Origin of the sequence: Stenotrophomonas rhizophila, from assembly GCF_003751305.1 — a bacterium.
GTDB classification, from domain to species: domain Bacteria; phylum Pseudomonadota; class Gammaproteobacteria; order Xanthomonadales; family Xanthomonadaceae; genus Stenotrophomonas; species Stenotrophomonas rhizophila_B.
This window is the reverse complement of sequence record NZ_RJKV01000004.1, coordinates 1-57671: the sequence shown is the minus strand read 5'-3', so window position 1 is coordinate 57671 and position 57671 is coordinate 1. Positions and strand designations below refer to the sequence as shown.

Annotated in this window: 49 protein-coding genes and 1 pseudogene (1 of these 50 running past the window's edge); 21 read left to right on the top strand and 29 right to left on the bottom strand. The window is 64.3% G+C overall.

The genetic code is table 11. The annotated features are described in order from the left end of the window. The 8 genes from EDF74_RS17205 to EDF74_RS17170 form a co-directional block, all read left to right on the top strand. Positions 1-786 carry the 3' portion of a cystathionine gamma-synthase gene (locus EDF74_RS17205; RefSeq protein WP_123731254.1) on the top strand. 408 nt of this gene lie to the left of the window's left edge, so 786 of the gene's 1194 nt are visible here — the last part of the coding sequence; its start codon lies off the left edge, out of view; the stop codon is at positions 784-786. A 3-nt stretch (positions 787-789) separates the two neighbouring features. Further along, positions 790-1572, top strand: coding sequence for an ABC transporter permease (locus EDF74_RS17200; RefSeq protein ID WP_123731253.1), 783 nt, complete (start codon positions 790-792; stop codon positions 1570-1572). Further along, positions 1569-2801 carry an ABC transporter ATP-binding protein gene (locus EDF74_RS17195; RefSeq protein WP_428999178.1) on the top strand — a complete coding sequence of 411 codons (1233 nt, stop codon included), beginning with the start codon at positions 1569-1571 and terminating at the stop codon, positions 2799-2801. The genes EDF74_RS17200 and EDF74_RS17195 overlap by 4 nt, the downstream gene beginning before the upstream one ends. Then, positions 2782-4089, top strand: a complete 1308-nt coding sequence (locus tag EDF74_RS17190; protein WP_123731252.1) for a class I SAM-dependent methyltransferase — start codon at positions 2782-2784, stop codon at positions 4087-4089. The genes EDF74_RS17195 and EDF74_RS17190 overlap by 20 nt, the downstream gene beginning before the upstream one ends. A gap of 265 nt (positions 4090-4354) precedes the next feature. Beyond that, positions 4355-5980: a glycosyltransferase family 2 protein gene (locus EDF74_RS17185; RefSeq protein WP_311316922.1), complete on the top strand. Its 1626-nt coding sequence runs from the start codon at positions 4355-4357 to the stop codon at positions 5978-5980. A 140-nt stretch (positions 5981-6120) separates the two neighbouring features. Continuing rightward, positions 6121-7221, top strand: a complete 1101-nt coding sequence (locus EDF74_RS17180; protein WP_311316921.1) for a hypothetical protein — start codon at positions 6121-6123, stop codon at positions 7219-7221. Between the two features lie 68 nt (positions 7222-7289). Further along, positions 7290-9530: a hypothetical protein gene (locus EDF74_RS17175; protein WP_123731249.1), complete on the top strand. Its 2241-nt coding sequence runs from the start codon at positions 7290-7292 to the stop codon at positions 9528-9530. A 23-nt stretch (positions 9531-9553) separates the two neighbouring features. Continuing rightward, on the top strand, positions 9554-10546 hold the full coding sequence (locus EDF74_RS17170) for a glycosyltransferase family 2 protein (RefSeq protein ID WP_123731248.1): 993 nt from the start codon (positions 9554-9556) through the stop codon (positions 10544-10546). 103 nt (positions 10547-10649) lie between these two features. Here the strand turns inward: EDF74_RS17170 and EDF74_RS17165 are convergent, their stop codons facing one another. The 14 genes from EDF74_RS17165 to EDF74_RS17100 all read right to left on the bottom strand — a co-directional run bounded on the left by EDF74_RS17165 (position 10650) and on the right by EDF74_RS17100 (position 28777). Then, positions 10650-12365, bottom strand: coding sequence for a hypothetical protein (locus tag EDF74_RS17165; RefSeq protein ID WP_148045972.1), 1716 nt, complete (start codon positions 12363-12365; stop codon positions 10650-10652). Beyond that, on the bottom strand, positions 12362-12772 hold the full coding sequence (locus EDF74_RS17160) for a GtrA family protein (protein ID WP_123731246.1): 411 nt from the start codon (positions 12770-12772) through the stop codon (positions 12362-12364). Before EDF74_RS17160 ends, EDF74_RS17165 begins: the two co-directional genes overlap by 4 nt. A 50-nt stretch (positions 12773-12822) precedes the next feature. After that, entirely contained in the window at positions 12823-14691 is a 1869-nt protein-coding gene (locus EDF74_RS17155) for a hypothetical protein (protein ID WP_123731245.1), read from the bottom strand. 76 nt (positions 14692-14767) lie between these two features. Then, positions 14768-15712 carry an NAD-dependent epimerase/dehydratase family protein gene (locus tag EDF74_RS17150; RefSeq protein ID WP_123731244.1) on the bottom strand — a complete coding sequence of 315 codons (945 nt, stop codon included), beginning with the start codon at positions 15710-15712 and terminating at the stop codon, positions 14768-14770. Positions 15713-15744: 32 nt separating this feature from the next. Then, the gene (locus EDF74_RS17145; RefSeq protein WP_123731243.1) at positions 15745-16413 is read right to left on the bottom strand and encodes a class I SAM-dependent methyltransferase; all 669 of its coding nucleotides are present in this window, start codon (positions 16411-16413) and stop codon (positions 15745-15747) included. A 233-nt stretch (positions 16414-16646) separates the two neighbouring features. Beyond that, entirely contained in the window at positions 16647-17939 is a 1293-nt protein-coding gene (locus EDF74_RS17140) for an NAD(P)/FAD-dependent oxidoreductase (RefSeq protein ID WP_123731242.1), read from the bottom strand. A gap of 69 nt (positions 17940-18008) precedes the next feature. Further along, positions 18009-20309: a hypothetical protein gene (locus tag EDF74_RS17135; protein WP_148045971.1), complete on the bottom strand. Its 2301-nt coding sequence runs from the start codon at positions 20307-20309 to the stop codon at positions 18009-18011. 1 nt (position 20310) lies between these two features. Continuing rightward, on the bottom strand, positions 20311-21042 hold the full coding sequence (locus tag EDF74_RS17130) for an SDR family oxidoreductase (protein WP_123731240.1): 732 nt from the start codon (positions 21040-21042) through the stop codon (positions 20311-20313). A gap of 2 nt (positions 21043-21044) precedes the next feature. Beyond that, the gene (locus EDF74_RS17125) at positions 21045-22352 is read right to left on the bottom strand and encodes an FAD-binding oxidoreductase (protein ID WP_123731239.1); all 1308 of its coding nucleotides are present in this window, start codon (positions 22350-22352) and stop codon (positions 21045-21047) included. After that, positions 22349-23740: a UbiA family prenyltransferase gene (locus tag EDF74_RS17120; RefSeq protein WP_123731238.1), complete on the bottom strand. Its 1392-nt coding sequence runs from the start codon at positions 23738-23740 to the stop codon at positions 22349-22351. Before EDF74_RS17120 ends, EDF74_RS17125 begins: the two co-directional genes overlap by 4 nt. A 118-nt stretch (positions 23741-23858) precedes the next feature. Continuing rightward, the gene (locus tag EDF74_RS17115; RefSeq protein ID WP_184997357.1) at positions 23859-24845 is read right to left on the bottom strand and encodes a lysylphosphatidylglycerol synthase transmembrane domain-containing protein; all 987 of its coding nucleotides are present in this window, start codon (positions 24843-24845) and stop codon (positions 23859-23861) included. Between the two features lie 165 nt (positions 24846-25010). Beyond that, positions 25011-26783 carry an LTA synthase family protein gene (locus tag EDF74_RS17110; protein WP_260232309.1) on the bottom strand — a complete coding sequence of 591 codons (1773 nt, stop codon included), beginning with the start codon at positions 26781-26783 and terminating at the stop codon, positions 25011-25013. 309 nt (positions 26784-27092) lie between these two features. Next, a complete protein-coding gene (locus tag EDF74_RS17105) occupies positions 27093-28031 on the bottom strand; it encodes an electron transfer flavoprotein subunit alpha/FixB family protein (protein ID WP_123731236.1) in 939 nt (312 codons plus the stop codon). Then, the gene (locus EDF74_RS17100) at positions 28031-28777 is read right to left on the bottom strand and encodes an electron transfer flavoprotein subunit beta/FixA family protein (RefSeq protein WP_070426566.1); all 747 of its coding nucleotides are present in this window, start codon (positions 28775-28777) and stop codon (positions 28031-28033) included. The genes EDF74_RS17105 and EDF74_RS17100 overlap by 1 nt, the downstream gene beginning before the upstream one ends. Before the next feature lie 259 nt (positions 28778-29036). Between EDF74_RS17100 and rfbB the strand changes: the two genes are divergently transcribed. Genes rfbB through rfbD form a run of 4 tightly spaced genes read left to right on the top strand, consistent with a single transcriptional unit; the run spans position 29037 to position 32452 of the window. Next, positions 29037-30092, top strand: coding sequence for a dTDP-glucose 4,6-dehydratase (gene rfbB, locus EDF74_RS17095; RefSeq protein WP_123731235.1), 1056 nt, complete (start codon positions 29037-29039; stop codon positions 30090-30092). A 31-nt stretch (positions 30093-30123) separates the two neighbouring features. Beyond that, positions 30124-31011 carry a glucose-1-phosphate thymidylyltransferase RfbA gene (gene rfbA / locus EDF74_RS17090; RefSeq protein WP_123731234.1) on the top strand — a complete coding sequence of 296 codons (888 nt, stop codon included), beginning with the start codon at positions 30124-30126 and terminating at the stop codon, positions 31009-31011. Further along, the gene (rfbC, locus tag EDF74_RS17085; RefSeq protein ID WP_123731233.1) at positions 31008-31565 is read left to right on the top strand and encodes a dTDP-4-dehydrorhamnose 3,5-epimerase; all 558 of its coding nucleotides are present in this window, start codon (positions 31008-31010) and stop codon (positions 31563-31565) included. The genes rfbA and rfbC overlap by 4 nt, the downstream gene beginning before the upstream one ends. Continuing rightward, positions 31562-32452 (top strand): dTDP-4-dehydrorhamnose reductase, encoded by an 891-nt coding sequence (gene rfbD, locus EDF74_RS17080; RefSeq protein WP_123731232.1) that lies wholly within the window; start codon positions 31562-31564, stop codon positions 32450-32452. Before rfbC ends, rfbD begins: the two co-directional genes overlap by 4 nt. Positions 32453-32525: 73 nt before the next feature. On the opposite strand, the gene EDF74_RS17075 is transcribed toward rfbD, so the two are convergent. Together EDF74_RS17075 and EDF74_RS17070 are read right to left on the bottom strand one after the other, a co-directional pair. Then, positions 32526-33929 (bottom strand): mannose-1-phosphate guanylyltransferase/mannose-6-phosphate isomerase, encoded by a 1404-nt coding sequence (locus tag EDF74_RS17075; RefSeq protein ID WP_123731231.1) that lies wholly within the window; start codon positions 33927-33929, stop codon positions 32526-32528. A 15-nt stretch (positions 33930-33944) separates the two neighbouring features. Then, positions 33945-35294, bottom strand: coding sequence for a phosphomannomutase (locus EDF74_RS17070; RefSeq protein WP_123731230.1), 1350 nt, complete (start codon positions 35292-35294; stop codon positions 33945-33947). Positions 35295-35453: 159 nt separating this feature from the next. On the opposite strand from EDF74_RS17070, the gene EDF74_RS17065 reads away from it, so the two are divergent. Together EDF74_RS17065 and EDF74_RS17060 are read left to right on the top strand one after the other, a co-directional pair. Beyond that, a complete protein-coding gene (locus EDF74_RS17065; RefSeq protein ID WP_123731229.1) occupies positions 35454-36188 on the top strand; it encodes a CoA transferase subunit A in 735 nt (244 codons plus the stop codon). A 1-nt stretch (position 36189) separates the two neighbouring features. Then, complete coding sequence (locus tag EDF74_RS17060; RefSeq protein ID WP_123731228.1) at positions 36190-36822, top strand: CoA transferase subunit B; 633 nt, start codon at positions 36190-36192, stop codon at positions 36820-36822. Between the two features lie 36 nt (positions 36823-36858). Here the strand turns inward: EDF74_RS17060 and EDF74_RS17055 are convergent, their stop codons facing one another. Then, positions 36859-38913: a glycoside hydrolase family 99-like domain-containing protein gene (locus EDF74_RS17055; protein ID WP_311316920.1), complete on the bottom strand. Its 2055-nt coding sequence runs from the start codon at positions 38911-38913 to the stop codon at positions 36859-36861. Positions 38914-39039: 126 nt separating this feature from the next. Here EDF74_RS17055 and EDF74_RS17050 point away from each other — a divergent pair, with 126 nt between their 5' ends. Beyond that, entirely contained in the window at positions 39040-39630 is a 591-nt protein-coding gene (locus EDF74_RS17050; protein ID WP_123731226.1) for an alpha-ketoglutarate-dependent dioxygenase AlkB family protein, read from the top strand. Here the strand turns inward: EDF74_RS17050 and EDF74_RS17045 are convergent. Genes EDF74_RS17045 through EDF74_RS17030 form a run of 4 tightly spaced genes read right to left on the bottom strand, consistent with a single transcriptional unit; the run spans position 39608 to position 43179 of the window. Next, on the bottom strand, positions 39608-40267 hold the full coding sequence (locus EDF74_RS17045) for an ABC-type transport auxiliary lipoprotein family protein (protein ID WP_123731225.1): 660 nt from the start codon (positions 40265-40267) through the stop codon (positions 39608-39610). The genes EDF74_RS17050 and EDF74_RS17045 overlap by 23 nt on opposite strands. After that, positions 40264-41190 (bottom strand): MlaD family protein, encoded by a 927-nt coding sequence (locus tag EDF74_RS17040; protein ID WP_019182569.1) that lies wholly within the window; start codon positions 41188-41190, stop codon positions 40264-40266. Before EDF74_RS17040 ends, EDF74_RS17045 begins: the two co-directional genes overlap by 4 nt. A gap of 3 nt (positions 41191-41193) precedes the next feature. Beyond that, the gene (locus tag EDF74_RS17035) at positions 41194-42024 is read right to left on the bottom strand and encodes an ABC transporter ATP-binding protein (RefSeq protein ID WP_123731224.1); all 831 of its coding nucleotides are present in this window, start codon (positions 42022-42024) and stop codon (positions 41194-41196) included. Positions 42025-42027: 3 nt separating this feature from the next. Continuing rightward, positions 42028-43179, bottom strand: a complete 1152-nt coding sequence (locus tag EDF74_RS17030) for an MlaE family lipid ABC transporter permease subunit (RefSeq protein ID WP_428999177.1) — start codon at positions 43177-43179, stop codon at positions 42028-42030. 121 nt (positions 43180-43300) lie between these two features. Here EDF74_RS17030 and EDF74_RS17025 point away from each other — a divergent pair, with 121 nt between their 5' ends. Further along, positions 43301-44560, top strand: coding sequence for a threonine/serine ThrE exporter family protein (locus tag EDF74_RS17025; RefSeq protein WP_088432072.1), 1260 nt, complete (start codon positions 43301-43303; stop codon positions 44558-44560). A 90-nt stretch (positions 44561-44650) separates the two neighbouring features. Here EDF74_RS17025 and EDF74_RS17020 read toward each other — a convergent pair. The 3 genes and pseudogenes from EDF74_RS17020 to EDF74_RS17010 all read right to left on the bottom strand — a co-directional run. After that, positions 44651-45025, bottom strand: a pseudogene (locus EDF74_RS17020) (H-NS family nucleoid-associated regulatory protein); the annotation flags it as partial. Between the two features lie 152 nt (positions 45026-45177). Beyond that, a complete protein-coding gene (locus EDF74_RS17015) occupies positions 45178-46869 on the bottom strand; it encodes a proline--tRNA ligase (protein ID WP_123731222.1) in 1692 nt (563 codons plus the stop codon). Positions 46870-46967: 98 nt separating this feature from the next. Next, on the bottom strand, positions 46968-47342 hold the full coding sequence (locus EDF74_RS17010) for a DUF4124 domain-containing protein (protein WP_123731221.1): 375 nt from the start codon (positions 47340-47342) through the stop codon (positions 46968-46970). 73 nt (positions 47343-47415) lie between these two features. Between EDF74_RS17010 and pssA the strand changes: the two genes are divergently transcribed. The 3 genes from pssA to rimI are packed head-to-tail and all read left to right on the top strand — an operon-like array spanning position 47416 to position 49168. Further along, a complete protein-coding gene (pssA, locus tag EDF74_RS17005) occupies positions 47416-48195 on the top strand; it encodes a CDP-diacylglycerol--serine O-phosphatidyltransferase (RefSeq protein WP_123731220.1) in 780 nt (259 codons plus the stop codon). Continuing rightward, positions 48192-48674 carry a hypothetical protein gene (locus EDF74_RS17000; protein WP_260232308.1) on the top strand — a complete coding sequence of 161 codons (483 nt, stop codon included), beginning with the start codon at positions 48192-48194 and terminating at the stop codon, positions 48672-48674. Before pssA ends, EDF74_RS17000 begins: the two co-directional genes overlap by 4 nt. After that, complete coding sequence (gene rimI, locus EDF74_RS16995) at positions 48671-49168, top strand: ribosomal protein S18-alanine N-acetyltransferase (protein WP_121042847.1); 498 nt, start codon at positions 48671-48673, stop codon at positions 49166-49168. The genes EDF74_RS17000 and rimI overlap by 4 nt, the downstream gene beginning before the upstream one ends. Positions 49169-49200: 32 nt before the next feature. Here rimI and EDF74_RS16990 read toward each other — a convergent pair whose 3' ends face one another. The 5 genes from EDF74_RS16990 to EDF74_RS16970 all read right to left on the bottom strand — a co-directional run bounded on the left by EDF74_RS16990 (position 49201) and on the right by EDF74_RS16970 (position 55157). After that, positions 49201-50025 (bottom strand): DMT family transporter, encoded by an 825-nt coding sequence (locus tag EDF74_RS16990; protein WP_123731384.1) that lies wholly within the window; start codon positions 50023-50025, stop codon positions 49201-49203. A gap of 96 nt (positions 50026-50121) precedes the next feature. Continuing rightward, on the bottom strand, positions 50122-52890 hold the full coding sequence (locus EDF74_RS16985; RefSeq protein ID WP_123731219.1) for a valine--tRNA ligase: 2769 nt from the start codon (positions 52888-52890) through the stop codon (positions 50122-50124). A 43-nt stretch (positions 52891-52933) separates the two neighbouring features. Further along, the gene (locus tag EDF74_RS16980) at positions 52934-53122 is read right to left on the bottom strand and encodes a YqaE/Pmp3 family membrane protein (RefSeq protein ID WP_088432079.1); all 189 of its coding nucleotides are present in this window, start codon (positions 53120-53122) and stop codon (positions 52934-52936) included. Between the two features lie 45 nt (positions 53123-53167). After that, a complete protein-coding gene (locus EDF74_RS16975; protein ID WP_019182556.1) occupies positions 53168-53593 on the bottom strand; it encodes a DNA polymerase III subunit chi in 426 nt (141 codons plus the stop codon). A gap of 85 nt (positions 53594-53678) precedes the next feature. Then, on the bottom strand, positions 53679-55157 hold the full coding sequence (locus tag EDF74_RS16970; RefSeq protein ID WP_123731218.1) for a leucyl aminopeptidase: 1479 nt from the start codon (positions 55155-55157) through the stop codon (positions 53679-53681). Between the two features lie 104 nt (positions 55158-55261). On the opposite strand from EDF74_RS16970, the gene lptF reads away from it, so the two are divergent. Both lptF and lptG read left to right on the top strand, forming a co-directional pair. After that, a complete protein-coding gene (gene lptF / locus EDF74_RS16965) occupies positions 55262-56341 on the top strand; it encodes an LPS export ABC transporter permease LptF (RefSeq protein WP_123731217.1) in 1080 nt (359 codons plus the stop codon). After that, positions 56338-57447, top strand: a complete 1110-nt coding sequence (gene lptG / locus EDF74_RS16960) for an LPS export ABC transporter permease LptG (protein ID WP_260232307.1) — start codon at positions 56338-56340, stop codon at positions 57445-57447. The genes lptF and lptG overlap by 4 nt, the downstream gene beginning before the upstream one ends. Positions 57448-57671: the final 224 nt, after the last annotated feature.

The window sequence follows — 57671 nt, the reverse complement described above, 5'->3', positions numbered from 1 at the left end:
GACCTGGCCGCGTTCGAGGCCTCGATCACCCCGCAGACCAAGATGGTCTGGATCGAGACGCCGACCAACCCGATGCTGAAGATCGTCGACATCGCGGCCGTCGCTGCGATCGCCAAGCGCCACCAGCTGCTGGTGGTGGTCGACAACACCTTCGCCTCGCCGATGCTGCAGCGCCCGCTGGAGCAGGGCGCGGACCTGGTCCTGCACTCGGCCACCAAGTACCTCAACGGGCACTCGGACATGGTCGGCGGTATGGTCGTGGTCGGCGACAACGCCGAGCTGGCCGAGCAGATGGCCTTCCTGCAGAACTCCATCGGTGCCGTGCAGGGGCCGTTCGACAGCTTCCTGGCCCTGCGTGGCCTGAAGACCCTGCCGCTGCGCATGAAGGCGCACTGCGCCAACGCGCTGGCCCTGGCCCAGTGGCTGGAAAAGCACCCGGCCGTGGAGAAGGTCATCTATCCCGGCCTGACCTCGCACCCGCAGCACGAGCTGGCGACGCGCCAGATGAACGGCTACGGCGGCATCGTCTCGATCGTGCTCAAGGGCGGTTTCGCGGCGGCCAAGCGCTTCTGCGAGAAGACCGAACTGTTCACGCTGGCCGAGTCGCTGGGTGGCGTGGAAAGCCTGGTCAATCATCCTGCGGTGATGACGCATGCCTCGATTCCGGTGGAACGCCGGGAAAAGCTGGGCATCAGCGATGCGCTGGTGCGGCTGAGTGTGGGGATTGAGGAGTTGGGGGATCTGCAGGTGGATCTGGAGCGGGCGTTGTTGGTAGGGAATCCCTGATCCATGCAGAAGCATGCCAATCTGCTGTTCTTGTTCCGCCAGTTGCTGGGGCGTGAACTGGCGGCTCGCTACCGGACCACTACATTAGGGGTGCTCTGGCTTGTGCTTCAGCCGGTATTGATGCTTTGCGTCTACACCCTTGTGTTCAGCGGTGTATTCAAGGCCCGTTGGGCCGGTGCCGAATCCACGGGTGACTTCGCACTCATGCTGTTTGCTGGGCTGGTGCCATTCACCCTGTTGTCCGAAGTACTGGTGACTGCGCCTGGGATCATTGCGGGGCAGCCAAACTTCGTAAAGAAGGTGGTGTTCCCGCTGCCGGTGCTGTCCATGGTGAAGGTCGCCGCGGCTCTGACCACGGCCGGCATCGGCCTGCTGATTCTGCTGGTCGCGCAGATATGGCAATCCGGCCTGCCCTCGGCCTGGGCGCTGACTGCGCCGCTTATCCTGCTCGAAATGACCCCGATGCTGCTGGCAATTGCCTGGTCGCTGTCGGCTCTGGGCGTGTACCTGCGCGACATCGGTCAGTTCGTGGGCATCTTGAGCAGCGTGCTGCTGTTTCTTAGTCCCATCTTCTTCCCTGCCAAGGCCATGCCCGAGGCTGTGGCCGGGCTGATCCACTTCAATCCACTGGTGACGCCGATCGAACAGTTGCGTGCGGTTACGGTGCAGAATTCGGCGCCTGACCTGGCCGCACTGCTGCCACACTTCACGCTGTCGGTCATCTTCGCGCTGTTGTCCTACGCACTCTTCCGTCGCCTGTCGCGCGGATTCTCGGACGTCCTATGAACAGTATGCTTCCCGCTGACACGGCAACCCTTGCCGACGCGGCGATTGAAGTCCTCAACGTCACCAAGGACTACCCGGTCTACGCCAGCCCTCGCGATCGTCTGATGTCCCTGCTGCGGCCGTCCGGTGATCGCGCCAGCCGTACCTTCCGTGCTCTGGATGGGGTCAACCTGGTCGTGCCACGCGGTGAGACCGTCGGCATCATTGGCCGCAACGGCGCAGGCAAGTCCACGTTGCTGCAGATCCTCTGCGGGACGGTACGGCCGACCTCCGGGTCGGTGAACATCCGTGGTCGTTTCGCGGCGCTGCTCGAACTCGGTGCAGGCTTCAATCCGGATTTTTCCGGGCGCGACAACGTCTACCTGAGTGCTTCGCTGCTGGGTCTGAGCCGCAAGGAAGTGGACGAAAAGCTGGAGTCGATCATCGCCTTCGCCGACATAGGCGATTTCTTCGATCGGCCGGTCAAGACATATTCCAGCGGCATGTATGTGCGCCTGGCCTTCTCGGTGGCCATCCATACCGAGCCGGACGTGCTGATCATCGATGAAGCCTTGTCGGTAGGTGACATCCGCTTCCAGATGAAATGCCTGGCCAGGATCGAGCAGATCCGCGCACGCGGGGCCACCATCCTGTTCGTGTCGCATTCGCTGGAGCAGGTCAAGCGCTTCTGTCAGACCGCGCTTTGGCTGGAAGGCGGTAAGGTCAAGCTGCATGGCGAGGCCAGTTTCGTCGCCGATCGCTTCCGCGATTACGAGCTGGGTCGCGAGCAGGCGAGCGAGGCTGCCACGGAAATCTGCCGTGCGCCGCGTCCGGACAGCATTCCCGCGCATCTGGAGACGGTCGCCCTGAGCACCGATATGCTTGCGCCGTTCGAACCGCTCAGCGTGGATATCAGCTACACCGTGGTCGACGATGCGGTGCAGGGCCTGTTACTCGGCGTGGCGATCAAGGGCATGGATGGTTTGCACATCTTTGGTCCGAACACCTACCTGGAGCGCGTGCAGATCCCGACCTCGCGTGGATCGCATCGCGTCACCTACCATATTCCGTCGATGACCCTGCTCACTGGCACTTATCGTGTCGACGTTGGCCTGTTCACAGACAAGGGCCTGGTCTGCCTGGACTACTTGTCCGAAGCGAGTGTTTTTACCGTGGCTGCGCCGTATTTCAGCGAAGGCGTCGTCTATATCCCCCATGAGTGGAAGGTCCATGACGTCGACGCTTCTTGATATCCCGTTCGACCACTACCAGCGTTACGCTGCGGCCGCACACCTCCTCCAAGCCCTGGAGCTTGAGGCGCCCAGCGTGCTGGAGGTAGGTGCCAATCGACAGCGCCTGTTGGGGCAGTTCTTGCCACAGGCGACCTTCCTCTACACCGATCTTCACGCGGAAGGCGATGAGAAGGATTTCGTGGTGGCTGACGCCACCCAGTTGCCGTTCGGCGACCGAAGTTTCGATGCAGTGGTATCGCTGGACGTACTGGAACACATTCCCGCGCCGTTGCGCGCACGTGCAGTAGCAGAGATGGCGCGCGTCGCGAACCAGATGGTCGTAATCGGCTGTCCGCCTGATGAACCGTGGGTCCGTGAGGCTGAGTTGGATGCCAATGGCCGCTGGCACGAGCTGTATGGCGAAGATTATGTGTGGCTGCAGGAACACAAAGAGTTCGGCTTGGTCGATTCTTCCGAGGTGGAGTCCATTCTGGCCGCGGCGGGCTTGCAGGTGCTGCGCTTCGGCCAGGGCGATGCACGGCTCTGGGCCAGCTTGATGGGGTCTCACTTCATCAAGGTGAAGTTCCCGGAACTGGAGCCGTTGGTAACGGCAGCCGACCGTCTCTACAACAGTCGCGTATTTGCTGGCGATCACAGTGACCAGCCCTACCGTCATTATTACGTGGGTGTTCGCAACGTCGATGATGCGGCGCGCTTGCAAGCGCAACCGCCATTCCGGAGCGCGCGCGACGAGGAAGCAACGGCGATGCTGTCGCATCTGGCAGAGGGCCTGCGCCGACTGGCACTTCGCGCCGACAATGCCGAGCAGGAATGGTCTTCAACGGCGCGTCTGTTGCAGGCCTATATTACGGATCTGGACGTCGCCAAGCAGGAGTGGGGCGCCACCGCTGCATTCGCGCATCAGCTGCAGGCTGCCAAGGACGTGAGCGATGCTCAGTGGCTACAGGAACAGCAGGCCTCGCAGGCGCTTCGCGAGGTCATCGAACAGGACCGTGTAGCCGCAGAGGCACGCGAGCTCACGATCAAGGAGCTCCGCTCCGAGTCCCAGGTCCGTTCGCACGAACTGCAAGAGGCGCAGCAGCAGATCATCGCGCTCCGAGAAAGAGTCGAACAGGAACTGTCTGCGCAACAGACACTCTCTCAAGATGTCCAGCAGCTCCAAAGACTGCAGGATGAAAAAGCCATGGCGTACCTGCGCTCGCGCCGCCGCTGGCAGAGCGCGGTTGCCGTTTGTGCAGTGGGCGGGAGCGTCCTCGGTCTACTGGCGGGTTGGGCATGGTTGTGAAATACGCCATGACGAATCAATGCGCTGCAGTAACGTCTTCAGGAGATGAATGATGCTGGGAAAAGTTAAAGGACTACTCCGTGCGATTTACTGGAGCCTGCGCCGTGCAAGCCTTCAGGGCGTATCGGCCACCAGCGTCGTCGGAGCCTTCGTGCGCGCTGCGCGGAAGGGTCCGCGTCACCTTGCGAGGACCATTGCGGCCTATGCCAACGGAAGCAGCGTGTCTGCTGCCCCGGTGGTGGCGCCGGATGAGTATGCCCGATGGATGCAGGCGCAGCCGCCGCAGCCGGTACCGGCCGACGCCGGCTTGATCAGCGTGATAATGCCCGTCTGCAATACGCCAGAGAACTTCCTGCGCGAGGCGATCACAAGTGTGCAGCAGCAGACGTACCGGAACTGGGAGATTTGCATCCATGATGATGCGTCTGACCAGCCCCACGTCGCGAAGATCCTTGCGGAACTGCAGCGCGAAATTCCTACCTTGCGGGTCACACGATCAGTGCAGCGTAGTGGCATCGCAGCAACCACCAACGCGGCTTTGGCCCAGGCTGGTGGTCGCTGGGTCACTTTCCTGGACCATGATGACCTCCTCGAACCCGATGCGCTGGCAGCAGTTGTCGCATGTCATGTCCGTACCGGCGCAGACATCGTCTATTCCGATCACGATGTGTTGGGGGACGATGGTCGTCTGCGTCATCCGTACTTCAAGCCCGACTGGAACCATGATCTGTTCATGGCCCAGATGTACCTGGGCCACCTGGTCAGCTTCGAACGTGGCGTCATCCAGCGCCATGGCGGACTGGACAGCAGTTGCGATGGCTCGCAGGATTACGACCTTGTGCTGCGCTGCGTGGCGGACGGTGCGCGCGTGTCCCACGTGCCGCGCGTGCTGTATCACTGGCGTGCTCACGCAGGTTCGACGGCGGCGAATGCCGGTTCCAAGCCCTACGCGCACGATGCTGGCAAGCGCGCCATCCAACGCCATGTCGATGTGCTGTACCCCGGAGCGCAGGTGGACGACGGCAAGCAGCTCTTCTGCTACGACGTGCGCTATCCGCTCGCTGCACCAGCGCCCATGGCAAGCATCATCATTCCGACGAGGGATGGCCTGGATCTGCTGCGTACCTGCGTGGACTCACTGCTATCGATGACCGATTATCCCGCCTACGAGATCATCGTAGTCGACAACGGTTCCACCCAGCCGGAGACCCACGCGTGGTTGCAGGAGATGTCGCAACGCGACGATTTCCGGGTCATCGACGCCAACGTGCCCTTCAACTGGTCTGCGTTGAACAACCTGGCCGCCGCCCAAGCGCGTGGCGATGTGCTTGTGTTCCTCAACAATGATACGGAGGTCATCGAAGGCGATTGGCTGCAGCGTTTGGTAGAGAACGCGATGCGCCGCGATGTTGGTGTCTGCGGTCCGCTGCTTTTGTACGGAGATCGCACCATTCAGCATGCTGGCGTGGTACTCGGCATGGGTGGATGGGCCGATCATGTCTTCAAGGGCGAAGTGCCGCAGCACAATCAAAACCTGTTCGTGTCGCCGGTGCTGCAGCGCCAGGTGTTGGCGGTCACTGGCGCATGCATGGTCATCGCGCGCAACAAATTCGAGCAGGTAGGCGGCTTCGACGAGTCGTTCATCGTGTGTGGCAGTGACGTCGAGCTGTGTCTGCGCGCGTACGCCGCCGGCTTCCACACGGTGTACGTGGCTGGGGCCGCGATGATCCACCACGAATCGAAGACCCGCGATCCGCGTGCCATCCCCGAAAGCGATTTCGTGCGCTCGGCGCAGGCTTACTCTCCGTACCGCGAGGAAGGCGATCCGTTCTACAGCCCCAACCTGGATTACATGGCATCTTCGCCGCGCCTGAAGCGGAGCGAGGCATGAGTCGTCTGGCTTCACTGCTGAGACGTGTCGCCGGTCGTCTTGAAGCGGGCGGCCCGACGAGTGTGGCCCCGGCCACCAGCGTCGGGGAAATCACGCCCTGTGAGGCGCGTCACGACCCGTGGCAGGGCAAGCGACTGAACTTGGTGCTGCCCTCGATCAACCGCCGACACTATTTCGGCGGTATCCACACTGCGGTGCTGATCTATCGGGAGCTATGCCGTTTCTTTCCCGCGTCGCGCATCATCCTGGTCGACAGCGAGCCAGACGAGGAAGCGCTGTCGCGCTTCGCCGACCATACGTTGGTGCCCGCAGGTGCCACGTCCGATGCACAGCGTCAGATTGTTCCGTTCAGTGATCGCTACGGCAAGACCTTGCCCATTGCCGGCGAGGACATATGGGTGGCGACCGCCTGGTGGACGGCATATGCCGCACAGCGGCTGTCGGCCTGGCAAGGTGCCCACGGCGGGATCGACCGTCCGATGGTTTACCTGATCCAGGATTTCGAGCCGGGTTTCTATGCATGGTCCAGCCAGTATGCGCTGTCGCTCAGCACCTACCGGTGCGACCGCGACATCGCAATTTTCAATACCGGCCTGCTCGCCGAGTTCTTCGCCCACCACGGAATGCGGTATGCAACTGCCAGCGTATTCGAGCCGGTGCTGCATGACGGCCTGCGTACTGCCCTGGCCCAGGCGCGCATTGCCACCACCGCGCGAGAGCGGCGAATCGTCGTCTATGCGCGCCCAGGGACCCCACGCAACGCGTTCGAACTGATCTGCGAAGGTCTGCGCCTGTGGGGCTGGAAGGATCCGCGCTCGGCCCAATGGCAAGTAGCCGCCCCGGGTGAGATCGAAAGCGACCTGGACTTGGGGCCGTTCAAACTCAAGGCGCTGGGCAAGCTGGACATCGATGCGTACGCCGCGCTGCTGTCAACGTCTTCGATCGGGCTGTCGTTGATGGTGTCCCCGCATCCCAGCTACCCGCCTCTGGAGATGGCTGCCTTCGGTATGTCGGTGTTGACCAACCGGTATGACAACAAGCGGCTGGATGAGACCGTGCCCAATATCCACTCGCTGGCGTCGATGACGCCCGAGGCTATCTGCGAGGGGCTGAGCGCGCTGGTCGACGCGTGCGAAGCGCGTGGCTTGATGCCCGCGCCGGTGGCCTCCGGGGGCCATCCGTTGATGGCGCAGGGCAGTTTCGACCGGATCGCCGCCGGCGTGGCACAGGCACTGGCGTAGCCACGTCGATGGGGGCGAGTGCAAAGGGATTGGACAGGGGACGTACATTGGATGTGTTGAAAACATGCATGCACGGCAAGCGCTGGATGTTCTTGCTGTATCTGGTGGTGGTGGCGCTGTTTGCCAGAACCCGCTGGCAGTTCGAATTCATGCTGTTGCTCACGGTGTCGCTGTTGACGATGTCGCTGATCGGACACCGGCTGCTCGTCTGGTTGGGGATAGCGCCGCAGCCGGGTGCACCGCTGGTGTTCTTCAATGCGTTGCTGGGCCAGTTCGTCCTGATCGTGGTCTGGCTGCTGTGCAGCCCGCTGACCTACGTGTGGACCCGGGGATTGGGTCTACCATGGGCGATGCCGTTGCTGGTGATTGGCGTGGCCGGTCTTGCAGCGTGGAGTCTGCTCAAGAGCAGGGCGCAGTCGATGGCGGTGGGGTGCGTGGTGCCGACTCCTCTGCTCGCGTGGGTGCCGGCATTGCTCGGCGGCTTGGTCTGCCTGAAGTTTGCCGCCTACTACTCCATGCGCGCAGGCAGCCTGGGGTTGGATACGCACCAGCACATCGCTTTCAGCCTTGACCTGTTCCGCGCTGGCTATCCCAAGCTCAGCGCGGGCAATACAGACTGGCTGGAAAAGTACCCGAAGATGCTGCACCTGCTCACCTCGTTATGGGCGTGGCCGGGTCTGGGCCACCACATGGGCCCGTTCCTGAAGGTGCAGCCTGTGTTGCAGGCGACGCTGGCACTGTTCGCGCTCTTCGAACTGACCGCTTGCTGGCTGCGCCGGAGCCTGGTCGATCAGCGCCTACAGCTCGCCTTCGTTGCGCTGGTGTCCTTGCTGTGGTGCTACGTGATGGTGCGTGGCACGTCGTACTTGTACCCGATGTCAGACTTAAACAGCACGGGGCGGTTGGCAGCGTTCGGCGTATTGCTCGCGCCAACGCTGTGCGCTGTCCTGTGCTGGCTGGTGCCAACGCGGGCGAGTCAATTGCTGGCGTGGACGTTGTTTGCATTCGCTGGTGCAATGGCGGCCAAGCTCAACCCGTCGCTGGTCATTGGCTATGCAAGTTATGCCGCGCCGCTGTTCGCTGTAGTGATGCTGGTGCCGTGGTGGAAGAGCGGCGGGGTCGTTGCACGGTTGGGGTGGCCGGTGCTTGGGATGTGTGTCGGTGGAGTTCTGGGCTGTCTGCTGCTTGCATCTGACCCGTACTATCTGCAGCTTCTGGCGGAAGTCAGCCCCGGTATCCATCACTTCGTCGAGCAGACTCTTGGTTTGCAAGTACTCGAAACGTCACACGATATCGAGTCGGCCAGTGGCGGGCTTTCACGTCTGTGGGAGGTTCTGCGCTGGGAGCTGTGGTACGGCCCGCAACCAGCGCTGTGGGACCAAGGCCTGCCCGCCGCCGCACAGATATTCAGTGCCAAACTGCTCTGGGCTACGCGCGGGGCCGCAGTGATGTCATTGCTGCTCAGCTTGGCCTTCATCGTGTTGATGCCGGGCAAGTTGCCGCAGCGTAATGGTTTCGTGCTGCTGCTCCTGCTGCAGTGCGGTGCATTACTAGCAGTGATGATTGCACTTCGCTCTTCGAACATCATCTCGCTTTTGCTCGGGCACGACACGCTTCAGGCCAGTCTGCTCAGTACTTACACGCAGCGCTATGTAGATCTGCTGGCGATGTACAGTGTTCCGATTCACTGGCTGCTGCTATGCGCCGCCACTGTGCTTGGCTGGGACACCCTGCGTTCGCTGCGCGCCACGCTGGATCCAAATACCGTGGCACCCCGCTGGGCGGGCTGGACGTTGTTGATGGTGCTGCTTGCTTGTGCGGTGGCCTTTCGCAAGATTGATATCCAAGGGCCTCCGCCCAAGAGCATGGGCTGGACGCTCCCGATCACCGAGAAGAAGGTGCGCCAGTTCCGAGCGGCTGAGGCCCGACTGCCCAAGGACGCCGTGGTCCTTGCGCCGGCCTACAGCAAAGTGCTCAACGGGCGCGAAGACTGGGTGCTGCCGGCGGGTGAAATCGCCTCCTACCTGCCGTTTGGCGCTCGCGATTATCTATTTAACGTGCGGCTGGGTAGTGGCTACGCTCTGCAAGCAGGCGACCTGGATTCCGCGTTCTGTCATGCCTCGCGTGCAGATGCACGTGCGCTGCTTCGCCGTTACGGGATTACCCATATCATCGCCACCCGCGGCACTGCCCGCGCACCGCTATTTGACCGGGAGTACTGCTCGCTGAGCTATCGCGACCTGGGCATTTGGGGCAGTGAGGTGTCTGAAGGGCCGGACGGCATTGTCTTCTACCGTATTCTGCCCTGACCATGATCTGCCGAGAGATTCCGATGAGTTCCCTGCCGCTCGCTTCCGCCCATCCGCCCCGCGTTGCCGTGGTCATTCCCTGCTACAAAGTCACACGGCACATCCTTGGGGTGATCGAGGCGATTGGGCCAGAGGTGAGCGCCATCTACTGTGTCGATGATGCTTGCCCGGAGTCCTCTGCAGACCTGATCGAGCGCCAGAACACCGATGCTCGGGTCAAGGTGGTGCGCCGTGCGGAGAACGGCGGCGTAGGTGCGGCCGTGCTGAGTGGCTATGCCCAGGCAGTGGCCGATGGCATGGACGTGATGGTGAAGATCGACGGCGATGGCCAGATGGATCCGCTGTTGCTGCCGCACTTTGTTAATCCCATCCTGCGAGGTGAGGCCGACTACACGAAAGGTAATCGCTTCTGGGATCTAACCCAGATCCGGCAGATGCCCTGGATTCGCCGAGTAGGTAACCTCGGCTTGTCTTTTTTGGCAAAGGCCTCGACCGGCTATTGGGACACCTTCGATCCCACCAACGGCTACACTGCCATCCACGCTCGCGTGGCCGAGCGGCTGCCGGTGGACGCGATAAGCAAGCGCTACTTCTTCGAAACCGATGTATTGTTCCGGCTCAACACAATGCGTGCGGTAGTCGCCGATGTGCCGATGGACGCCCGTTATGGAGACGAAGATAGTAACTTGAGCGTCGGCAAGGTGCTCGGTGAGTTCGCGGTCAAGCACCTGCGAAATCTGCTCAAACGCATCGCCTACAACTATTACCTGCGCGACCTGTCCATCGCGTCCTTCGAGCTGATCGCTGCCGCCACACTGCTGTTCGGTGGTGCCACTTATGGCGGCTGGCACTGGTGGCAGGCCGCCTCGCAGGACGTGCCTTCGCCGGTCGGCACGGTGGTATTGCCGGCGATTGCTTTGGTCAGCGGCCTTCAATTCCTGCTTGCCTTCATCGGTTACGACATCGCCGCCGTGCCGCGTCGTGCGTTGCACGGCTCGCTCGTACCGCTACGATAATTCATGCCCGCGACGAGGGGACGTGGTCCGCTTGCTATTCCGTCAGATGATGATCGGTGTCCGGTCATCGGGCCTAAGGCCCGATGACCCGTAGCGCCTTGATCTATTGGTAATTGAAGGCACCGCTGCAGATTCCGGGAAGCACAACCTTCATCGGACCAGGCGTCAGCGCGGCGCGGGGCGCATACAACTTGAAGGGAGCGCCGAAATCCTTGCTGTCGGCCCCTCGTTCGGGGACTGCCAGGACACCACGGCCGATGATTTTGTCCTGCGCATCCAGCAGATACAGCGTGCTCAGACTGTTACCCAGCCGTTCGTCCACCAGGCCCCCCTGCAGGCGCGTCCAACCTTGGGACTTTGGCAGGTCAGTCGTGACCGGGGGTACCACGCCGCAGCCTTCTACAGGTGCGCCCACGTAGACCGTTCCGATGCTGTCGGAGGCATCGCGGATCCATGGGTTCGCGAAGATTGACAGATCCTGCGCAGCAGCTTCGTGTGCGATCTTCAGCACGCGCGGTGAATCGGGATAAGTCCACATGAGCTGCTCGTCATCGCGGACGCCCATCTCCAACGCCATCGCGGCGACCACCCGCTCGAAATCAGCGAGTGGATTGTGCTTGAGCGCATTCCGCTGTAAGGGCACAAAGGCCAACGGGATGATCAACAGCAGGCTTGCCCAGTGGCCGCGCGCCCACGCGAAGCGGGTCGACAGACGGGCCACGCCCAGCACCATCACGCAGCCGATGATCAGCAGGGCAGGCGTGGTGTAGCGGCTGGCAACCGCGCTCTCAAGGCCAAATACGATCCGGCTTGTGGAGATCGCGAACGCAGAGGCGCCCAAGTAGGCGAGGAACAGGCCGATTACCAGTTCCATGTCGACCGACTGCCGCCGCCGCAACAGCGCCGCTCCGCCGAGGAGGACGGCCAGCACCGTGATCACGCCACCGCATGCGGCAGCCAGCCGCACATTGGGCGCGGCCTCGGGCACGAGGTGCGCGAACGGGCTGCCCAAGTAGGCGAACAGGAACCACAGTACGCCGCGCGGCTGACGACCCAGTGTGGTGGTCAAGGAGTCCCCGCCCGGCGACGCATAGCCATGGAAGTAGAGCGCGCAGACCGCGATGGCGACCAGCACGGCCAGTACGCTTCGCCTCCATCCTTGGCGACCGATCACGCACCCAGCGACGATCAGCCAGGATGCCATTACGCCGTTGGCCATGCTGCCGGCGGCGACCACCCCCACCCCCAGGCTTGCCGCGAACCACCAAGTCTGGCGTTGGCCGGGAAGACTGGACTTCCACAGCAGCGCCAGTCCTACCAAAGGCAGCAACTGGGCAAGGAAGAACTGGCTCTGGAAGCCCCAGGTGAGGTTGTTTTCCTGAGTCCACAGATATGACAGACTCAGGATCACCGCCATGGTGATCTTCATGCTGGTTGTGACCGGCCTATCCAGACGCGAGGCGCACCATGCCAGCAGCCCGAACATCGCGGCCGCCAGTATGTAGTTGACGATCAGCAGGAATACCGCCTGCCCGCCGAAGTACTTGAGGTCGAGGAAGAACAAGGCACGGGCGAGCACAATGCGATGCTCGTTGTGCTGTGCCCACCAAGCCGATGCATCCACCTGCTGATGCATGTAGAAGCCAAGCGAGCCATCCCACATGTCCCAGAACGGCACCGGACTATGCGCGCGTGCACCGGCGATGACGCCAAGCACCGCGAAGGCTAGCGCGAGTACGAGGCCTGCACAGAACGCGGGATTGTCCGCGAGGTAGCCGAGCACGCCGCGTCGGGAAGCGGCAGACGGTGACGTCGTCATGGACGTGGCTCCTTGGTTTGCTTAAAAGTGAGGTGCTTGTGGCCGAAGTAGCTCACAACCGCTGGCGCCGCGATGCCCAGCGCATGCGCGATGGTTTCAGGATGGAAAGTCATGCCCAGCCAGGGAAAAACGTAGTGGGTAAACAGCAGGCTGATCAGCAACGTCTGCACCAGGGCGAGCATGTTCACTGCCACGAACCAGAACACCTGGTGGCTCAATGACCTGTCAGCGTCCTTGAAGACGAACGCACGATTGAGCAGAAAGGCTGTCGCCATGCCGACCAGGTAGGCCAGGACGATCGCCCAGGCATAGCCCATCACCTGGCTGAAGGCGATGCGCGAACCGAAGTTCGCCATGGCAGCCAGGCCGCTTGCGGCGATAAAAAGCATAAACCGACGATCGATCATGGTATGGCAGAGCCGGTGCGGTTGAAGGTCATGAGGTGGGTCTACCTGGCTTACGGTGAAGGGTGAGGGTTCAAGGGAAGATCATCGCTGGTGAGCGTGTTGTCGAAGAGACTCTCTCTCACCAGCGCTCTGCAGGCATCAGCAGACAGGGGGGAGCGCCATACGAAACTGAGATAGCCCGCGACATGGATGGGAATTCCTTCGACGGCGGTTCCATTCGTGCAGCGGCTGACTTCATCCCGCCAGTCCAAGTGTTCATGTGTCCGCTGTCCGTGCTGGAGGACATGCGGAAGTGGCGCGACAAGCAGCGCAATCAGCAGAAAACGCGCAACGCCACGTGCCTCGGCCATCAGCTGGATCAGTAGCCAGCTGATGAAGATGTACGGATAGAAAAAGTACCGCGGCCCAGCGTTGAACGGATCTAGCGGGTCGACCATCACCCGGCCTGTGCTCGCGACAATGGCCAGGAGCAAGCAGGCTGCAACCAGCGAGATGACGACGCCGTTTCGCCGCCGCTGCGCCATTGCATACACTGCGCAAACGAGCAGTGCCGCACACCCAATTCCGGCCGCCAGGGCTGGGGATGCTGAGTCGGGAGACCACCAGAAATAATTTCCAACAAACTTGCCAATCACGATCGGAATGCCAGGAAGCTGATATGGCTTACCGCTGGGCACTGTGTTCAGCACTACCAAGGCGGCCTGAACCACCGCCAACATGCCTGCGACGACCGCCAGGATCCATTCGGATCGCCGGCGAAGCCAGATCGCGCGAGCCAGATAGAGCGGGGCCAGAAAAATAATGAAGGGAGAGGACAGCGCACCAACGACGACCAGCGGCAGCCGGCATCGCAAGGAAGGAGCACGCTGTTCATCCCAGAATATTGGCATTACCGCCAAAAGCGACCCCCACCACAACGCGTACGCGGATGTAGTGAAAACTTCCGGGTCGGTAGGTACCGCGAGAACCGCAAACGCGCACAGCACGGGCGCGCGTAGCCGGGTCGGCGACATCGCGATGACCAGGATCACGATCAAGGTGAACAGTACGCATAGCAGCAGGCTGATCTCCGGCAGCCATCTGAAGGAAAGGCTGACGGCCGCCGCATTGATGAGCTTGTTCGGTATGAGGATGTAGCCAGCAACTGGTTCGAACAGCGTCTGCCAGCCGTACTTGACGAAGTGCGGTAGCAAGTCTCTACCATCCTCGACCCACACATATGGATTGCTGAACTGCGAAGGTCGCCGGAGGATGAGCGCAATGAGTGTCACTATGGACATGGCTGACGCTACGATCAGCGGACGACGCGCTCGCAAACCAGGCTGAGGCGCTCCTGGAGTTGAGAGTGAGCCGGTTCGCCGTATCAGTGGATACAGCATGGCCAGCAACAGCAAGGCAATGCTCACGGGTACCCATCCATCGTAACCAGCTGTGATGCCCACCCCGATCCAGCCGAACCCCTCCTTGGAACGATCGCTGAGAACAAGTTTGCTCTGCTGGGAGCGGAGCTGCTCCGGCAAGGTTATGGTCCAGGGCACCCACTCATCGCCGGCTCGGGGCAAGGCAACGGGATAGGTACTGCCGTCTGCGCCAACAAGCGACGCACTGATTCCCGGGGTGTCGCCATAGCCGGCAATCTGGACGGCGATTGATTGCGTTCCTGCTTTGATCGGCTCGACGATCAGGTCGGCGACATCGGCATTCTGTTCGTTGCAGAAGCTGATCGCCCGTGGTGAGGCGGAGGTGGCCTGTTTCAGAAAGTGGGAGTATGCCTGCGAACACCCGCCTGTAATGCCTCCACGGTAGCTGCGGTCAGTCATTCCAGCGAAGGCGATGGCCATGGCAGCCATTAAAAGCAGGACTTGAACCACTGCAACACGGTGATTTTTCAACGCGCCGATCAGGCTCTCGCTTCGCATTATGTTCATCGATATCGAATAGTGGCGTGGTGAGGTGCGGAGGTGGAGGGATGATCGGGCTGCGCCGCGACAAGGCTCAGCGTTTGAGGACAATGGTGCTGTAGCGCGGATCGCAGTAGCTCTCACGGATCGCTTCTTCAAACGGCGTCTGGGCTACGCCGAAGATGGCCTCGGTATCGACCCCCTTGAAGTCGTCGCCGGCGGACAGCGCTTTGAGCTGGTCGGCCGTAAACGGAGGCTTGCTGCTGAACACGCTGTACACCCGCAGCAGCAAGGCAAAGAAGCCGATGGGGATGTGCACGATCAACGTGCGCAGGTTCTTGACCTTCTTGATGGTGCGGATGATGTCCACGTAATCCACCCGGGTAGCGCCTACGATGTCGTAGGTTTCGCCACTGGGCTCGCGCGCGATGCATTGGGCGATACACCGGCAGAAGTCGCGCTCGTACAGTGGCTGGCGCATGAATCGGCCGTCGCCCGGGATCGGGAAGACGGGCGTGCGGGCCATGAAACGCGACAACCAACCCAGGTGCTTGGGATCGAACCAGCCGAACATCAGGGTGGGGCGCAGCACGCAGTGCGCAATGCTGCTGGCGCGCACCTGGGCTTCCTGCTGCTTCTTGGTTTCGGTGTAGTCATCGGTGGCCACCGAGTTGACCACCGAAGAACTGATATGAACCATGAAGGGCACCTGGTGCTGCGCGCACGCGGCAAGCACGCGTTCGGTCGCCTGCAAGTTGTTGCGATCAAACAGGGCGCGGAACTTACCGGTGATCTGAGCATGCAACTGCACCACCACGCGTGCACCGACAAAAGCGGCAGTCCACTCACCCGGTTCGGCGAGATCGGCCAGGATGGTCTTCACGTCCGGATGCAGGCGGCGCAGGATCGCGAGGTTGTGCTCATGTTTGTCGATCGCCACCAGCTGGGAGTACCCCTGCTGCTTCAATTCGACGATGAGGTTCTGCCCGACCAGGCCTGCGGCGCCGGTCAAGACGATCTTGTCACTCTTGTTTGCCATGGACGAACTCTGGAAATTTCGGGGGAAAGGGATCAGCGCTTGTACGCCACGACTAGGGCCTGTTTGCCGAGGAAGCGCCACGCCAATGGGATACGCAGGTACAGCGACACCAGCCACGGCGCCTGCGGCAGCCGGCTCTTGGTGGTGTAGGGAAGGAACCTGGGCACGACGACCTTGGGATCCAGTCCGGCCATCAGGACACCTTCGACCAGGCTACGATCGCTGAGCGCGGTGTGGTGGTCGAAGTAGTCCCAGTACTCGTCGTACAGGAAGCGGATGTTGGGCTGCAGAATGATCACGCGTCCGCCCGGGCGAAGCATGCGTGCACTTTCGCGCAGCGTCTGCAGGACGAGGTCCTTGCTCGGGAGGTGTTCAAGGAAGTTGCTCATGAAAACCGCATCGACGCTGCCGCTGGGGATGGAGCTCACCGCCGTGCAGGATTCGTTGATGATGCGGATACCGTCGGCAGCGAATTTGCGCACGTCCGGATTCAGGTCCACGGCAATCTTATGCGCGGCCGGAATGTTGTTGATGAACTCGCAATAGCCGGCACCGATGTCGACCACGGTCTCATTGGGACTGACGAAGCGGCTGAAATACTGACCGCACAGCACCTGCCAGATGCGGTTCTTGCTCGCAAGTTCCTGCGGCGAGAACCGGTGGCGGTAGAGGACGTCGAGATCCTGGTCGATATCGGGCATCGGACATGCTCCTGGGAAGTGGGAATGCAGAAAAAGAAGCGGATCAAGTCCACATGAAGCTGAGCGCAGCGCTGTGGGTGCAGCCTTGGCGCATCCTGCCGGCTACGGAGCGGGCGCACCGGCTGTGGCCCGGTGCATCCTCTGCATGCGCTTTGTCAGCCCCTTGGAGAGCATGGTAGGTCAATAGGGAGGGCCGGCGCAGCGCTTATCCCAACATAAATGGGGGGGGGCGGTCAGGCGCTGGCCACCTCCGCCAAGCGGGTACCGACCGCGATGCTCTCGTTGATGGAACGGTCCTCGGGGTAGTAGTAAGCCGTGTCGGCCATGAAGAAGCCTTCCAGCGGCGTCTTCATGGGCGGCAGCATGTCCTGGAACCCTGGCGGGCAGATGGTCTGGGCGTACTCATAACGGTGGCAATGGGTGGCCCGGATCCATTCCGGCTTGAACGCAGGATTGATCATCGGCAGGTAGCTGATGACCTCGTCGATGAGCTGCTGGTTGCTCCACTGCCACTTGGGGTGCGTCTTGGGCATGTAGTACGGGGCATAGACGATGTGTTCGCCCGGCCCGTTGCCTGGGTTGAGGTTGCTGTACTCGATCAGCCCAGGAATGGTGATCCGCTCATCGCTGATGTTCATCCAGAAGTTCTCGCTCACCGGTTTGGAGAGCTTGAGGATGACGCAGGCCACCGGGATGTTCTCGATTGCGCCGACCTGTGCGGCGAACGAGTCCGGCAAGCCCGGAACGAGTTTGGGCACGTACTGGATCGGTGCGGTGGAGACTACGCGGTCGTACGCGATGTGTCCGTCCCGGGTGACGATGCCGGTGACCTTGCCGTCGGTCGAGGCGACTTCCTCGATGGGCTGGGACAGCAGAATCCGGCCACCGAGTTTCTGCACGTGCGCCGCCATCTTCTGCAGCAGCACGGCCGAACCACCGTCCAGGTAGCCCATGCTTTCATTGAAAAGATTGCGCCGCGACAGGGCCACGCGCTTGATGCGGGTCCCAATCCAGGAGGCCGACAGGTCGTTCTGGTACTCGAAGAACTTCAGCGCAAAGGCCTTCTCCCACATCACCTTGTAGGCCTTTGGCCCGATCCAGCGGGTGATCCAGTCGCGCGCGTTCTCCTTGTCCAGCGCGCTCCAGTCCTGAATGCCCTTTGTATGCATCACGTGCAGGGCATAGCGGACCTTGTCGATCACACCAAGGTGCGGGAAGCCGAGCAACGCGAACGGGGTACCCCACTTGTGCAGCTTGCCTTCGTAGTAGTAGCCCATCTTGGTGTCGGTCCAGTGCAGGCGGTCGGACAGCTGCATTTCATCCAGCAGCTTGAACAACGGATAGTCGGTCTTACAAATGAAGTGGTAATAACGCTCGATGCGCAGGCCGTCGAAATCGAAATCGGCGGACATGCCGCCGATGCGATCGTCACGCTCGAAGATGTCGACCTGGTGGCCGCGCTTGAGCAGCTCCATGGCTGCCATGAGGCCCATGGGGCCGCTACCGATGATGGCGAATTTGCTCATTGAGGTTATGTCCCTTCGTTGCTGTTTTTTCGGCGTTGCAGCACATCTCGGCTCCAGCGCGGCGGTCGATCAGGTCCCAGCGTGTTCAAGCTGTGTGCCTGCTTGGGCGTGCAACCTGCGCTGTGGACGCTCGGCCTCGGCCTCGGCGGCGGTGTGTGGTGCCTGCAAGGGCGGCCTGTGTGGACTGGCCGTGCGATTGAGGACCGCCAGCAGCCCGCCGCACAACGCCACCGTCCCTGCGAGATAGCCGATCTGCATACTTGGCAGGAACGCCCGATCCAGGGCGTAGGCCTTCAGTGCCACGGCAATACTGGCTAGCCCAACGATGTAGAACAACACCTTACTAGTGCGTGCAAGGGTGACCAGGATCGCTGCCTGCATCAGCAGTCCGCCTGCATAGGCGCCCTGGTGGATGGAGGTGGCTCCCGCGTCAAACATCGCCACTATCCAGAACACCAGGACCAGCAGCACCGTGGCGAGGATTTTCAGCAGTTCAGTGAGGGCAGGATCGCACACCCCGCGTGCGCGGCTGCGCCAGTACAGCACCGCCAGACAGGGCGGCAGCAGCAAGGGCGAGGCGAACCACATCGAATAGAACAGGTGGAAGAAACTGACTTCGATGAAGGATGCAGTGGCGGACGCGCTGTGGTTCACCATGACTGAAAGCGCATCCACGGGTGCACTGAGGGCACCACGAGTGATGATCGTGATGTCGTGCAGGCGTGCATGCATCCACTGCGAAGGCGTCAGGTGCGAGTAGGCATCTACCAGGGCATGCAGTGCGCTTTCGGTGCTGGGTGGAACCTTGCCGGCGAAATGCCATTTTATGAGGCGATCACCGGGCGGATCGACGAAACGCTGGTAGGCGATCCAGGGCAGATAGCCTGCAAGGGCGATAGCGCCGGTGCGTGCCAGCATCACAAGGCCCGCGCGTCGGTACCATGCCAGTTGCATCAGCGAGGCGCCGACGAGGAAGAACAGGGCGCCACCGTGGGACAGCATCGCCATTGCAGCGGCGATACCGGCCTGGCCCCAACGTCGGGGCATCCCGCTTGCAGGGAAAAGGGCGCCGTAGTAGACGAGGCAGAACGCAGCTGCAAGCAGTTTGGGCCAGACAAACAAGGCGTTGACTAGCACCAGCGCGGACAGGCACAGCGCAAACAGGGTGAGCGTTCGAACCGATCTGCCGGCGAAACGATCCAGCAAGGCCGCTAGCGGGAGCAGGAACAGCGTCTGCGCCCAGGTCGAAATGCCTTGGTAGACCAGGCCATGTGCCTGAGGCCAAGCGTCGCGCACCATCAGGTACAGGCCGGCCTGCAGCGGGGGGCGGTCGCTGCTCAGCCAGTCGCCGATCATCGGAACGTCTAGGCGGCCCTGCGCGAGCATATCTCCGAACAGCATGGGCAGCCACGCGTCGATCGGGAGCGGGCGCCATCGGTCCGCACCTTCTGCATTTGGCATGCCAGTGCCATGGAACGGGAAGAGGCCGATCCATAGCACCAGTAGTGCCAGCAGCAACACCGGCAGCAGTTCCTTCTGGATACCTACAAGCTCGCCGAAGGTGCGGCCAGGGCGTCGTCCGGTCCGTAGGGCCCATGCAAACGGAAGCAACACTGCCGCGGCGGACACCACACTGCCGAGCACGGCGGAACCGACGAAGGCGATGAACACCAATAGCCAAATGCACCCTGCGGCAAGCAGCCCCGTGAGCGCCTGTTCGCGAGGTGTGCCGACGCGTGGCAGGCAGAATGACAAGACGGTCAGCCACGTATTGCCTAATAGCACCGCGAGCAGCAACGGAAGCAGGCCCTGTTTGAACGTGACTGCGAACGGGACAGTGGATGCCCCTAATCCGGCCCATCCGTACATACCGGTTGCGTCATCCTGAAGCACCACGCTGAACTCTTCCCGTGAAACTTCCTCCGGGATGGTGAGATTCACGCGCTGCCAGCTTTCCCGAGGAGTGGGCAGCGACAAGATGGGGGCGGTTCTGCCGGATTGACCGACCGCGTTCAAGTTGATGCCATGGACAGACGGGTAGCCGGTGAGCATCACCTCGATGTGGCGGGTACCGGCAGGATAAGGCTGGGTCTGTATTCTACCGGTCCAGTCATCCCCGCCGTCGCAGCGTGTTATGCGTCCTTGGACGGATGCATCACTTGGCAGAAGGGGAAAGGTCGATGGAGAGCAGCCACCTTGCGTCGCCCGCGCAGGATCCGGCGTTGGGCTGCAGCCGGCCAGCATAAACACGCAGACCAGCAGTGCTAGACAGGGCGCGCCGAGCATCTTTTTGATCCTGGCCCGCGACACGCCACGTCCATCGGCAGCGGCGGATGCGCCGGTGCCACCGCTGTTGTGCAGTGCTGTCATGTCAGAGCGAGATTCTGCGAAAAACAAACTCAGGAATGTTCTTGATCACCATCATGATCGCCCACCAGAAACCCGGCAGGTAGGCCACCGCGCGGCGTCGGTCGGAGGCGCGCACGATACCCTGCGCCACCTTGTCTGCCGAAGCCCACAGTGCGCCTTTCTTGAAGGCCTGCGTCATCGGGGTATCGACGAAGCCGGGCTTGATGGTCAGCACGTTGATGCCCAGCTTGCCCAGGCGCTGGCCTTGTCCGCTGAGGAACGCGGTAACCGCCGCCTTGGCGCTGCCATACAGGTAGTTGCTGGCGCGGCCGCGGTCGCCGGCGACGGAGGAGATCACCGCCAGGTTGCTGCCCGCCGCCAGGCGCTGGGCGAGTGCGGTGCACAGCGCGATGGTGGAGGTGCCATTGGTGATGAATTCGCGCATGGCCAGGTCCACCGACTGGTCGCAGGCGGCCTGGTCGGGCAGGGTGCCGTGGGCGATCAGTACCGTGTCGATGCCACCACTGGCGGCCCAGGCGGCGTCGAGCATAGCTGCGTGACCGGCCAGGTCGTTGACGTCCAGCGCATAGGCGTCCACCTGGTGGGCGCCGCGCACGCGGAGGTCGGCGGCGATTGCGTCCAGGCGGTTCGCATTGCGGCCGACCAGGAAAATCGTGCTGGCGCGGGCGGCGTACAGCCGTGCCACCGCTTCAGCGATGGCGGAGGTGGCGCCGATGATCAGAACCTTTTGCATGCTTACTCCATGACCCGGCGCCAGAAGCCGGACGAAAAACGGGGATCAATATGGTGGGAGAAGGCCTCCCAGGCCGGGAAAGCTTGTCGGAACAGGGCACCGGACATGCGCGCATCCTTGGCCGGGTATACCGCCCCTCCCGCCTCGGCGACGATGTGGTCGAGCCGCTCCAGCATCCTGAACAGGTCAGGCCCGGTGTTCGGGAAGTCCAGTGCCAGCGTCGTGCCCGGGCGCGGGAAGGAAAGCATACCCGGTGCCGGGGCATCCCCGAATTCCTTCAGGACCGCCAGGAACGAGCCGCGCCCGCTGCGCGAGATTTCCGACAGCAGGGCGGCGGTGGCGTCGCGCGCGGTTTCCGGCGGCAGCACGCATTGGTGCTGCAGGAAGCCGGCCGGGCCATACATCCGGTTCCAGTCGTTGATGCCATCCAGCGGGTAGAAGTAGCTCTGGTAGTGCGACAGGTGGCGCTTGCGACGGCCGGGCTGGCGCCAGTAGTACAGGGTATTGAACGGGCGCAGGGTCAGGCCGTTGACCATCGAGACCGGCGGCACGAACGGGATGCTGCGGCGGGGCATCGCGCTGGGCGTGGCCGCCCGCGGGTCGCCCCGGGCATGGTCGCCGCGCAGGAAGTGGCCGCGCCCGAGCTGCTTGCCGGTGGCCAGGCAATCGATCCACGCCACGGTGTATTCGAAGCCCGCGGCTGAGTCGCGCGAGAGCGTGAAGAACTCGTCCAGCGAGTCGAAACGGATGGACTCGGTTTCGATCCACGGGCCGGGCACGCGCCGCAACTGCAGTTCGGCCCAGGTGATCAAGCCGGTCAGGCCCAAGCCGCCGATGGTGGCGACAAACAGCCCGGTGGCGTCTTCGGCATCCAGTGTGATCCGTTGGCCGTCGCTGCGCAGCAGCTCCAAACCCCGCAGGTGGTGGCCGAAACTGCCGGCCCGGTGATGGTTTTTGCCGTGCACATCGTTGGCGATCGCCCCGCCTACCGTGGCGTAGCGGGTGCCGGGCGTGACCGGCAGGAACCAGCCCTGCGGCAGTGCCACCTCGATGATTTCGGCCAGCGTCACGCCAGCCTCGCAACGCACGATGCCGGTTGCGGGGTCGAACGCGATGAACCTGTCCAGCGACCGCGCCATCAACAGCGTGCCGCCCGGGTTGAGACAACTGTCGCCATAACTGCGCCCATTGCCATGGGGCAGCATCAGGCCATCGACGGCCGGCAGCAGGGCAGCACGGTCGGTGACCGGCGCCAGCTGCTGTGCCGCCCGGGGGTAACGCCCCCAGGACTGGCCGCCGGCAGACCTCATATCGCGGCCAGCACGATCACCACGCCCAGCGCGATGACCATCTGGCTGCCACGGTCGGTGGCGGCGAATACGATCGGGTCATCGTGCATGTCGCCGCGATGGGACACGATCCACATGCGGCTGATCCAGTACAGCAGGATCGGGCACAACAGCCACAACACCTTGGGATGCCGGTACAGTTCCAGACTCTCGGGGCTGTTGATGTACAGCGCGAACACAAGCACACCGATGTAACCGGCGGCCGCGCCCAGCGACTGCACCAGCGGCAGGTCGGCGACCGAGTAGCCGCGTCCGATCGCCATCTCCTTGCCATTGGCCAAGGCGGCGGCCAGCTCGGTGTAGCGCTTGAGCATGGCCAGGCTGAGGAAGACGAACATCGAGAACGCCAGCAGCCAGAACGACAGTTCCGAGCCGATCGCCACGGTGCCGCCGATGATGCGCACTGTGTACAGCGCCGCCAGCAGCACCACGTCGATCATGACGATGCGCTTAAGCTGCAGCGAATAGCCGAGCGTCATCACGTAGTAGCACAGCAGGACCAACGCAAATGACGGGCTGCACAGCAGGGCCAGCGCAAACCCGGCCAGCGTGAGCAGTGGCGCCACCAACAGGCCGTGCAGCAGCGGCAGTGTGCCGGCCGCGAATGGACGTTTGCGCTTGCGCGGGTGCATCCGGTCGGGGGTGAGGTCGAGCAGGTCGTTGAGCAGATACACGCCCGAAGCACACAGACCAAAGGCCAGAAACGCCGTGCCGGCATCCACCAATGCGGTAGGGTCCAGGAAACGGTGCGCGGTCAGCAGCGGCACCAGCACCAGCAGGTTCTTCAACCACTGATAGATGCGCAGCGCCTTGATCCAGGTCAGCAGGCCCCCATTCTGCGCGGGCAGGTGCGCCAGCACCTCGGTGCGCTTGGCCGCGTCACGGGCCAGGCCCGTGCCGTTGTTGACCACGATGGCGCCGCCGGCGTGGGCCCAGACCTGCAGGTCGACCCGGCCATTGCCCATGTAGTCGAAGCCGCGCTCACCAAAGCGTTCGGCCAGGGCCTTGCCCTTGTTGTGGCCCGACAGATTGGTGTGGCCGTCGCTGGCCATCACCTCCTCGAACAGGCCCAGATGGTCGGCGATGGGCTGCACCAGCATCTGGTCCGACGCCGTGCACAGCACGCGCGGCCGCTGCGTGGTGGTCCGCAGAATCTCCAGCACGCGCTCGTCGTAGGGCAGGGTCTCGGCAGGCAGCTGCACACGGGATGCGAGCTGGCGCTTGACCGCCGCCTTGCCACCGAGCAGCCAGAACGGGATCAGGAACAGATACAGCGGGTTGCGGGCGAGCAGGGCGAGGAGCGATTCATAGAGGATGTCGCTGCGCAGCAGCGTGCCGTCCAGGTCCACGCAGAGGGCACGATGTTCAATGGCCAAGATTTAGGACTCCGGCGGTTGTGGGCACGTTGTGCATGGAAAAAGCAGTTTTTTCGTCCAAGGAAATCAACCTTCTGGGGCGGTGATCCAGTCACCGCATCCCGTGGCGGCTGGACGACAGTTCAAGACTGAGCATGGCCAGCATGCCCACTGCGACGGCCATCCAGAGGCTGACCAGGCGGATACCGACGGCAGCGGCCAGTGCCACATCGAGCGAGGTTCCCAATGCCCCCAACATCACCACGATGGCCGCTTCGGTGGTGCCCACGCCGCCCGGCACGAAAGATACCGCACCTGCCAGCATCGCGACCGGATAGATGCCCAGCGCATGCTGCCAAGCAAGGGGTATGCCCATCGCGTAGCACAGGTAGGCGAACGCGGCTGCGGTAAGGGACCAGGCGAGCACACCCTGGGCGATTCCTGGGGCGAGGGTGCGCAGGCGCAGTAGCGGACCGGCATCCCTGGCGCCACTGAGGAGAAAGTTGGCAAGGTGACGGACCCGTTTGCCCGGCAGTCGGGCCGCGACGCTGTTCAGGGTGGCCTGCAGCCACGGCCAGGCAACGGCCAGGCACAGCGCCAGAAGGAACCCCAGCACGACGCCGACCAGCAGGCCAAACGCCGGGATCAGTGTGGCCGCACCCAGCCCGAGGAAGACAATGACCAGCAGATCGAGCCCGCGCTCGTAGATGAAGGTGCCCAGTACCGTCCTGGGCGGCACCTGGAACATCCCGAAATAGCGGATCCGCAGCAGCTCCCCGGCCTTGCCAGGGGATGCGGTAAAGGCGAAGCCGGCCAAGTACGCGCGCAGGCCGGCCCACCATGGAAACTCACGATGCCCTTGGGTCGACAGAGCGGCATGCCAGCGCTGGTAGCGGACCGCGAAACTGAGCAGCACCAGTACCGCGCATACGGCCAGAGGGCCGGACAGGTCCACCAGTCTCGACAGGATCCCGGTGCCGCGGTCCAGATAAACCAACAGCGCCAGATAGCCGGCGCCGATGACGAGCAGAAAAGCGACCGAGTGCTTCCGCTTGGTGTCCGGATCGAGTGCGAGGGGGCTATCGTGAAGCGGGCGCATGGGTCGGAGCTCCGCTTTCTGGCAGCTGCTGTTCGAACCGACAATTGTACCGAAAACGGGTGTCGTTTTTGAAACAAATTGGCTGGACGGGGCGCATCATTGCCCCAGATCCCTGGCATTCGTCTTATCCAGTGGAAGCCGGCCGGATCGGGCGATGCGGGCAGCTCAGCCGGCGTCGATGACCAGATCCATCGACTTGTAGCGTTCGATGGCGCGCTTGCTCTCTTCGTAGTAGGTCTTCTGCGACGGCGGGACGTAGTACTCCGAATAGGAGCCGTCGCCATCGGTCAGGATGTACTCGGCGCCGAGGTTGGAGACCCTGTCCAGTGCGCACTCTTCGAAGAATGTGCAGCCGAGGAACAGGTTGTGGGCCTTCTTCACCCCGAGCAGGCTGATCAGCGACGGCGCCAAGTCCAGCGAATTCTTGCCGGCCACGTCGATCATCTGGTGCTCGGCACCCTTCCAATACATCAGCAGCGGGATGGTGTCGACGAAGTACCCTGGTACGCGGTCATCCGCCCGGACCGCGTTGGGTCCGGGGAAGGTGGAGTGGTCGGCGGTGAATACCAACAGCGTGTTCTCATGCAGGCGGCTTGCCATGAAACGGTCAATGAACCTGCCGAGATCGCGGTCGTAAGTATGGAAGCGGTTAAGCAGCGGGTTTTCGCCGCCCGCATAGGCGTACTCACCATCCAGAAACGCGTGCGTCTGAAAGTTATAGGCAGCGGCGAAGAAGGGCTGGTCGTGGGGCTGCGACTCAAGTTCGGTCAACACGGTGTCGAACAACTCGCTGTCGGAGAGATACTTGGGACGCTCGCCTTCGCCGCCACCGCGCAGGTAGCGGTCATATAGATAATCACGGCCCAGCACGCGGTCGAAGCCCAGCGTTTCGACCATCTTGTTCAGGTACTCCTGCTGGGACAGGAAGAACATGCTGTGGTACCCCTGCGCGCGCAGGACCTCGGGAATGCTGATCCGCGAGATCGCGGTGACATCGTCGGAGACATCTCGCTGCCCGATTCCGGTGCCTTCCTGGTTGTAGCCATCCACCTCTTGGTGGCCCGAGGTCAACTGCCCGCGCAACCCGCGGAAGGTGGCAGCGGTATGGTTGTAGTAGTTGCGAAACACCAGCGAGCCACCGGCAAGGCGGTCCAGATTGGGAGTCACCCCCGGGTGCCGGCTGTCGTAGGTGTCCATCCACCGGGCCGACATGCCCTCGGTGAAGATCACAATCACGTTCGGCCGCTCGGGCAGCGCGTGGGTAAACGCCTCCGGGAAACCCTGCTGATAGACGGTGCGCCGCGAGAACTCGGCGCGGGTCTCGATCAATTCGGCTGCACTGAGCTGGAGCTGGCCACTCATGCCGGCCGACGTGGCGGCCGAGCGCAGGAAGGAAGAGATCGGTGCCTCCCCGCGCGCGACCACGATGCCACGGGCCAGTGGCTGAGTGGTCAGCAGCGTGGCATAGCATGTACCCACCACCAAAATGACAACTGCGGTGATGCGACGCGATAGTGGCTTGTATGTGGTGCGGACCACGCAGGCATGGCCGATGAACGCTGCCAGGAATACCGCCAGCAGCGCGTAGATGCCATCGAACGCGATCAGCCCGACCACTTCGTGGTTGGCGAATGCGATCGGAGGAATGAGGCCGCCGGAAATCCAGATCGAATAGAGCTGGGCCATGTAGATGCAACCAGCAAGCGCGGGCAGCACCAGCATCAGGATGCGCAACGGCACCAAGCGCAAGCGCAGCGTCAGCCGCGTTGCCAAGTCAAGCAGCACAAGCTCAAGCGCGCAGCTTGCGGCAAACACAGCGAGGTCCGAAGCTGCTTGGAAGCGCAGCATTCGGAAGAGCAGGACAAGGGTCGAGAGTCCTGCGACGTACGTTCCCCACGCGGGAAGCCGCCGGAGGAGGGTCGAATCTGAGATATTCATCATCTGAACGGGCGATCCCGTGGGATCTTTCCTGCAACGCTCCTTGTAAGTTCCTGTCCCTGCTTTCACTGCGGCCCAAGTTAAGGCCGCGTTATGGGGGGCATCATACGACGTGTGTCATACGACTGAAATACTGATCGATCTTTCCGCCACATTCTGTGTGGTCGATAGCAAATCAAGCGCACCCCAACGTATCCCCGGCAGGCACCTCGTCCGATGCAGATACGCGACGGCCGGCGTAGCCAAATGAAAAAGGCCGGAATCCACGGGGGACTCCGGCCTTCAAATGTCGCGCTGGCGCCTTTGGCCTTACAGCGCCTTTTCCAACTCCGGCAACAACGTGAACAGATCACCCACCAACCCGATATCGGCGATCTCGAAGATCGGCGAATCCGGGTCCTTGTTGATCGCCACGATCGTCCCGGCGTCCTTGATCCCGGTCAGATGCTGGATGGCACCACTGATACCCACCGCCACGTACAGCTCCGGCGAGATGATCTTGCCGGTCTGGCCGACCTGCAGATCACTCGGCACGTAGCCGGCATCCACGGCGGCGCGCGAGGCACCGACGGCGGCACCGAGCTTGTCGGCCAGCTGGAAGATCACCTTGAAGTTCTCTTCCGAGCCCACGCCACGGCCACCGGAGACCACGCGCTTGGCGCTCTGGAGGTCCGGGCGGTCGGTCGCACCGGCCGCCAGACCGACAAAGCGGGTGTGGGTCGGCAGGGCCGCATCGACGCTGGCCGCTTCCACAGCAGCGCTGCCACCCTTGGCGGCTTCCGGCCAGGAGGCCGCACGCACGGTGGCGACCACGATCTGGTCGGCCGGCACCTCCACGGTGATGATCGCGTTGCCCGCGTAGATAGGGCGCTTAAAGCTGTGGCTGCCTTCGACGGTCATCAGGTCCGAGACCTGGTTGACGCCCAGCAGGGCGGCCACGCACGGCATCAGGTCCTTGCCGAAAGTGGTCGAGGGGCCAAATACGTGGGTGTAGCCGGTGGCCAGCTGCGCGATCTGCGGGGCCAGCACCTGGGCCAGCGCCTGGGCGTTGGCGGCGTTGGTCACGGTCAGCACCTTGGCGACGCCGGCCAGCTGCGCTGCTTCAGCGGCCACGGCAGCCGGATCGGCGGCCAGCACCAGCACGTCGATGCTGGCGCCGCTGATCGCAGCGGCCGCGCTCACGGTCTTGGCGGTGGCGGCATTGAGCTTGCCGTCGTGGTGTTCAGCGACAACGAGGATCTTGGTCATTACAGCAACCCCTTCTGCTTGAGTGCGGCGACCAGTTCGGCCGCGTCCTTGACCATCACGCCCTTGCTGCGCTTGACCGGCGCGGCGTACTGGGTGGTCTTGAAGGTATCAGCGGCTTCAACGCCGAGGTCGGCCAGCTGCAGAGTTTCCAGCGGCTTGGCCTTGGCCTTCATGATGTCCGGCAGCTTGATGAAGCGCGGCTCGTTCAGGCGCAAATCGGTGGTGACCACGGCCGGCAGGTCGACTTCCAGCGTTTCCAGGCCGGCATCGACTTCACGGGTGACCGTGGCCTTGCCGTCGGCGATCTCCAGCTTGCTGGCAAAGGTCGCCTGCGGGCGGCCCCACAGCGTGGCCAGCATCTGGCCGGTCTGGTTGGCGTCGTCGTCGATGGCCTGCTTGCCGAGGATCACCAGGTCCGGCTGTTCCTTCTCGACCAGCTTGAGCAGGGTGCGCGCGGCGGTGAGCGGCTGGATGGCCTGGTCGGTCACGACATGGATGGCGCGGTTGGCGCCCATGGCCAGGCCGTTGCGCAGGTGGGCCTGGGCATCTGCCGGTGCGATCGTGGCAACCACGACCTCGGTGGCGATGCCCTTGTCACGCAGGCGCAGCGCTTCTTCCAGCGCGATTTCATCGAAGGGGTTGGGGGACAGCTTGACGCCGTCGGTGACCACGCCGGAACCGTCCGGCTTGACCTGAATGCGGACGTTGTAGTCCACCACGCGCTTGTACGCGACGAGGATTTTCATCTGGAGCTGGATCCTTCAATAACGGGAGAACGTCCGGTTCTTCGACTAGCAACCGGTTCGGGGGTGGGACCCGGATTCTAACTGGCTGGAGGCGACCATGCGAATGCGTATGGTGATGCTGCAGTGCCGCACGGAACGTAACGCAATCAGTCTTGTTCACGTGTTGCAGGCAGTCGTGAAGGCGGCCGCAATGTATCCTGTGGCGCTGAATTGGACGCCAGCTGGCGCCTCCCATGCACATATAACAGGAGAACAGGTAGTGCCCACATGGCTTGTCACCGGCGGAGCCGGATTCATTGGCGGTAACTTTGTCCTCGAAGCAGTCGCCAAGGGCGTGCGGGTCATCAACCTGGATGCGCTGACCTACGCGGGCAATCTGAAGACCCTGGCCTCGCTGGATGGCAATCCCAACCACGTGTTCGTCGAGGGCGACATCGGCGACCAGGCCCTCGTCTCCCGCCTGCTGGCCGAACACCAGCCGGATGCCGTGCTGAACTTTGCTGCGGAAAGCCACGTGGATCGCTCCATCGACGGCCCCGGCGCGTTCATCCAGACCAACGTGGTCGGCACCTTGGCGCTTCTGGAAGCCGTGCGCGACTATTGGAAAGTGCTGCCGGCCGACAAGGGTCAGGCGTTCCGCTTCCTGCACGTGTCCACCGATGAGGTGTACGGCACCCTCGGTGAGACCGGCAAGTTCAGCGAGACCACGCCGTACGCGCCCAACTCGCCGTACTCGGCGTCCAAGGCGGCCTCCGACCATCTGGTGCGCGCGTTCCACCACACCTACGGGCTGCCGGTGCTGACCACCAACTGCTCCAACAACTACGGCCCGTACCACTTCCCCGAGAAGCTGATCCCGCTGGTGATCGCCAAGGCGTTGGCCGGCGAGCCGCTGCCGGTCTATGGCGATGGCAAGCAGGTGCGCGACTGGTTGTTCGTGAGCGACCACTGCGAAGCGATCCGCACCGTGCTGGCCAAGGGTCAGGTCGGCGAGACCTACAACGTCGGCGGCAATTCCGAAAAAGAAAACATTGAAGTGGTGCACGCCATCTGCGCGCTGCTCGATGCCCGTCGCCCGCGTGAGGATGGCCAGCCGCGCAGCAGTCAGATCACTTATGTGACCGACCGCCCTGGCCATGACCGTCGCTACGCGATCGACGCCTCCAAGTTGAAGGATCAGCTGGGCTGGGAACCGAAGTACACCTTCGAGCAGGGCATCGGCTTCACGGTGGACTGGTACCTGGACAACCAGGAGTGGGTCAACGGCGTGCTTGATGGCAGCTACCGCCTGCAGCGTATCGGCACCACCGCCTGAGGGCGGTGATCACCAGACAGAGGACAACCGCATGACTCAACGCAAGGGCATCATCCTCGCGGGTGGTTCGGGTACGCGCCTGTATCCGATCACCAAGGGCGTCAGCAAGCAGCTGCTGCCCGTGTACGACAAGCCGATGATCTATTACCCGCTCAGCGTGCTGATGCTGGCAGGGATCCGGGAAGTACTCATCATCAACACGCCGCACGAGCAGGCCTTGTTCCAGCAGCTGCTGGGTGACGGTTCGCAGTGGGGCATGGATATCCAGTACGCCGCGCAGCCCAGCCCCGACGGGCTGGCGCAGGCCTATCTGATTGGCCGCGAGTTCCTGGACGGAAAGCCGAGTTGCCTGGTCCTGGGCGACAACGTGTTTCATGGCCATGGCCTTACCGACGTGCTCAAGCGTGCCGATGCCCGTGAGAGCGGCGCCACGGTGTTCGGGTACTGGGTCAACGACCCGGAGCGCTATGGCGTGGCCGAGTTCGACAAGGACGGCAAAGTCATCGGCTTGGTCGAGAAGCCTGCCGAACCCCGTTCCAACTATGCAGTGACCGGTCTGTATTTCTATGACGGCAAGGCCAGCGACTACGCGGCCGAACTCAAGCCGTCGCCGCGTGGTGAGCTGGAAATCACCGACCTCAACCAGCGTTACCTGGACGAGGGCGCGCTGCATCTGGAACCGCTCGGCCGTGGTTATGCATGGCTGGACACCGGTACGCACCAATCGCTGTTGGAAGCCTCCAACTTCATCGAGACGATCCAGACTCGCCAAGGTTTGCAGGTCTGCTGCCCGGAGGAAATCGCGTTCGGCCAGGGGTGGATCAATGCCGAACAGCTGGAGGCGCTTGCTGCCCCGTTGATCAAGAACGGCTACGGCCAATATCTGCATAAGCTGGCTGTGCGAGGAGTTGTACCGTGAAAATCATTGAGACCAAGCTTCCTGGTTGCGTCGTGATCGAGCCGGCGGTGTTCGGCGATGAGCGTGGCTTCTTCTTCGAGACCTGGAACGCGGCCCGCTTTGCTGAACATGGACTGCCGACGAAGTTCGTGCAGAGCAATGTTTCGAGTTCCGCAAAGGGCGTGCTGCGTGGCCTGCATTACCAGTGGCCGCGGCCGCAGGGCAAGCTGGTCAGCGTGCTTGAAGGCGAGGTGTACGACGTGGCGGTGGATATCCGTCGCGGCTCGCCCACCTTCGGGCAGTGGGCGGCCGTGGTGCTGAGCGCGGAGAACAAAAAGCAGTTCTGGATTCCGGAAGGCTTCGCGCATGGTTTTGCGGTGCTGTCCGAGCGTGCGATTTTCAGTTACCTCTGCACCGAGGTATACCTGAAGGACTTCGACGCCGGCGTGCGCTGGAACGACGCCGACATCGCGGTCGACTGGCCGATCAGTGCACCGACGCTCTCGAGTAAGGACGAAAGCGCGCCGTTCCTGAAGGACATCGCCGAGGACCGCCTGCCGGTTTTCCAGCCGTGACGATCCTGCTTCTCGGTGCCAATGGCCAGCTCGGCCAGGAACTGCAGCGCGCATTGGCCCCGCTGGGCACGATCGTGGCGACCACCCGCAGCGGCGTGCTGCCGGATGGCAGTGCGTGCGAGGTGGCCGACTTTGATCAGCCCGCCTCGCTGGTCACTCTACTTGACCGCGTACAGCCTGCGGTGGTGGTTAATGCAGCCGCGTATACGGCTGTGGATCGCGCTGAAGAAGACCGTGACGCTGCTTGGCGTGCCAACGATGAGTCCCCCGGCGTGTTGGCACGCTGGTGTGCCAAGCATGGGGTACCGATGGTGCATTACTCCACCGATTATGTCTTTGATGGACAGGGTTCGCGTCCGTATCGGGAAAGTGACGCCACTGCTCCGCTAGGCGTATACGGCGCGAGCAAACTTGCCGGCGAAGAGGCCATCCGAGCCGCGGGTGGTCGGCACCTGATCTTCCGAACAGCCTGGGTGTATGCATCGCACAGCGCCAATTTCCTGCGCACCATGCTTCGGGTGGGCGCGAACCGCGATGTGCTCCGCGTAGTTGCCGACCAGGTCGGCACGCCCACACCAGCGTCATTGATTGCCGATGTGACTGCACGGGCGCTGCAGCACGACGGCGGGCTGTCAGGTACCTGGCACTTGACCGCCAATGGTGAAACCAGCTGGCATGGCTTCGCCGAGGCAATCTTTGCCGAGGCGGTTCCGGCAGGCGTGCTTGCACGCGCTCCGACAGTGGAAGCGATCACGACCGCCGAGTACCCGACGCCAGCCAAGCGTCCCGCCTACTCTCACCTGGACGTTGCCAAGTTGGAGAAGGACTTCGGCATCGTTCTGCCAGCGTGGCAGGATGGGTTGAAGCGGGTCATCGCAGAGATGTAAGTAAGACCGATTCGTCCGCGATAAAAGAAACCCGGCCTTGGCCGGGTTTCTTCTTTGCTGATGACCTGATTGATCAGCTCCGACCGTACGTATCCTCAAACCGCACGATATCGTCCTCGCCCAGATAACTGCCCGACTGTACTTCGATCAGCTCCAGCGGCAGCTTGCCCGGGTTCTTCAGGCGATGGGTCACGCCCAGCGGGATGTAGGTGCTCTGGTTCTCGGTGAGCAGCAGTACCTCGTCACCGCGCGTGACCTCAGCCGTACCACTGACCACGATCCAGTGCTCGGCGCGGTGGTGGTGCATCTGCAGGCTCAGCGTCGCGCCCGGCTTGACCGTAATGCGCTTGACCTGGAAGCGGGCCCCGTTGTCGATTGAATCATACGCACCCCAAGGGCGGTATACCTTGCGGTGCCAGGTCGCTTCGGGACGGCCATCGGCCTTGATCCGTGCGACGACCTGCTTGATTTCCTGCATACGGTCGCTCTTGCCGACCATGACGGCATCGTCGGTTTCCACCACGATCACGTCATCCAGCCCGACCAGTGCGATCAGCCGCTCGCCGTAGGCAAAGGTGTTGCGGCAGTCGATCGCGATGACGTCGCCGTGGTGCGCGTTGCCATCCCCGTCCTGCTCGGACACGTCGCGCAGTGCCGTCCACGAACCTACGTCGTTCCACCCTGCGTCCAGTGGCACGACCACGGCGTCCGCAGTCTTTTCCATCACCGCGTAGTCGATCGAGTCCGATGGCACCGCAGCGAAGGCTTCTTTGTCCAGACGGGTGAAGTCGCTGTCGCGACGTGCCTGCTGCCATGCCGTTCGGCTGCCAGCGAGCATGGCGGGATGGAATTTCTCCAACTCGGCCAGGAAGCGGGAGGCCTTGAACAGGAACATGCCGCTGTTCCAGAAGTACTCACCCGACTGCACGTAAGCGCTCGCGGTCTCCGCATCGGGTTTCTCGACAAACCGGTCCACGGCGCGGACATCGCCGCCGGAGGCCGCCTTGATGTAGCCGTAGCCGGTTTCCGGGCCGGTCGGCACGATACCGAAGGTCACCAGCTTGCCGGACTCCGCGGCCGGTACCGCGCGCAGCACAGCGGCGCGGAACGCATCCTCATCTGCGATCACGTGATCCGAGGGCAGCACCAGCAGCAGTGCATCATCGCCATCCCGGGTGGCTTCCAGTGCCGCCACCGCGATCGCCGGTGCGGTGTTGCGACCGACCGGCTCCAGCAGGATCGCCTGCGGTTCCACGCCAAGCTGCTGCAGCTGCTCGGCGGCGACGAAGCGATGTTCCTCGTTGGCGACAATCAGCGGCGCACGGCCGGCGATCGGCGCAACGCGCTCCCACGTGGCCTGCAGCATGGTCTGTTCGCCGGCCAGGGCCAGGAACTGCTTGGGGTAGGACTCGCGCGACAGCGGCCACAGGCGGGTGCCGGAGCCACCAGAAAGGATGACGGGAAGAAGGGTCTGCATGGTGAAGGGCTCGCCTCAAGCGTCCTTGATCAACTGGGAGAGTTCATCAGTGCGTGCCCGCAGCAGTGCTGCGTCGCCCCGGGTCTCAACATTCAAACGGAGCAGCGGCTCGGTGTTGGAGCTGCGCAGGTTGAAACGCCAGTCGCCAAAATCGGCACTGATGCCATCGGTGTGATCCAGCGAGGGCGACTGCGCGGCAAAGTGCTCCATCACGCGGGCGACGGAACGCTTGGCGTCGGTGACCTTGAAGTTGATCTCGCCGCTGCACGGGAATTTCTGCATGCGCGCCTCGACCAGATCGGCCAGCGAACGGCCGGACTCGGATACCAGCGCCGCAATGAGCAGCCACGGAATCATGCCGGAATCGGCGTAGGCGAATTCGCGGAAATAATGGTGCGCACTCATCTCGCCACCGTAGACGGCGTTTTCCGAGCGCATCTTCTCCTTGATGAAGGCGTGGCCGCTCTTGCACAGCACCGGCTGGCCACCGGCTTCCTCGACCATCTCCACCGTGTTCCAGGTCAGGCGCGGGTCGTGCACGATCTTGCCGCCGGGCTGGCGTGCCAGGATCGCCTGGGCGAGCAGGCCGACCAGGTAATAGCCTTCGATGAAGCGGCCGTTATGGTCAAAGAAGAAGCAGCGGTCGAAATCGCCATCCCAGGCGATACCGAAGTCCGCGCCGTGCTCGCGCACGGCCTGCGCGGTGAGCTCGCGGTTTTCCGGCAGCAGCGGGTTGGGAATGCCGTTCGGGAAGCTGCCATCGGGCTCATGGCAGATGCGGATGAACTCCAGCGGCAGGTGCGGGGCGAGCAGATCCACGATCGTACCGGCGCCGCCATTGCCGGCGTTGACCACCAGCTTCAGCGGCTTGAGGGCCTTGGGCTCGATGTAGCTCAGCAGATGCGCGATGTAGGCGCTCTTGTCCGGATGCGACTGCAAGCCGGCACGCGGCGGGGCGGCGGGCGCCTGGTCGGCTTCGACCGCGTCGGAGATGGCGAACAGGCCGGTATCGGAGCTGATCGGGCGAGCCTGCTCCTTGACCAGCTTCATCCCGTTGTAATCCATCGGATTGTGGCTGGCGGTGACCATCACGCCCCCGGCGGCCTTCAGGTGATCCACCTGGAAGTAGACCTCCTCCGTCCCGCACAGCCCGATATCGAGCACCTCACGGCCGGCGCCGCGAAGGCCAGCAGCCAGGGCGTCCTGCAGGGCCTGGCTGGTCAGGCGGATGTCATGGCCGACCACCACGGTGCCTGGGGAGAGCTGGGCATCCAGCGCCACGCCGATACGGCGGGCCAGGTCTTCGTTCAGTTCATCCGGCACGCGGCCGCGGATGTCGTATGCCTTGAATGCGGGGAGCGTCATCTATTCCAGTCCTTCTGACAGTCAGATTATTAGTGTAGCCGTACCCATGTATGGGAATCGTTTTCAGTGAGGTGATCGTGGACCTCTGGTCATCAGTGCCCGGGAACGCCCTGAGCAATGGCTACAATGCCTGCTTACATCAACGAGGTGAGGGCGTAGATGAGCAAGTCCCCAGACAACGCCAAGCGGCGCGGAAAGCAATACGCCAGTGCGGCCGAGGCGCTGCAGGGCGCTGTCGCCGATGGTCAGACCCTGGCGGTCGGCGGGTTCGGCCTGTGCGGTATCCCCGAGGCACTGATCGCCGCGCTGCGCGATACCGGTGCCAAGGATCTGACCGTGATCTCCAACAATGCGGGCGTCGATGGCTTTGGCCTCGGCCAGCTGCTGACCACCCGCCAGATCCGGAAAATGATCTCGTCCTACGTGGGCGAGAACAAGGAATTCGAACGCCAGTACCTGGCCGGTGAGCTCGAACTGGAGTTCAACCCGCAGGGCACCCTGGCCGAGCGGCTGCGTGCCGGCGGCGCCGGCATCCCGGCATTTTTCACTGCGACCGGCTACGGCACGGTGGTCGCCGAGGGCAAGGAAACCCGCGAGTTCGACGGCAAGCACTATGTGATGGAGACCGCGCTGCGCGCGGACATTGCACTGGTCAAGGCCTGGAAGGCCGACGAGGCCGGCAATCTGGTATTCCGCAAGACCGCGCGCAACTTCAACCCGGCGTGTGCGATGGCCGGCAAGCTGTGCATCGTGGAAGTGGAAGAGGTGGTGCCGGTGGGCAGCATCGATCCAGATCAGGTGCATCTGCCGGGCATCTATGTGCACCGCATCGTGCACAACCCGCATCCCGAGAAGCGTATCGAACAGCGAACCGTGCGCCAGGAGGCGAACTGAGATGGGCTGGACCCGCGATGAAATGGCACAACGCGCCGCGCGCGAACTGACCGACGGCGCTTACGTGAACCTGGGTATCGGCCTGCCGACCTTGGTCGCCAACCACATTCCCGACGGTGTGGATGTCTGGCTGCAGTCCGAAAATGGCCTGCTCGGCATCGGCCCGTTCCCGACCGAGGCAGAGGTCGACGCAGACCTGATCAATGCTGGCAAGCAGACGGTGACCGCGCGTGCGGGTGCCAGCTACTTCGGCAGCCACGACAGCTTCGCGATGATCCGCGGCGGCCACATCAACCTGGCCATCCTCGGCGCGATGCAGGTGACCGACAAAGGCGACCTGGCCAACTGGATGGTGCCCGGCAAGATGGTCAAGGGCATGGGTGGGGCGATGGATCTGGTCGCCGGCGTGCAGCGCGTGGTGGTACTGATGGAGCACACCGCCAAGAGCGGCGAGCACAAGATTCTGCCCGAGTGCACGCTGCCGCTGACCGGTGTGGGCGTGGTCGATCGCATCATCACCGAGCTGGCCGTGTTCGATGTCACCGACAAGGGATTGGTCCTGGTCGAGGCGGCCCCGGGCGTGGGCATCGAGGAGTTGAAGGAAAAAACCGGCGTGACGTTCGTCGCAGGTTGATGGTCGGACCGCCCCGGAATTCCCGGGGCGGTCTGGTCAGTTGCGCTTGGCGTAGGCGTAGCTGCTCGCGTCCGATGAGCCGGTGCCAAGGTTGTCCAAACGGAATCCATTCTGCGCGCAGACCGCGCCCAGCACCCGCTCAATTGCGTGCGCCATGGTCCCGTCGATCTGCCCTTGCTCTACCTCGAACGCGCTGCGATACAAGTGCGCGTCCAAGAGTGGACGCAGTGCCGCCAGCCGCACCCAGAACATGCTGCCTGCGCTGAACTGCGCATCGTTCGGATCCACCGATAGGCCCAGGCGGGCTCGCAGGTGCGCCAGCGCGGGGGCGTTGGCGCCCACGTACTCGCTTACCGATAGAAGGTGGCCCTGAGGCGCCAGCAGGCCGAGCTGCGGATCGTGCTTGAAGGCGGCGACGGCTTCTCTGGCATGGTCATCCATCAACAGCTGCTTCAGCATCTCATCGCGCCACTGCGCACCATTGGTCATGTGGGTGGAGCGCTTGGTGTGCAGCTTCAGCACCACGTCTTCTCCCTGCCCAAGCAACAGGTCAGCAACCTGCAGGAACGGCAGAATGTCGCGACCATGGTTGGGGTACACCATTACCTCGCCGGGAAGAGCCGCTTCCCGCAATGACGCCTCCACCGATGCCCGATGCTCGGGCGAGGTGGTGATGACGATGCGGCAGTCCAACTCGCTTACTTTGAGCTGCTCCAGCAATGCCGCGAACTCTGGCATGTGCCACGCATGAATCACCACGCACGGGCGCGCGGTGACGTTTTCCACCGTCGGCACATTCAGCGCATCCCGCGTCGCTTGCAGATACGCATGCCCCAACCGCGCATCCGGCTCCAGCACCGCACCCTCGGCCCATTCGTTCCAGGCATTGATGAAGACCAGCCGCTGGTTGGCCGGCACCGGTGCCAAGCGCCGGTGGATCGTCGCAGACAACCAGTCGCCATAACCGCGCGGTGAGGCATGCAGATAGACGCGCCCTTTGCCGGAGCGGCGCGCTTCGTTATCCCAGCCCGGATTGACCCCGGGGTAAAGCGTGTAGGGCGGCAGCGGACGCGCGGCGATCTCTGCGGCCAGCTCGCGCCAGTCGCGCACATCACCTTCAAAATCCGGGTTGATCAGATACTGGTCGGCGGTGAGCGAGCGCGGGTTGCTCATGTTCGGCGGGAACTCGACAGCCGCGTCGAATCCGATGTCGCGCGGATCGGGGCGTTCAAAGCCCTGTACATACGCCAGGTGGATCTCACCGATGCCGTTGTCCAGGCACCACTGGCGCCAGCGCTGGGCGGTGGCGCGTGCATCGGGTAGCAGGTGCGGACGATAGACCAGCAGCATGGGCTTACCGTCGACCTTCAATGCACGGCGGTCACGGAGGTAGTCGGCGACGTGGGCGATGAAGGCCAGGTCATCTTCGGCGCTGTGCTGCTGCCCGATCAGGATGTCTTCGTCGCGGCCGTCCCAGCGCCGGGCCCAGTTCTCGTTGGCCCAGCACAGGCAGAACGGCAGGTCGATGCTGTCATCGGCCAGCCACTGGCGCAGCGGGTCTTCCATCAACGTGGTGCCGCTGAACCAGTAGTAGTAGAAGCAGAACGCGCCGATGCCGTATTCGCTGGCCAGCTGCGCCTGGTCGCGCATGATCTGCGGGTTGCGCAGATCATAGAACCCCAGGTCAGCAGGCAGGCGCGGCTGGAGGTGGCCCTCGAACTGGGGCAGGGCGCGGGTGACATTGCGCCATTCGGTGAAGCCCTTGCCCCACCACGCATCGTTTTCGGCGAACGGATGGAACTGCGGCAGGTAGAACGCCACGAGTGTGGCGGGCAGCTGCGCGGGCAAGGCCTCCACCCGATGCGGGACGTGGCCGATCGCAGCCTCATCGGCGCGCTGCAGCGGACGATGGGCGGTAGCGGCCGCAGCGGCGATGCGGCCGCGGGGCGGTGGCGGGACCCAGTCGCCGTGGTCGTGCAGGAAGCGTGCGCGAAGCCGATCACGCTGACCATCGGACAGCGGCAGTACCCGGAATCCGGCGCGCAGCGCGACGAAGACCGCTTGGCGCAGCCTGGCCTTGATCGTGCTCACGCGCGACGGACCTCGATCGAGGGGAAAACAACAGCAGGCATGCAGGCTCCAGCGGTACAACGGGTTGGTCGCCATTCTCGGGGTTTGCCTGCGCACGGGCAAATCCCCGCGTGCTAGCGTCACCCCATGGATCTCCACCTCCCCGACGCCCAGGTGCACTGGCACCGCCACTGGCTCTCCCGTGACGCCGCCGACACCCTCCAGCGCACGCTCCGCGACGACGTCCCATGGGAAGTCCACAAGATCCGCATGTTCGGCCGCCAGGTCGATTCTCCGCGTCTGAGCTGCTGGATGGGCGACCCGGCCGCGCGCTATCGCTATTCCGGTACCGAGTTCGTGCCGCAGCCCTGGCATCCGGCGCTGCTGCCGCTGTGCGATCAGCTGGCGACCTTCTGTGGCCACGCATTCAACAGCGTGCTGCTCAACCGCTACCGCGATGGCGATGATGGGATGGGCTGGCACAGCGACAACGAGCCCGAACTGGGGCCGGCCCCGGTGATCGCGTCACTGAGTCTGGGCGCGGCGCGGAGGTTCCTGCTGCGGCGTCGGGACGACCATGCGAAGAAGGCCGAGGTACTGCTGGACCATGGCGATCTGCTGGTGATGGGCGGGCAGACCCAGCGCCTTTACCAGCATTCCCTGCCCAAGAGCGCCCGGCCGCTGGCCGAGCGCCTCAATCTCACGTTCCGCTGGATCAACGCACCCGGGCAGGGGTAACCGCGCTGCGGGCGTGATCCTGCTCGCCGGTCACCAGCGTCCAGCCCACCACGTTCGTGGTCAGCGTCTGCAGCCCCTGTTCCAGCGCGGTGGTGACCTGGGCGACCTCGGTGCTGCCGACCGGGTTTTCCTGGCGGAAGGTGCGGTCGGCGACCACGCGCTGGTCGATCACGTGAATCAGCTTGGCGTTGACCTCGATCAGCGCGGTCGGCGTGGCCTGGCCGCGGTAGTCGGCTTCGAAGCGACGCACGTCCATCGCCAGTTTGTAGTCGGCGCGGATGCCGGTGGTGACGCGGGCGACGCCGTTGATACGGCCCGAGTCCTCGAAGCCGCGCACCAGCGCGTCGTCGAGCATGTCGGTGGCCGGCTGGGCCCAGCTCACGCCCTTGTAGACCTCCAGTTCGGAGGGGGTCGGGCGCACGTTGATGCGGGGGCTGTCGACCACGCGCGCGGCGCTGGGCTTGACCAGTACCAGCTGCCAGTCGACGGTCGGCCAGCTCGGGTCAGCTTGGATGCGGACCACGGGCGAATAGATGGTCACCGCACTGCGTTCGTTGCTGCCCAGCAGCGAGCAGCCGCCAAGCGCGGCGATCAGGGCGATCGGCAGCAGGGGCCGGAAGAAGGTCGGGCGGCTCATTTGGGTTCGAACTCCTTGGGTGCGTCACGGCCGAGCAGGTAGCGTGCCGGGTTGTTGTCCAGGCGGTCGCTGACCCGGCGCAGGTCGCGGATCAGGCCGCGCAGCTCGGTCAGGGTCGGGCCGAGCTGGGCCAGGCCATCGTTGGCGAAGCTGTTGATCGCGGCGCGGTTCTCGCCAAGGATCGAGTCAGCGTTGCCGGCGGCCGAGTCCAGCTTGCTCAGCGTGGTCTCCAGCTTGTCCAGGATTGGCGGCAGCTGCTGCACCAGGTTCTTGTCCAGGCGCTGGATGGTGCCGTTGGTGCTCTTCAGGGTGACATCCAGGCTGCGCGCGGCATCGCGCGCGCTGAGCAGCAGCGCCTGGGTGCCCTGGTCACGGTCGGCCAGGCCGCCGCTTATGGTTTCCAGATTGGCCAGGGTCGCGTTGATGCTGGCCACGTTGCGGTCGCTGAGCACCTGGTCCATGCGCTCGACGATGCGGTTGGCAACATCGGTGATGTTCTGCAGCGCCGACGGGGTGGTCGGGATGATCGGGGCCGGGTCCTTGTTGACCGCGGTCAGCGCGGGGGACTGGGGCGTACCACCGCTGAGCTGGATGATCGACGGACCGGTCAGGCTGGTGATCGCCAGCTTGGCGCGGGTGTCGGTCTTGACCGGGGTGTTGGAGTTCAGGCGGATCCGCGCGACGACCTGGCGCGGATCGTCCGGCACCAGGTTCAACTCGGTGATCGAGCCGACCGCGATGCCGTTGTATTGCACCGGGCTGCCCACCGACAGGCCGGTGACGGCTTCGCGGAAGACCACGCGGTACTCGGTCCAGGTGCGGTCGGAGGAGTACTTGGCGGCCCACAGGCCGAAGGCCAGCAGCGCCAGGCCCACTATCAGGGTGAAGGCGCCGATCAGGACGTAATTGGCTTTGGTTTCCATGGCTTACTCGCTCTCGTGCTTTGCATCGCGCGCAGCACGCGCGCGCGGTCCGTGGAAGTACTCCTGGATCCACGGGTGGTCCAGTTGTTCGATCTCGTGCAGCGGGGCATTGGCGATGACTTTCTTGTCAGCCAGCACCGCCACCCGGTCACAGATCGCATACAGCGTGTCCAGATCGTGTGTGATCAGGAAGACAGTCAGGCCCAGCGCTTCCTGCAGGGTCTTGATCAGGCGGTCGAAGGCGGCCGCGCCGATCGGGTCCAGCCCGGCGGTGGGCTCATCCAGGAACAGCAGCGGCGGGTCCAGCGCCAGCGCCCGGGCCAGGCCGGCACGCTTGCGCATGCCGCCGGACAACTGCGAGGGCAGCTTGTTGATCGCATCGGCCGGCAGGCCGGCCAGCTTCACCTTGAGCAGGGCCAGCTCGTAATGCCAGCGCTCGGGCAGCTCGCCGTGATGTTCCTTCAGCGGCACCTGCACGTTCTCGCCCACGGTCAGGGAGGAGAACAGCGCGCCATCCTGGAACAGCACGCCGGTATTGCGTTCGATATGCAGGCGGTTGACCGGGTCATTGGAGCGGGCATCGACGCCGAGCACCTCGATCTGGCCGTCATCGGGCGTGCGCAGGCCGAGGATGCTGCGCATCAACACCGATTTGCCGGTACCCGAGCCGCCGACCACGCCGAGAATCTCGCCACGGCGCACATCCAGGTCCAGCCCATCGTGCACGACCTGCGCGCCGAACCGGTTGGTCAGCCCGCGCACGCGGATCAGCAGTTCACCGTCATCGGTGGCGGCGTCGTCGCGGTCCGGGGCGGGGGCGGTATCGGTGATCATCGGTTACCAGCCCATCTTCATGAACCACAGCGCGGCGAACGCGTCGAGGATGATCACCAGCGAAATCGCCTGCACTACGCTGGAAGTGGTGCGCTCGCCGACCGACTGCGCGGTGCCTTCCACCTTCAGGCCTTCCAGGCAGCCGATCAGGCCGATCACCAGCGCGAACACAGGCGCCTTGGACAGGCCCACCAGCATGTTGCGCACTTCCATGGTGTCGTGCATCCGCGCGATGTACATCTGCGGCGGGATATCCAGATCGAACGCGCCCACCGTGATGCCACCGGCCAGGCCGGCGATCATCGCGATGAAGGTGAGCAGCGGCAGGGTGATCAGCAGAGCGATCAAGCGCGGCAGCACCAGCAGATCGACCGGGTCCAGGCCCAGCGTTTTCATTGCATCGATTTCTTCGCGCGCCTTCATCGCACCGATCTGCGCGGTGAACGCACTGGCGGTGCGGCCGGCCAGCACGATCGCGGTCAACAGCACCGAGAACTCGCGCAGGAAGGCGATGCTGACCAGCTCGACCACATAGATCTCGGCGCCGAAGTCGCGCAGGATCGTGGAGCCGAGGAAGGCGATCACCGCACCCACCAGGTAGGACAGCAGGGCGACCAGCGGCACCGCATCCAGGCCGACCTGTTCCATCTGGGCGACCGTGGCGGTGAGACGGAATCGGCGCGGTTCCTTGATCAACCGCGCACCCTTGACCAGGTTCTCGCCCAGGAAACTGGCCAGTGCCACGATGTTGTGACCCATTCCGTGCACGCTGACACCGAGCCGTTCCAGCGCGGCCAGCACACCGAAGTCGCGCTTGGCCTTGGGCCGGTCGTCGGCGACTTCCTCGATGGTGGAGACCAGCGCGCGATGCTCCTCGCGGAACGTCACGGCGTCCTCGCCAAGGTCGGCGCGGTGCGCTACACGCAGCAGCTGCAGCACGCCGGCCGAGTCGAGCAGGGTGATCCCGCTCGCGTCCAGACCGGTCACTTTCTCCGGAAGGCCACGCAGCACTTCGGCCGCGTCCAGCGCGGTGCGTAATGTCCAATGGCCAGACAACCGGATCAGACCGGGGTCCTGGGCATCCTGCTCGAGATGGGGGGCTTGGTCTGAGGTCATGTAGGCGTCCTGCGCGCAGCATACCCTGTCCGGGTGCATGGCTCGCGTATGCGCCGGATGGGGCTGAACGCGTCGCTCGGCAACACCCGGGCCGCCATGCCGCGATGCGATGACACCGGGATTCTTCAGGCCGGGGCGTGTTCGGGTAATACTACGCCGCATGTCTGCCGACGCCCCCACCATCGTTGCACCACCGGCCACCTACGCACAGCGCGTGGCCTTCGTTTCGGAAATGGCCGGGCGCCTGCACAGCTATGGCACCACCGCGCAGCGGCTGGAGGCGGCCGTGGTCGCGCTGGCGCAACGCCTGGACCTGGATTGCGAGCCGTGGTCGAACCCGACCGGCCTGATCCTGAGTTTCAGCGACCCCACCAAGGCGATCGGTTCGTCCGACATCACCCGTGTGATCCGCCTGGCACCGGGCGAGAACGACCTGCATAAACTCAGCATCGCCGACCAGATCACCGATGCGGTGGCCAACGGCACCATGAGCATCGCGCAGGGCCATACCGCGCTGCGCCAGCTGGACAAGGATCCGGGCCGCTGGGGCAAGATCCGCACCATTCTTTCTTACAGCCTTGGCGCGGCAGGCGTGGCCGGCCTGTGGAAGCTGCCGTGGCTGGACATCGCCACCGCCGGCGTGATCGGCCTGCTGATCGGCGTCATGGGCATGTATACCGACCGCCGCCCGGCCACGCGCGAGGCCAACGAAGCGTTGGCGGCGCTGCTGGCCGGCTCGGTGGCGACGCTGGTGGCTTCCTTCATCGGGGCGCTCAACCTCAACACGGTGATCATCGCCTCGCTGGTGGTGCTGCTGCCCGGGATGTCGCTGACCAATGCGGTCAACGAGCTGGCCAGCCAGCACTGGGTCTCCGGCACGGCGCGGTTTGCCGGTGCGGTGACCACGATCCTGAAACTGACGGTGGGCGCGGTGATCGCGGTGACGCTGTCGGGCATCGTCGGGCTGGAACCGCTGGTCCGCGCCTCGCGGCCGCAGGCCGATTGGGTGGAATGGGGCGCGTTGCTGCTGGCCGCGTTCGCGTTCGCGATGTTGTTCAAGGCCAACCGCCGCGATTTCCCCTGGGTGATGGCGGCGGCCGTTGCCGGTTATGCGATCTCGAAATTCGCCGGACAGGCGTGGGGCATCCCGGCCGGCATTTTCATGTCCGCGATGCTGCTGACCGCCGCCGGCAATCTGTTTGGTCGGCTGGCGCAGCGCCCGGGCGCGATCATCCGCCTGCCGGGCATCATCATGCTGGTGCCCGGCAGTACCAGCCTGCGCGGCGTGCTGACCCTGGTCCAGCAGCAGGACATGAGCGCCGGCCAGACCGTGCTGATGACCGTGCTCAACGTGGTGATGGCGCTGGTGGCCGGTCTGCTGTTCGGCAATCTGCTGATCCCGGCGCGCAAGAATCTCTGACCACCCCGGTCACCGCGCACTCGATCAACGGGGACGAAAACGCCGGCGCGAGGCCGGCGTTTTGATGTGCAGCAGTGACGGACCGGCTTACTTCTTGATCAGGAACTCTTCGACCTTCTTGCCCTTGGCGGTATGCGCGGCCAGCCAGCGCGGCTGCTTGCCACGGCCGGTCCAGGTTTCCTTCGGGTTGGCCGGGTTGCGATACTTCGGGGCGACCTTGCCGAGCTTGCGCACGGCCTTGGCCGGGGCCTTGGTTGCCTTGCTCGCGGCACGGCCACGTGCGGCCGGGGCGGCGCCGCCGAACAGCTCTTCCACCGAATAGCCCTGGGCCTTGGCCAGCTTGGTCAGCTGCGCGCGGACCTTGGTGATCGCCGGACGCTTGGCGACGATGGTCTGCTGCTTCTTGGCGTTCTTGATCAGCGCGCCCAGCTCTTTGGCGGACAGGCCGCTCAGGTCGATACTCATCTACTACTCCGCAATATATTAAGGACAGGGTGAGCCGGTCCTTGGCGTCGGAAACAGCATACATTCTCTTTTGCGAAATGCACAAACACGCCGGACATATTGAAACCGGCGGCACCATTGAAAAGGCCGGGATATCTCACCCGGCCCTGTCATCACTTCGTCAATTTCGCCAGCAGTGCGTCCCGGTCGAGGACCTCCGCTTCGGCCGCGCTGCGCGCGCGGTACTCGAATGTCCCGGCGGCGACGCCGCGTTCGGACACCACGATCCGATGGGGTACGCCGATCAATTCCATGTCGGCGAACATCGCACCCGGGCGCAGACCTCGGTCATCCAGCGCCACATCCAGGCCTGCGGCCTGCAGCTGCGCCAGCAGCTCGGCGGCGGTGGACGACACGGTCTCGTCCTGCTTCGGATTGATCATGCAGACCACGACCTGCCACGGCGCCATCGCGTCCGGCCAGATAATGCCGACGTCGTCGTGATTCTGTTCGATCGCCGCGGCGACGATGCGCGAAATGCCGATGCCGTAGCAGCCCATCGCCAACACCGCGGCCTTGCCGTTCTCGTCAAGCACGGTCGCATTCAACGCTTGTGCATACTGGCGGCCGAGCTGGAACACGTGGCCGACTTCGATGCCGCGCGCGACTTTCAGTTCACCACCATCGGCGGCGCGATCACCGGCCTTGGCGTTGCGGATATCCGCTACCTCCGGCTCGGGCAGGTCACGGCCCCAGTTGACGCCAGCGATGTGGAAACCGGCTTCATTGGCACCGATGACGAAATCGGCCAGCGCGGCGACGTCACGGTCGGCCACGATGCGGATCGGCTGTGCCGGGTTGAGCGGGCCGAGGAAGCCCGGCTCGCTGCCCAGATGCGTGGCGATCTCCGCCTCGCTGGCCATGCGGTAGCCCTGAAGACCCGCGACCTTGCCGAGTTTGATTTCATTGACGTCGTGATCGCCGCGCACCAGCGCCAGCACGAAACCGGCTTCGCTCATGATCGCGATCGACTTGACCGTGCGCTCCAGCCCCAGGCCGAGCAGGACGGCGACGGCCTCACAGGTTTTCTGCGTGGGCGTATCGATTCTGCGCAGCGCTTCGCTGGCGGCCGGGCGCTCGCCTGGGGCCGCGGCGATGGCCGCTTCCATATTGGCCGCGTAATCCGAGCCGGTGGAAAACACCAGTGCGTCTTCGCCCGAATCGGCGATCACGTGGAATTCCTGCGACGCATCACCCCCGATCGCACCGGAGTCGGCCTGCACCATGCGGAAATCCAGACCCAGGCGGGTGAAGATGCGGCTGTAGGCCGATTTCATGTTCTCGTATTCGCGCACCAGGCACTCATCGTGCAGGTGGAAGGAATAGGCATCCTTCATCAGGAATTCGCGCGAGCGCATCACGCCGAAGCGCGGCCGGATCTCATCGCGGAACTTGGTCTGGATCTGGAAGAAATTGACCGGCAGCTGCTTGTAGCTGGACAGCTCCTGGCGCGCGAAATCGGCGGCGGCTTCTTCAGCGGTCGGGCTGTAGCAGAACACCTGCTCCTTGCGATCCTTGATCTTCAGCAGCTGCGGGCCGAACTTTTCCCAGCGGCCGGTGGCTTCCCACAGTTCCTTGGGCTGGATGGTCGGAATCTGGAATTCCACCGCGCCGGCACGCTCCATTTCCTCACGCACGATGCGCTCGACCTTGCGCAGCACGCGCAGGCCCAGCGGCGACCAGGTGTACAGCCCCGAGGCCAGCTTGCGGATCATGCCCGCGCGCAGCATCAAGCGGTGGCTGGTCAGCTCCGCGTCGCTGGGGGTTTCCTTGGTGGTGTGCAGGTGGAACTGGGAGAGGCGCATCGTCGGCTTCGCTGAACGGCAGAAGCCGATATTCTGCCAGTCCGGCCGCCGCGATGGGTGCCGGAGGCGGTTTTAGCGCCTCAGCCGGGCTGCGCGGCTCAGGCCTTGGGCGTGCAGTAGGCCTGGATGGCGGCCTCGGCCAGGGTTTTCTGGGCGCTGCGTTGCGCGTCGGTCAGGGTCATATCGGCCTTGCCGTCGCCATCGGTGTCCTGCATCACCTTGCCCGGCCCGTTGAGCAGGGTGAGGTTGCCGCGGGCGCTGGTGCACTCCTTGTTCTCTGCCGGGGCGGCTGCCGTCTCGCGCGGGAGCGGGTCGCGGTTCTCGACCTGGCGGGCCTCGTACGTCTGGCCGGCGGGGGGCTTCTCCGAGTAGTGGGTGACGCCGTTGGCGTCTTTCCACTTATAGATGTTGCCGGCGCTGGCCGTGGCGCTGGCGAGCAGCAGCAGGGCGCTCAGACGGGACAGGGCACGCATGGCAACTCCGGGAACGGGGCAGAACCGCGATTGCAGCACCCCGGGGCCGCTGCTGGCAAGCTAAACTGCCCGCATGGATCAGATGAAACCCCCGCCGCGCTCGCGCAGCATTTACCTGCTGCCCAACCTGTTCACCACCGCAGGCCTGTTCGCCGGCTTCTACGCGATCATCGCCGCGGCCAATGGCGACTTCGTCAATGCCGCTGTCGCCGTGTTCGTCGCCGCGGTCATGGATGGCCTGGACGGCCGCGTGGCCCGCCTGACCGGCACCAGCAGCGAATTCGGCGTTCAGTACGACTCCTTGGCCGATCTGGTCAGCTTCGGCATGGCCCCGGCCCTGGTGATGTACCACTGGTCGCTGTCCTGGCTGAAGTTCGACGACCCGGTGATGGGCCGTGTCGGCTGGGCCGTCGCCTTCCTGTATGCCGCCTGTGCTGCCCTGCGCCTGGCCCGTTTCAATACCCAGGTCAGCGTGGTCGATAAACGCTGGTTCATCGGTCTGGCCAGCCCGGCCGCCGCGGGCCTGATGATGTCCTTCGTCTGGGCCTTCGCCGATGGCAACCTCGGCTGGGACGGCAACCAGCTGCGCTATGTCGCGCTGGGCGTAACCCTGGTGGCGGCGCTGCTGATGGTGAGCCGGATCCGCTTCTGGAGCTTCAAGGGCAGTGGCGAGCGGGGGCCGCGCGCGGACCGCGTGCCGTTCCTGGCGCTGGCCCTGGTGCCGATCGCCATCGCGATCATGGTCATTGATCTGCCGCGCGTGCTGTTCGCGGTGGGCGTGGTGTATGCCTTGTCCGGCCCGTGTTACTGGGTGTGGCAGCGCACCCGCAAGACGGTCGAGCCGAACGCGTGAGCGGGCAGGCGCTGCCGCCATTGTGGTCGCCGGCGCAGCAGTCCTGGCTGCAGGCGATGGGCTACACGGTGTTCGTCGACGGCAGTGTCGAGCCGGAGGCCGCTGCAGTACCTGATGTCCAGCTCAGTGCGGCGCCGCTCGCCGAGTCGGCCGCGCCCGTGCGCCAATCGCGGCCGGCACCGGCGGTGGATGCGCCCGCACCGGTACGTCGAAGCGCACCGCGCACGGCAGAAGAAGGCGCGCCGCCGCCCGTCCCGGCGGCCACGCCGGCACGCGCAGGCGGAGGCCGCCGCGCCGCGGTGCGGATGCCCGATCGCCTGCAGATCGCGCTGCTGCGCGCCTCCGGCTGCAACCCGGCCGAGCCGGACACCCAGGCCTTGATGGCCAGCTGGAACCTGGACGAACTGCGCAGCAGCGCCGCCGCCAAGCGCGCGTTGTGGCCGCAGCTGCGCGCCCTGCGCAAGCGGGGCCGCCCGTGAGCGCGGTGAGCTCGCCACGGCCGTTGTCGTTGCGCGCGTTGCGCGAAAGCGACCTCAATGCAGTGATGGCGATCGAGGTGCGCGGTTACCCGTACCCGTGGACCCGCGGCATCTTCCAGGACTGCCTGCGTGCCGGTTATCCCGGCCTGGCGATGGAAGAGGATGGCCTGCTGATGGGCTACGGCCTGCTCAGCATCGCCGCCGACGAAGCCCATATCCTCAATATCTGCGTGGACCCGCTGTGCCAGTCGCGTGGCCACGGCCGCTACCTGCTGCGCGCGCTGGTGAAGCTGGCACGCGACCATGGCGCGCACCGCGTGTTCCTCGAAGTGCGCCCGTCCAATACCTCGGCGGTGGCGCTGTACCACAGCGAGGGGTTCAATGAGATCGGCCGCCGGCCGCGTTATTACCCCGCCCGCGACGGGCGCGAGGATGCGCTGGTGATGGCCATCGAGCTGGTCGACGACGACATCCAGGTGATGCCGCCGCTCTGACAGCGTGGTGTAGAGCCACCCATGGGGTGGCGCTACGCCATCCGCAGCACGACCGCCCCGAGCACGATCAGGCCGGCGGCGATCCAGCGTTGGCGGGTAACGCGTTCGCGCAGGAGCCAGGCCGAGATCAGGATGCCGAACAGGATCGAGGTTTCGCGCAGCGCGGCGATCAGCGCGATCGGCGCGACCGTCATGGCCCATAGCGCCAGGCCGTAGGAGATCAACGTCCCGAACCCGCCCACAATGCCGTAGCCCCAGTTGCGGCGCGCATAGTGACGCAGCGCGCCCGCACGGGGGCACAACGCCCACAGCGGCAGGGGCAGGCCGGAAAGCAGGAACAGCCATAGCGTGTAGCTCACCGCAGCGCCCGAGTGCCGTGCGCCCCAGCCATCGACCAGGGTGTAGGTGGCGATGACCCCGGCATTGAGCAGCGGCAGCCACAGATGCTGGCGCGGGGTGCCGCGGGTCATGCACAGGATGCCCAGGCAGATCAGCGCGATGCCGCTCCACGCGATCCACGCCAGCCGTTCACCCAGAAACAGCGTACTGATCAACGCGACCAGGATCGGCGCGCAGCCGCGCATCAGCGGGTAGGACGCGCTCATGTCGGTCAATTGATAGGTACGGGCGACGAGCACGTAGTACCCGACCTGGAGCAGGGTCGAGGCGGCCAACCATGGCCAGCTCTGTGGTGCGGGGGCGGGCACGAACGGCAGCGCGATCGCAGCCATCAGCGCCGCCGAGCCGGTGACCAGGATCGTGGTCAACAGCGTGTCGGTGCCGCGTTTGACGATCGCGTTCCAGCTGGCATGCAGCAGGGCGGCGAACAGCACGATGCAGAAGAGGGGCAGCGACATCATCGGCCCAGGGTAGAGCCACCCCATGGGTGGCTGCACGTCATCCCGCCCCGGGAGGCAGCCACGCATGGCGTGGCACTACCTCCCCCCAAGCGCTTACAGCTTCGCGCGCTGCGAACGCAGACCGTCCAGCTGGGCGGTCCATTCGACCAGGCGCACGCGTTCCTGCTCGACCACGGCGGCCGGCACCTTGTCGGTGAACTTGGCCAGCTTGGTCCCGCTCTTTTCCTTCTCCGATTCCACCCGGGCGATCTCCTTGTCCAGGCGCGCGCGCTCTGCGCCCAGATCGACCAGGCCCTCCAGCGGCACCAGCAGAGTGAGATCGCCCACGATCGCAGCGGCGGCCGGCGGCGTGTCGCTGCCGTTGGCCAGCCATTCGATGCGTTCCAGCTTGAGCAGGAACGACAGCGAGGAGGTGAAGCGGGTCATGCGCGCGCGGTCATCGTCGTTGCCCCCCTGCAGCAGCAGCGGCACCAGCTTGGACGGCGGCACGTTCAACTCGCTGCGCACGCGGCGCAGGGCGTTGACCATCGACTTCAGCCATTCCACGTCGGCTTCGGCGCGGGCGAAATCACCCGCGAACTCCTCGGCGGTCGGGTACGGACGCAGCGAGATGGTGTCGTCGGTGATGCCCAGGCGCGGGGCGACCTGACGCCACAGCTGCTCGGTGACGAACGGGGTCAGCGGGTGCAGCAGGCGCAGCAGCGCTTCCAGCACGTACAGCAGGGTGTGGCGGGTGCTGTTGGCATCGTCGGCGTCGGCACCGTTGAGGGCCGGCTTGGTCAGTTCCAGGAACCAGTCGCAGAACTCGTTCCAGGCGAATTCGTACAGGCACTGCGCCAGCAGATCGAAGCGGTAGTTGGCGTAATGCGTCTGCGCTTCGGCCGAGACCGCGGCCAGCCGCGCGAGAATCCAGCGCTCGGCATCGGTGCGCGGCTGCGGCACGCCGGTGAAGCTGCTGCCCTCGGTGTTCATCAGGGTGAAGCGGCTGGCGTTCCACAGCTTGTTGCAGAAGTTCTTGTAGCCCTCGGCGCGGTTCATGTCGAACTTGATATCGCGGCCGTGGGTGGCCAGCGCGGCGATGGTGAAGCGCAGCGCATCGGCACCGTGGGCGATGATGCCCTCGGGGAATTCGCGGCGCGTCGCCTTCTCGATCTTCGGCGCGTCCTTGGGCTTCATCAGGCCGGTGGTGCGCTTGGCGACCAGGTCCTCGATGGAGATGCCATCGATGATGTCCAGCGGGTCCAGCACGTTGCCCTTGGACTTGGACATCTTCTGACCCTGCGCATCGCGGATCAGGCCGGTGATGTAGACGTCCTTGAACGGAATCTTGCCAGTGAAACTGTCGGTGGCCATGATCATGCGGGCCACCCAGAAGAAGATGATGTCGAACCCGGTGATCAGCACCGACGACGGCAGGTAGCGCTCGAAACCGCGCGCGTCCATCGCCTGCTCGTTCGGCCAGCCCAGGGTGGAGAACGGCCACAGCTGCGAGGAGAACCAGGTCTCCAGCACGTCACTGTCCTGGTGCAGGGCGAGGTCGGCGGCGAGGTTGTTCTTCGCGCGCGCTTCGGCTTCATCACGGCCGACATAGCAGTTGCCCGCATCGTCGAACCACGCCGGAATGCGGTGGCCCCACCACAGCTGGCGGCTGATGCACCAATCCTGGATGTTCTCCATCCAGTGGCGGTAGGTGTTGATCCAGTTGGCCGGGACGAACTGGATGCTGCCGTTCTCGACCAGCTCCAGGCCGCGCTTGGCCAGCACGTCCATCTTCACGAACCACTGGTCGGTCAGGTACGGCTCGATCACCTGCTGGGTGCGATCCCCGCGCGGCACCTGCAGCTTGTGCGCCTTGGTCTCGACCAGGATGCCCAGGTCTTCCAGCTCGGCCAGGATCACCTTGCGCGCGTCGTAACGGTCCAGCCCGCGGTACTTCTCCGGGGCGTTGTCGTTGATCGCCGCCACCGGGGTGAACAGGTTGATCATCGGCAGGTTGTGGCGCAGGCCGACCTGGTAATCGTTGAAATCGTGCGCGGGGGTGACCTTGACCACGCCGGTACCGAACTCGCGGTCGACGTAATCATCGGCGATCACCGGGATCTCGCGGTCGGTCAGCGGCAGCTTGACCATTTTGCCGATCAGATGCGCATAGCGCTCGTCTTCGGGGTGCACCATCACGGCGGTATCGCCGAGCATGGTTTCCGGGCGGGTGGTGGCCACGGTCAGGGTACCGCTGCCATCGGCCAGCGGGTAGCTGATCGACCACAGGAAACCGTCTTCCTCCACGCTCTCCACTTCCAGATCGGAGATGGCCGTCTTCAGCACCGGATCCCAGTTGACCAGGCGCTGGCCACGGTAGATCAGGCCCTGCTCGTGCCAGCGCACGAAGGCCTCGACCACCGCTTCGGACGGCTGCGGGTCCATGGTGAAGGTGCTGCGCGACCAGTCGCTGGAGGTGCCCAGACGGCGCATCTGGCGCTCGATGGTGTCACCGGACTGCGCTTTCCACTCCCACACTTTTTCGATGAAGCCGTCGCGGCCCAGCGAATCGCGGGTCTCGCCGTTGCCGGCCAGCGCCAGATTGCGCGACACCACCATCTCGGTAGCGATGCCGGCATGGTCGGTACCCACCTGCCACAACGTGTCGTAGCCGCGCATCCGGTGATAGCGCACCAGCGCATCCATCAGGGTCTGCTGGAAGGCATGGCCCATGTGCAGCGTGCCGGTCACGTTCGGCGGCGGCAGCAGGATGGTGTACGGCTCGCCCTTGCCGGACGGCTTGAAATGGCCGGCCTTCTCCCACGCGTCGTACAGCGCGGTTTCAAAGGTTTTCGGGTCGTAGCTGGAGGCGAGTTGGGTCATGCGGGAACCAGGATCGAATACGGAAGGTGGGGGTGCCGGAAGCTCAGCGCCCTAAGGCGCGACGGATCTTCTGGTCGGTATGGAACTGTGAGACCGCGTAGGCGGCCCAGATCGCGGCGGGCAGCCAGCCGATCAGCGTGATCTGCAGGATCAGGCAGAGGATGCCTGCGATCGGGCGGCCGATGGTGAAGAAGGCGAACCAGGGAAAGATCAGGGCGATCAACAGGCGCATCAAGGGTCTCCGGGGGCGGCGGCGACCGGACGGGCGCCGCGCGGGTTACATGTCGTACTTGTTCAGGTCAAAGCCCAGTGCCTTGTACTGGCGCCAGCGTTCGCGCAGCGGTTCGCGCGCCTCCGGGTCAGCCGGCACCACTTCCAGCACGCGGTCGCAGGCCGCCAGATAGGGATCGTCGCGCAGGTTGATCACCAGCGGCCGGGCCGGGGCCTCGGTGCCGGGCACGGCGATCAGCACCAGCGCCTCTTCTTCGTCCATGTCTTCGCCGGCGATCTGGTGCGGGATGTAGGCATCGTTGTCGAACGCCCACAGCAGCTCGTCCAGCTCTTCGGCCTGGGCCTGGTCGCGTGCCAGCACCAGGGTGAACAACCCGGCGTCATTGGCCTTGCGGGCCAGTTCGCAGACCAGGCGCAACGGCTCGGTCAGGAAGCGGGGCTTGGCGATCAGGTAGAAATCAGCACGGGACATGGCAGGGCCTGGAGCGGAGGGAGAACCCGGCGCCAGGCCGGGCGGGATCGCGGCCACCCGCAGGCGGCCGCGATCGGGCAGGGCATCAGGCGCGGGCGACCTGGTCCAGCAGCCACTGGCTCAGCAGGCCGACCGGGCGGCCGGTGGCCATGCCGCGCTTGCCTTCGTCGCTGGCCACGCCGGCGATGTCCAGATGGGCCCAGCGCTGGCCTTCGGCGAAGCGCGACAGGAAGCAGCCGGCGGTGATCGCACCGGCCCAGCGGCCGCCGATGTTGTAGATGTCGGCGAAGCTGGAATCCAGCATGGGCTGGTACTCGTCCCACAGCGGCAGGCGCCAGGCGCGGTCGAACACGTGCTCACCGGCGGCCAGCAGCTCGTTGGCGAGGTCGTCGTGCTTGGTCATCAGGCCGGCGGTCTGGTGGCCCAGCGCGACCAGGCAGGCACCGGTCAGGGTCGCCACGTCGATCAGCGCGGCCGGCTCGAAGCGCTGCGCGTAGGTCAGCGCGTCGCACAGGATCAGGCGGCCTTCGGCGTCGGTGTTGCCCACTTCGATGGTCTTGCCCGACATCGAGGTGATCACGTCCGACGGGCGGTAGGCGTTGCCGTCGATGGCGTTTTCGACCGCCGGCACCACCACCACCAGGTTCAGCGGCAGCTTGGCCGTGACGGCCGCGACGAAGGTGCCGATGACGTTGGCGCCACCGCACATGTCGTACTTCATCTCTTCGATGCCGCCCTGGGTCTTCAGGTTGACGCCACCGGTATCGAAGGTGATGCCCTTGCCGACCAGCACGTAGGGCTTGGCGTCGCCGCCGTTGTTCCACTTCAGCACCACCAGGTGCGGGCGGTTGGCCGAGCCACGGGCCACGGCCAGCAGCGAGCCCATGCCCAGCGCTTCCATCTGCTGCTCGTCCAGCACCTCCGCTTCGGCGCCTTCATGCGCCTGCGCGAACGCGACCGAGGACTCGGCCAGGTAGGCCGGGGTGCAGACGTTCGGCGGGAGGTTGCCCAGCTCGCGGGCGTACTGCACGCCGGTGGCGATGGCCTGGCCCTGGGCCAGCGCCTGGGTGTCGGTGCCGGCGATGGCCAGCGTGGTCAGGCCCGGCTCGTCGGCCTTCTTCTTGCCCAGCGTGGCGCTGTAGCGGTAGGCGGCGTGGTCGGCAGTGATGATGGCCTGGCGGATGTTCCAGGCGGCATCGCGGCCCTTGACCTCGATCTCGGTCAGGGTGAACAGCGCATGGTGGTTGACCCCGCTCTTCAGGGCGCGGCTGGCATCGCCGACCGCCTTGAGGTACTGCGGGACGCCGAACTTGGCCGGCTCGCCCAGCCCGACCACCAGCACGCGTGCGGCGGTGACGCCGGGCAGATCGTGCAGCAGGGTCGTGTTGCCGGTCTTGCCGCCCACGTCGCCGCGGGCGATCAGGGCCGACAGGCGGCCGCCGGACGCAGTGTCCAGGGCCTGTGCCGCCGGGCTCAGGGTCTGGTCGGCGTAGGCGCCGACGATGACGCAATCGCACTCGGCCGAGGCCGGCGATGCGTGGTTCAGGGTGAATTCCAGGGCCATTGATCAGATTCCGTTGGCAAATCCGTACAATCGCGAGCTGTTTACGTCCCGTCAGTAGACTGGGCAGCACCGCGAACGAATCCGAGAGTTTAAACCACCGCCCCATGTCGAAGCTCGATCGCTATCTCCTGCGTGATTTCGTCCAGAGTTTCCTGGCCACCCTGATTGTGTTGCTGGTGGTGAGCGTCGGCGGTGTCCTGGTGGACATCCTCGGCAACATCGCCGACGGCCGCCTGCCTGCCCGCCTGCTGTTCTCACAGCTGGGCCTGCAGTTCATCGTCTATATGCCGCTGATCCTGCCGCTGGCGCTGATGCTGGGCCTGCTGCTGGCCACCGCCCGGCTCTACCGGGATTCGGAAATGGCGGTCATCACCGCCATCGGCGTCGGCCCCAAGCGCCTGCTGCGCCCCCTGCTGATGCTGGTGGTGCCGGTGGTCGGCCTGATCGGGCTGTGCTCACTGTGGCTGGGCCCCTGGGCCGACCGTACCGGTGAGAAAATGATCGACGAGGCCAACCGCAGCGTGGTCATGGCCGGCCTGGAGGCGGGCAAGTTCACCTCCCTGCCCAATGGCGGCGTGGTCTACCTGTCCTCGGTCTCGCCCGACGGTACCCAGCTGGGCAAGGTCTTCATGCAGCGCCAGAAGGACGACACCATCGAGGTGATCTCCGCCGATCGTGGCCGGATGTACTTCGAAGGGGCCAAGCAGCGGTACCTGGAGCTCGATGAGGGTCATCAGGTGCAGGGCCCGGCGAACGGCGCGCTGGACTACAAGTTGATGACGTTCGCCCGCAACGACGTGGCCATGCCTGACGGTGCCGAGACCCGCAAGGACGACGATCCCGAGCTGCTGCCGACCACGCAGCTGTTCGGCGATGAGCGCCCGGAGGCCCAGGCGCAGCTGCACTCGCGCATCGCCCCGCCGCTGATCGCGCTGGCCTTTGCCCTGATGACCCTGCCGCTGGCCCGCAGCTCGCCGCGCCAGCAGCGCTACGGCCGGATGATGCTGGCCTTCCTGGCCTACATGGTGGGCATGAACCTGATGTTCATCGGCACCCGCTGGATCGCCGATGGCAAGCTGCCCGGCGCGGCCGGCCTGTGGTGGCTGACCTTGCCGCTGCTGGCGCTCGCGCTGTGGATGTATTTCCGCGACGGCAAACTGTCGCGTCCCCGGAGGACCGCATGACCCTGTTCCGCCCCATGCGGTTTGATCTGTACCTGGGCCGTGCCGTGTTCGGCACTGTCCTGCTCACCTGGGCCGTTCTGGTCGGCCTGGACGTGGTGATGGCCTTCTCCGGCGAGTTCAAGGATGTCGGCAAAGGCAGTTACACCCTCGGCCATGCCGCGGCCTGGGTGCTCTACACCGTGCCCCGCCGCGCCTATACCTTCTTCCCCACGGCCGCCGTGATCGGTGCGCTGATGGGCCTGGGCCAGTTGGCCGCCACCTCCGAACTGACCGCGCTGCGTGCGCTGGGCCTGTCGCGCAAGCGGCTGAGTGCTTCGGTGGCGATCGCGTTGTCGCTGATGACCGCGGTCATGGTGTTCAGCGGCGAGACGCTGGGCCCGTGGGGGCAGGGCAAGGCGGACGAGATCAAGGCCAGCGCCAAGTGGGGCAACAGCCTGAGCACGGCCCGGTATTCGGGGGTATGGGCGCGCGAAGGCGACACCTTCCTCAATGCGCAGAGCGGGGACGAGCAGTTGCAGGACGGGGGTGGCACACGCCTGGTCCTGCACGACGTGCGTCTGTACAAGATCGCCGACGATGGTCGTCTGGCCTCGCTGACGTACGCGACGACCGCCGAGCATGGCGACAACGGCTGGGTGTTGAACAAGGTCCGTCGTGACACCTTCGGTGAGCGGTCGGCGACGCGCGAGAACATTGCGTCCGAGCCGTGGGCGTCGCGGCTGGATGCGGCGGCGTTGGCCAGTGGTATTTCCAAGCCGCGCAATCTGACGGCGTCGGATCTGCGGACCAGTATCGAGTACCGCAAGCGCAATGGTCTGGATTCGCGCGATTACGAGGATGTGTACTGGAGCCGGTGGTTCTATCCGCTCAATGTGCTGGCGCTGTGTCTGGCGGCGGTGCCGTTCGCGTTCGGTTCGTTGCGCAGCGGTGGGATGGGCAAGCGGTTGTTCCTGGGCATTCTGTTCGCGTTGGGCTTCTGGTTGTTGCAGTTGTTCTTCGGGCGTATGGCGGGTGCGTTGAAGTTCGATTACCGGATTGCGTATGCGTTGCCGCCGATCGTGATGATGGTGGTATCCGGGTTGTTGTTCCGACGTAAGTCGGGCTGATTCCTCTGCTCGAACGCCAGACGCCAGACGCCAGACGCCAGACGCCAAACGCCAAACGCCGAAGCCAACGTCAAAGCCGAAGCGGCCTCCATGTGCTCTCGAGCTAGGCGCGACGGGCTCGCCATTCCGGGACCCGCCGCAAGTACGTCCATGTAGCAACTGTGTTGCTGGAGGGAGTTCGGTCCCTCCAGTAGACGGACGCGGTAGTGCCGGCCGCTGGCCGG

What these genes read in the sequence shown, in the direction of transcription:
- EDF74_RS17200 (WP_123731253.1), top strand. Translation starts at nt 790, where the DNA reads ATGCAGAAGCATGCCAATCTGCTGTTCTTGTTCCGCCAGTTGCTGGGG.
- EDF74_RS17195 (WP_428999178.1), top strand. Translation starts at nt 1,569, where the DNA reads ATGAACAGTATGCTTCCCGCTGACACGGCAACCCTTGCCGACGCGGCG.
- EDF74_RS17190 (WP_123731252.1), top strand. Translation starts at nt 2,782, where the DNA reads ATGACGTCGACGCTTCTTGATATCCCGTTCGACCACTACCAGCGTTAC.
- EDF74_RS17185 (WP_311316922.1), top strand. Translation starts at nt 4,355, where the DNA reads ATGCAGGCGCAGCCGCCGCAGCCGGTACCGGCCGACGCCGGCTTGATC.
- EDF74_RS17175 (WP_123731249.1), top strand. Translation starts at nt 7,290, where the DNA reads ATGCACGGCAAGCGCTGGATGTTCTTGCTGTATCTGGTGGTGGTGGCG.
- EDF74_RS17170 (WP_123731248.1), top strand. Translation starts at nt 9,554, where the DNA reads ATGAGTTCCCTGCCGCTCGCTTCCGCCCATCCGCCCCGCGTTGCCGTG.
- EDF74_RS17165 (WP_148045972.1), bottom strand. Translation starts at nt 12,365, where the DNA reads ATGACGACGTCACCGTCTGCCGCTTCCCGACGCGGCGTGCTCGGCTAC.
- EDF74_RS17160 (WP_123731246.1), bottom strand. Translation starts at nt 12,772, where the DNA reads ATGATCGATCGTCGGTTTATGCTTTTTATCGCCGCAAGCGGCCTGGCT.
- EDF74_RS17155 (WP_123731245.1), bottom strand. Translation starts at nt 14,691, where the DNA reads ATGCGAAGCGAGAGCCTGATCGGCGCGTTGAAAAATCACCGTGTTGCA.
- EDF74_RS17150 (WP_123731244.1), bottom strand. Translation starts at nt 15,712, where the DNA reads ATGGCAAACAAGAGTGACAAGATCGTCTTGACCGGCGCCGCAGGCCTG.
- EDF74_RS17145 (WP_123731243.1), bottom strand. Translation starts at nt 16,413, where the DNA reads ATGCCCGATATCGACCAGGATCTCGACGTCCTCTACCGCCACCGGTTC.
- EDF74_RS17140 (WP_123731242.1), bottom strand. Translation starts at nt 17,939, where the DNA reads ATGAGCAAATTCGCCATCATCGGTAGCGGCCCCATGGGCCTCATGGCA.
- EDF74_RS17135 (WP_148045971.1), bottom strand. Translation starts at nt 20,309, where the DNA reads ATGACAGCACTGCACAACAGCGGTGGCACCGGCGCATCCGCCGCTGCC.
- EDF74_RS17130 (WP_123731240.1), bottom strand. Translation starts at nt 21,042, where the DNA reads ATGCAAAAGGTTCTGATCATCGGCGCCACCTCCGCCATCGCTGAAGCG.
- EDF74_RS17125 (WP_123731239.1), bottom strand. Translation starts at nt 22,352, where the DNA reads ATGAGGTCTGCCGGCGGCCAGTCCTGGGGGCGTTACCCCCGGGCGGCA.
- EDF74_RS17115 (WP_184997357.1), bottom strand. Translation starts at nt 24,845, where the DNA reads ATGCGCCCGCTTCACGATAGCCCCCTCGCACTCGATCCGGACACCAAG.
- EDF74_RS17110 (WP_260232309.1), bottom strand. Translation starts at nt 26,783, where the DNA reads ATGAATATCTCAGATTCGACCCTCCTCCGGCGGCTTCCCGCGTGGGGA.
- EDF74_RS17105 (WP_123731236.1), bottom strand. Translation starts at nt 28,031, where the DNA reads ATGACCAAGATCCTCGTTGTCGCTGAACACCACGACGGCAAGCTCAAT.
- EDF74_RS17100 (WP_070426566.1), bottom strand. Translation starts at nt 28,777, where the DNA reads ATGAAAATCCTCGTCGCGTACAAGCGCGTGGTGGACTACAACGTCCGC.
- rfbA (WP_123731234.1), top strand. Translation starts at nt 30,124, where the DNA reads ATGACTCAACGCAAGGGCATCATCCTCGCGGGTGGTTCGGGTACGCGC.
- EDF74_RS17075 (WP_123731231.1), bottom strand. Translation starts at nt 33,929, where the DNA reads ATGCAGACCCTTCTTCCCGTCATCCTTTCTGGTGGCTCCGGCACCCGC.
- EDF74_RS17070 (WP_123731230.1), bottom strand. Translation starts at nt 35,294, where the DNA reads ATGACGCTCCCCGCATTCAAGGCATACGACATCCGCGGCCGCGTGCCG.
- EDF74_RS17065 (WP_123731229.1), top strand. Translation starts at nt 35,454, where the DNA reads ATGAGCAAGTCCCCAGACAACGCCAAGCGGCGCGGAAAGCAATACGCC.
- EDF74_RS17060 (WP_123731228.1), top strand. Translation starts at nt 36,190, where the DNA reads ATGGGCTGGACCCGCGATGAAATGGCACAACGCGCCGCGCGCGAACTG.
- EDF74_RS17050 (WP_123731226.1), top strand. Translation starts at nt 39,040, where the DNA reads ATGGATCTCCACCTCCCCGACGCCCAGGTGCACTGGCACCGCCACTGG.
- EDF74_RS17045 (WP_123731225.1), bottom strand. Translation starts at nt 40,267, where the DNA reads ATGAGCCGCCCGACCTTCTTCCGGCCCCTGCTGCCGATCGCCCTGATC.
- EDF74_RS17040 (WP_019182569.1), bottom strand. Translation starts at nt 41,190, where the DNA reads ATGGAAACCAAAGCCAATTACGTCCTGATCGGCGCCTTCACCCTGATA.
- EDF74_RS17035 (WP_123731224.1), bottom strand. Translation starts at nt 42,024, where the DNA reads ATGATCACCGATACCGCCCCCGCCCCGGACCGCGACGACGCCGCCACC.
- EDF74_RS17030 (WP_428999177.1), bottom strand. Translation starts at nt 43,179, where the DNA reads ATGCACCCGGACAGGGTATGCTGCGCGCAGGACGCCTACATGACCTCA.
- EDF74_RS17025 (WP_088432072.1), top strand. Translation starts at nt 43,301, where the DNA reads ATGTCTGCCGACGCCCCCACCATCGTTGCACCACCGGCCACCTACGCA.
- EDF74_RS17015 (WP_123731222.1), bottom strand. Translation starts at nt 46,869, where the DNA reads ATGCGCCTCTCCCAGTTCCACCTGCACACCACCAAGGAAACCCCCAGC.
- EDF74_RS17010 (WP_123731221.1), bottom strand. Translation starts at nt 47,342, where the DNA reads ATGCGTGCCCTGTCCCGTCTGAGCGCCCTGCTGCTGCTCGCCAGCGCC.
- pssA (WP_123731220.1), top strand. Translation starts at nt 47,416, where the DNA reads ATGGATCAGATGAAACCCCCGCCGCGCTCGCGCAGCATTTACCTGCTG.
- EDF74_RS16990 (WP_123731384.1), bottom strand. Translation starts at nt 50,025, where the DNA reads ATGTCGCTGCCCCTCTTCTGCATCGTGCTGTTCGCCGCCCTGCTGCAT.
- EDF74_RS16985 (WP_123731219.1), bottom strand. Translation starts at nt 52,890, where the DNA reads ATGACCCAACTCGCCTCCAGCTACGACCCGAAAACCTTTGAAACCGCG.
- EDF74_RS16980 (WP_088432079.1), bottom strand. Translation starts at nt 53,122, where the DNA reads ATGCGCCTGTTGATCGCCCTGATCTTTCCCTGGTTCGCCTTCTTCACC.
- EDF74_RS16975 (WP_019182556.1), bottom strand. Translation starts at nt 53,593, where the DNA reads ATGTCCCGTGCTGATTTCTACCTGATCGCCAAGCCCCGCTTCCTGACC.
- EDF74_RS16970 (WP_123731218.1), bottom strand. Translation starts at nt 55,157, where the DNA reads ATGGCCCTGGAATTCACCCTGAACCACGCATCGCCGGCCTCGGCCGAG.
- lptF (WP_123731217.1), top strand. Translation starts at nt 55,262, where the DNA reads ATGTCGAAGCTCGATCGCTATCTCCTGCGTGATTTCGTCCAGAGTTTC.
- lptG (WP_260232307.1), top strand. Translation starts at nt 56,338, where the DNA reads ATGACCCTGTTCCGCCCCATGCGGTTTGATCTGTACCTGGGCCGTGCC.